At 63.3% G+C, this 57,451-nt stretch carries 47 protein-coding genes, 1 tRNA gene and 1 riboswitch (2 of these 49 running past the window's edge); of the genes, 22 read left to right on the top strand and 26 right to left on the bottom strand.

Annotated elements, in window-relative coordinates; genetic code table 11:
- Together J2Z31_RS03015 and J2Z31_RS03010 are read left to right on the top strand one after the other, a co-directional pair.
- A protein-coding gene (locus J2Z31_RS03015; protein WP_209600395.1) for a response regulator crosses the window boundary here: on the top strand, positions 1–202 show its 3' portion. The gene continues 155 nt to the left of window position 1, outside the view; only the last 202 of its 357 coding nucleotides appear in the window; its start codon lies off the left edge, out of view; its stop codon occupies positions 200–202.
- A 95-nt stretch (positions 203–297) separates the two neighbouring features.
- Entirely contained in the window at positions 298–702 is a 405-nt protein-coding gene (locus J2Z31_RS03010) for a DoxX family protein (RefSeq protein ID WP_209600394.1), read from the top strand.
- A gap of 34 nt (positions 703–736) precedes the next feature.
- Here J2Z31_RS03010 and J2Z31_RS03005 read toward each other — a convergent pair whose 3' ends face one another.
- Both J2Z31_RS03005 and J2Z31_RS03000 read right to left on the bottom strand, forming a co-directional pair.
- Positions 737–2,470 carry an adenylate/guanylate cyclase domain-containing protein gene (locus J2Z31_RS03005; protein ID WP_209600393.1) on the bottom strand — a complete coding sequence of 578 codons (1,734 nt, stop codon included), beginning with the start codon at positions 2,468–2,470 and terminating at the stop codon, positions 737–739.
- Between the two features lie 144 nt (positions 2,471–2,614).
- Entirely contained in the window at positions 2,615–3,616 is a 1,002-nt protein-coding gene (locus tag J2Z31_RS03000) for a LacI family DNA-binding transcriptional regulator (RefSeq protein ID WP_209600392.1), read from the bottom strand.
- Positions 3,617–3,804: 188 nt separating this feature from the next.
- Here J2Z31_RS03000 and J2Z31_RS02995 point away from each other — a divergent pair, with 188 nt between their 5' ends.
- Genes J2Z31_RS02995 through J2Z31_RS02985 form a run of 3 tightly spaced genes read left to right on the top strand, consistent with a single transcriptional unit; the run spans position 3,805 to position 6,865 of the window.
- Entirely contained in the window at positions 3,805–4,716 is a 912-nt protein-coding gene (locus tag J2Z31_RS02995; RefSeq protein ID WP_209600391.1) for a sugar phosphate isomerase/epimerase family protein, read from the top strand.
- A 38-nt stretch (positions 4,717–4,754) separates the two neighbouring features.
- A complete protein-coding gene (locus J2Z31_RS02990) occupies positions 4,755–5,678 on the top strand; it encodes a TIM barrel protein (RefSeq protein WP_209600390.1) in 924 nt (307 codons plus the stop codon).
- A gap of 23 nt (positions 5,679–5,701) precedes the next feature.
- A complete protein-coding gene (locus J2Z31_RS02985) occupies positions 5,702–6,865 on the top strand; it encodes a Gfo/Idh/MocA family protein (RefSeq protein WP_209600389.1) in 1,164 nt (387 codons plus the stop codon).
- A 15-nt stretch (positions 6,866–6,880) separates the two neighbouring features.
- Here J2Z31_RS02985 and repB read toward each other — a convergent pair whose 3' ends face one another.
- Together repB and repA are read right to left on the bottom strand one after the other, a co-directional pair.
- On the bottom strand, positions 6,881–7,936 hold the full coding sequence (repB, locus tag J2Z31_RS02980) for a plasmid partitioning protein RepB (RefSeq protein WP_209600388.1): 1,056 nt from the start codon (positions 7,934–7,936) through the stop codon (positions 6,881–6,883).
- A 4-nt stretch (positions 7,937–7,940) separates the two neighbouring features.
- Complete coding sequence (gene repA / locus J2Z31_RS02975) at positions 7,941–9,212, bottom strand: plasmid partitioning protein RepA (RefSeq protein ID WP_209600387.1); 1,272 nt, start codon at positions 9,210–9,212, stop codon at positions 7,941–7,943.
- Between the two features lie 356 nt (positions 9,213–9,568).
- Here repA and J2Z31_RS02970 point away from each other — a divergent pair, with 356 nt between their 5' ends.
- From J2Z31_RS02970 to J2Z31_RS02950, 5 genes are read left to right on the top strand one after another with little or no spacing between them, the layout of a single operon-like run.
- The gene (locus J2Z31_RS02970) at positions 9,569–10,405 is read left to right on the top strand and encodes a metallophosphoesterase family protein (RefSeq protein ID WP_209600386.1); all 837 of its coding nucleotides are present in this window, start codon (positions 9,569–9,571) and stop codon (positions 10,403–10,405) included.
- The gene (locus J2Z31_RS02965; protein WP_209600385.1) at positions 10,402–11,568 is read left to right on the top strand and encodes an ABC transporter ATP-binding protein; all 1,167 of its coding nucleotides are present in this window, start codon (positions 10,402–10,404) and stop codon (positions 11,566–11,568) included. Before J2Z31_RS02970 ends, J2Z31_RS02965 begins: the two co-directional genes overlap by 4 nt.
- Complete coding sequence (locus tag J2Z31_RS02960) at positions 11,561–12,472, top strand: carbohydrate ABC transporter permease (protein WP_209600384.1); 912 nt, start codon at positions 11,561–11,563, stop codon at positions 12,470–12,472. Before J2Z31_RS02965 ends, J2Z31_RS02960 begins: the two co-directional genes overlap by 8 nt.
- The gene (locus J2Z31_RS02955) at positions 12,469–13,305 is read left to right on the top strand and encodes a carbohydrate ABC transporter permease (RefSeq protein WP_209600383.1); all 837 of its coding nucleotides are present in this window, start codon (positions 12,469–12,471) and stop codon (positions 13,303–13,305) included. Before J2Z31_RS02960 ends, J2Z31_RS02955 begins: the two co-directional genes overlap by 4 nt.
- A 23-nt stretch (positions 13,306–13,328) precedes the next feature.
- Positions 13,329–14,594 (top strand): ABC transporter substrate-binding protein, encoded by a 1,266-nt coding sequence (locus tag J2Z31_RS02950; protein WP_209600382.1) that lies wholly within the window; start codon positions 13,329–13,331, stop codon positions 14,592–14,594.
- A gap of 77 nt (positions 14,595–14,671) precedes the next feature.
- On the opposite strand, the gene J2Z31_RS02945 is transcribed toward J2Z31_RS02950, so the two are convergent.
- The 10 genes from J2Z31_RS02945 to J2Z31_RS02900 all read right to left on the bottom strand — a co-directional run bounded on the left by J2Z31_RS02945 (position 14,672) and on the right by J2Z31_RS02900 (position 26,222).
- The gene (locus J2Z31_RS02945) at positions 14,672–15,655 is read right to left on the bottom strand and encodes a substrate-binding domain-containing protein (RefSeq protein WP_209600381.1); all 984 of its coding nucleotides are present in this window, start codon (positions 15,653–15,655) and stop codon (positions 14,672–14,674) included.
- Positions 15,656–15,819: 164 nt separating this feature from the next.
- Positions 15,820–16,212 (bottom strand): BRA0787 family protein, encoded by a 393-nt coding sequence (locus J2Z31_RS02940; RefSeq protein ID WP_209600380.1) that lies wholly within the window; start codon positions 16,210–16,212, stop codon positions 15,820–15,822.
- A gap of 219 nt (positions 16,213–16,431) precedes the next feature.
- A complete protein-coding gene (gene urtE, locus J2Z31_RS02935) occupies positions 16,432–17,127 on the bottom strand; it encodes an urea ABC transporter ATP-binding subunit UrtE (RefSeq protein ID WP_209600379.1) in 696 nt (231 codons plus the stop codon).
- 20 nt (positions 17,128–17,147) lie between these two features.
- Complete coding sequence (gene urtD / locus J2Z31_RS02930; RefSeq protein WP_209600378.1) at positions 17,148–17,900, bottom strand: urea ABC transporter ATP-binding protein UrtD; 753 nt, start codon at positions 17,898–17,900, stop codon at positions 17,148–17,150.
- Positions 17,901–17,905: 5 nt separating this feature from the next.
- Positions 17,906–19,069, bottom strand: a complete 1,164-nt coding sequence (gene urtC / locus J2Z31_RS02925) for an urea ABC transporter permease subunit UrtC (protein WP_209600377.1) — start codon at positions 19,067–19,069, stop codon at positions 17,906–17,908.
- Positions 19,066–20,679, bottom strand: a complete 1,614-nt coding sequence (gene urtB / locus J2Z31_RS02920; RefSeq protein WP_209600376.1) for an urea ABC transporter permease subunit UrtB — start codon at positions 20,677–20,679, stop codon at positions 19,066–19,068. The genes urtC and urtB overlap by 4 nt, the downstream gene beginning before the upstream one ends.
- Before the next feature lie 203 nt (positions 20,680–20,882).
- Positions 20,883–22,172, bottom strand: coding sequence for an urea ABC transporter substrate-binding protein (gene urtA, locus J2Z31_RS02915; RefSeq protein ID WP_209600375.1), 1,290 nt, complete (start codon positions 22,170–22,172; stop codon positions 20,883–20,885).
- Between the two features lie 202 nt (positions 22,173–22,374).
- Entirely contained in the window at positions 22,375–24,738 is a 2,364-nt protein-coding gene (locus tag J2Z31_RS02910; protein WP_209600374.1) for a phosphoketolase family protein, read from the bottom strand.
- Positions 24,735–25,931 carry an acetate/propionate family kinase gene (locus J2Z31_RS02905; RefSeq protein WP_209600373.1) on the bottom strand — a complete coding sequence of 399 codons (1,197 nt, stop codon included), beginning with the start codon at positions 25,929–25,931 and terminating at the stop codon, positions 24,735–24,737. Before J2Z31_RS02905 ends, J2Z31_RS02910 begins: the two co-directional genes overlap by 4 nt.
- A gap of 141 nt (positions 25,932–26,072) precedes the next feature.
- Entirely contained in the window at positions 26,073–26,222 is a 150-nt protein-coding gene (locus J2Z31_RS02900) for a hypothetical protein (RefSeq protein WP_209600372.1), read from the bottom strand.
- 170 nt (positions 26,223–26,392) lie between these two features.
- On the opposite strand from J2Z31_RS02900, the gene J2Z31_RS02895 reads away from it, so the two are divergent.
- Together J2Z31_RS02895 and J2Z31_RS02890 are read left to right on the top strand one after the other, a co-directional pair.
- On the top strand, positions 26,393–29,773 hold the full coding sequence (locus tag J2Z31_RS02895; protein ID WP_209600371.1) for a hybrid sensor histidine kinase/response regulator: 3,381 nt from the start codon (positions 26,393–26,395) through the stop codon (positions 29,771–29,773).
- Positions 29,760–30,701 (top strand): response regulator transcription factor, encoded by a 942-nt coding sequence (locus J2Z31_RS02890; protein WP_209601045.1) that lies wholly within the window; start codon positions 29,760–29,762, stop codon positions 30,699–30,701. Before J2Z31_RS02895 ends, J2Z31_RS02890 begins: the two co-directional genes overlap by 14 nt.
- Positions 30,702–31,303: 602 nt before the next feature.
- Here J2Z31_RS02890 and J2Z31_RS02885 read toward each other — a convergent pair.
- Both J2Z31_RS02885 and J2Z31_RS02880 read right to left on the bottom strand, forming a co-directional pair.
- Positions 31,304–32,254, bottom strand: a complete 951-nt coding sequence (locus J2Z31_RS02885; protein WP_209600370.1) for a hypothetical protein — start codon at positions 32,252–32,254, stop codon at positions 31,304–31,306.
- 273 nt (positions 32,255–32,527) lie between these two features.
- Entirely contained in the window at positions 32,528–33,853 is a 1,326-nt protein-coding gene (locus J2Z31_RS02880; RefSeq protein ID WP_209601044.1) for a dicarboxylate/amino acid:cation symporter, read from the bottom strand.
- A gap of 230 nt (positions 33,854–34,083) precedes the next feature.
- On the opposite strand from J2Z31_RS02880, the gene J2Z31_RS02875 reads away from it, so the two are divergent.
- The 3 genes from J2Z31_RS02875 (at position 34,084) to J2Z31_RS02865 (ending at position 37,533) form a co-directional block, all read left to right on the top strand.
- Positions 34,084–35,958 (top strand): sensor histidine kinase, encoded by a 1,875-nt coding sequence (locus J2Z31_RS02875; RefSeq protein ID WP_209600369.1) that lies wholly within the window; start codon positions 34,084–34,086, stop codon positions 35,956–35,958.
- Complete coding sequence (locus J2Z31_RS02870; RefSeq protein ID WP_209600368.1) at positions 35,955–37,319, top strand: sigma-54-dependent transcriptional regulator; 1,365 nt, start codon at positions 35,955–35,957, stop codon at positions 37,317–37,319. The genes J2Z31_RS02875 and J2Z31_RS02870 overlap by 4 nt, the downstream gene beginning before the upstream one ends.
- Before the next feature lie 123 nt (positions 37,320–37,442).
- Positions 37,443–37,533, top strand: a tRNA-Ser gene (locus tag J2Z31_RS02865).
- Between the two features lie 173 nt (positions 37,534–37,706).
- Here the strand turns inward: J2Z31_RS02865 and lhgO are convergent.
- Entirely contained in the window at positions 37,707–38,921 is a 1,215-nt protein-coding gene (lhgO, locus tag J2Z31_RS02860) for an L-2-hydroxyglutarate oxidase (protein WP_209600367.1), read from the bottom strand.
- A 163-nt stretch (positions 38,922–39,084) separates the two neighbouring features.
- On the bottom strand, positions 39,085–39,822 hold the full coding sequence (locus J2Z31_RS02855) for a rhomboid family intramembrane serine protease (protein WP_209600366.1): 738 nt from the start codon (positions 39,820–39,822) through the stop codon (positions 39,085–39,087).
- Positions 39,823–40,006: 184 nt separating this feature from the next.
- On the opposite strand from J2Z31_RS02855, the gene J2Z31_RS02850 reads away from it, so the two are divergent.
- Positions 40,007–40,450, top strand: coding sequence for a PPC domain-containing DNA-binding protein (locus J2Z31_RS02850; protein ID WP_209600365.1), 444 nt, complete (start codon positions 40,007–40,009; stop codon positions 40,448–40,450).
- A 79-nt stretch (positions 40,451–40,529) separates the two neighbouring features.
- Here the strand turns inward: J2Z31_RS02850 and J2Z31_RS02845 are convergent, their stop codons facing one another.
- A complete protein-coding gene (locus J2Z31_RS02845) occupies positions 40,530–42,548 on the bottom strand; it encodes an ABC transporter ATP-binding protein/permease (protein WP_234939229.1) in 2,019 nt (672 codons plus the stop codon).
- Positions 42,549–42,734: 186 nt separating this feature from the next.
- Positions 42,735–42,846, top strand: a riboswitch (TPP riboswitch).
- A 97-nt stretch (positions 42,847–42,943) separates the two neighbouring features.
- Between J2Z31_RS02845 and thiC the strand changes: the two genes are divergently transcribed.
- Genes thiC through J2Z31_RS02820 form a run of 5 tightly spaced genes read left to right on the top strand, consistent with a single transcriptional unit; the run spans position 42,944 to position 47,353 of the window.
- On the top strand, positions 42,944–44,773 hold the full coding sequence (gene thiC / locus J2Z31_RS02840; protein WP_209600364.1) for a phosphomethylpyrimidine synthase ThiC: 1,830 nt from the start codon (positions 42,944–42,946) through the stop codon (positions 44,771–44,773).
- 1 nt (position 44,774) lies between these two features.
- Complete coding sequence (gene thiO, locus J2Z31_RS02835) at positions 44,775–45,782, top strand: glycine oxidase ThiO (RefSeq protein ID WP_209600363.1); 1,008 nt, start codon at positions 44,775–44,777, stop codon at positions 45,780–45,782.
- Complete coding sequence (gene thiS / locus J2Z31_RS02830) at positions 45,779–45,976, top strand: sulfur carrier protein ThiS (protein WP_209600362.1); 198 nt, start codon at positions 45,779–45,781, stop codon at positions 45,974–45,976. The genes thiO and thiS overlap by 4 nt, the downstream gene beginning before the upstream one ends.
- Position 45,977: 1 nt before the next feature.
- Positions 45,978–46,751: a thiazole synthase gene (locus J2Z31_RS02825; RefSeq protein WP_209600361.1), complete on the top strand. Its 774-nt coding sequence runs from the start codon at positions 45,978–45,980 to the stop codon at positions 46,749–46,751.
- A complete protein-coding gene (locus tag J2Z31_RS02820; protein ID WP_209600360.1) occupies positions 46,748–47,353 on the top strand; it encodes a thiamine phosphate synthase in 606 nt (201 codons plus the stop codon). Before J2Z31_RS02825 ends, J2Z31_RS02820 begins: the two co-directional genes overlap by 4 nt.
- A 185-nt stretch (positions 47,354–47,538) precedes the next feature.
- Here the strand turns inward: J2Z31_RS02820 and J2Z31_RS02815 are convergent, their stop codons facing one another.
- The 7 genes from J2Z31_RS02815 to melA (J2Z31_RS02785) form a co-directional block, all read right to left on the bottom strand.
- Positions 47,539–47,724: a hypothetical protein gene (locus tag J2Z31_RS02815; RefSeq protein ID WP_209600359.1), complete on the bottom strand. Its 186-nt coding sequence runs from the start codon at positions 47,722–47,724 to the stop codon at positions 47,539–47,541.
- Between the two features lie 141 nt (positions 47,725–47,865).
- Positions 47,866–49,239: an alpha-glucosidase/alpha-galactosidase gene (melA, locus tag J2Z31_RS02810; protein ID WP_209600358.1), complete on the bottom strand. Its 1,374-nt coding sequence runs from the start codon at positions 49,237–49,239 to the stop codon at positions 47,866–47,868.
- Positions 49,240–49,261: 22 nt separating this feature from the next.
- On the bottom strand, positions 49,262–50,932 hold the full coding sequence (locus tag J2Z31_RS02805; protein WP_209600357.1) for an ABC transporter ATP-binding protein: 1,671 nt from the start codon (positions 50,930–50,932) through the stop codon (positions 49,262–49,264).
- Between the two features lie 11 nt (positions 50,933–50,943).
- Entirely contained in the window at positions 50,944–52,071 is a 1,128-nt protein-coding gene (locus J2Z31_RS02800; RefSeq protein ID WP_209600356.1) for an ABC transporter permease, read from the bottom strand.
- Between the two features lie 2 nt (positions 52,072–52,073).
- Positions 52,074–53,081, bottom strand: coding sequence for an ABC transporter permease (locus J2Z31_RS02795; protein ID WP_209600355.1), 1,008 nt, complete (start codon positions 53,079–53,081; stop codon positions 52,074–52,076).
- A 118-nt stretch (positions 53,082–53,199) separates the two neighbouring features.
- Positions 53,200–55,281: an ABC transporter substrate-binding protein gene (locus tag J2Z31_RS02790; RefSeq protein ID WP_209600354.1), complete on the bottom strand. Its 2,082-nt coding sequence runs from the start codon at positions 55,279–55,281 to the stop codon at positions 53,200–53,202.
- Between the two features lie 330 nt (positions 55,282–55,611).
- Positions 55,612–57,084 (bottom strand): alpha-glucosidase/alpha-galactosidase, encoded by a 1,473-nt coding sequence (gene melA / locus J2Z31_RS02785; protein ID WP_209600353.1) that lies wholly within the window; start codon positions 57,082–57,084, stop codon positions 55,612–55,614.
- Positions 57,085–57,282: 198 nt separating this feature from the next.
- Here melA (J2Z31_RS02785) and J2Z31_RS02780 point away from each other — a divergent pair, with 198 nt between their 5' ends.
- Positions 57,283–57,451: the 5' end (the start) of an AraC family transcriptional regulator gene (locus tag J2Z31_RS02780; RefSeq protein WP_209600352.1), read on the top strand. Its footprint extends 767 nt past the window's final position; the window shows 169 of its 936 coding nt (coding positions 1–169); it begins with the start codon at positions 57,283–57,285; its stop codon lies off the right edge, out of view.

Raw genomic sequence — 57,451 nt, 5'->3', positions numbered from 1 at the left:
TCTCGACGTAACCCTGAGGGACGGCTCGGTAACACGGCTGGCGGAGGCGCTGCGCGAGCGGCACGTACCCTTTGTCGTGGCAAGCGCCTATAGCAGACCGGAACTTATCGGCGGAGAGATTCTCGCCGGCGCACCTAATGTCGGGAAGCCGACCGAGGAGCACCGTCTCCTCGCAGTTCTGGAGCAAATGGTGGGTGCGTGAAATCGCCTGTGGCGCGAGGCTTCGACACTCCGGCAATTGCAATCGTAACTCGTGCCGATTGCTTGCTGACCGTCGCTGAGAGAGGTCACGCTGATATGGGGACCAATTTAGCACTTCAGACTTCCCTACCCTTCCTGGGCCGCCTGCTGCTCGCCATCATCTTCATATCGTCCGGCGTGGAAAAACTCGCCGATCCCACCGGCACGGTCGATTATATAGCGGCGGCCAATCTGCCCTTGCCCTGGGTAGCCTATGCCATAGCTCTGCTGGCGGAGCTCGGCGGCGGCCTCCTTCTCGTCCTCGGCTACCAGACAAGGATAGCGGCGCTTGTCCTGGCGGTCTTCACTTTGGCGTCGGCCATCGGCTTCCATACGGAATTCACCGATCAGAACCAGATGATCCACTTCATGAAGAACCTCGCGATCACGGGCGGCTTGCTGCAGGTGGTGGCGTTCGGTGCCGGTCGCTTCAGCCTGGACGCACGGGCGGGCCACGCCTGAGCTGAAATCTGGCGCGAAGGAGAAGCGGCAGCCATCACTCTGGCAACCCAGCCATGCGGTAACCCTCGAGGAAATGCCGGCGCAGTTCCTCGTCGCGGAACGGTTGAGAATCGGACCACTGTCGGATCGTGAAATTCGGATTGCTCATCATGAACAACTGCGCTTCCGTCCGTGCCTCGTCCAGGCGTCCGAGTCGCGCCAGGCTGGCTGCAAGCAGACGACGCGAAGTCGCTCGGTAGGTTTCGGGACGGCGCAAGGTTTGGACCGCCGCCTCATAATCGCGGATCGCATACTGGGCTTGGCCCAGCATCCAATAGTACCAACCCGGCGGGTGAGGATTAAGCCGGAGCGCCTTTCGGACATGCTCGATGGCATCGGCGGGTCGGCCGCTCAGCACAATCAGGTCCGCCCGCATGGCAAAGGCGTCGGCATGGTTTGGATCCAGCTTCAAGGCGAGATCAAATTCCGCGTCGGACTCCTCCCAGCGGCGTTCATGGCCCAGAATGACGCCGAGGACCCAGCGGTTCCCGGCGTCAACGGGATCGAGCGCAACGGCCCTTTGTGCTTCGGCCACGGCTCTCGCTCTGTTGGGGTCAGCCGGCTGGTCCCAGAACTCCCAGCTCAGCCACAAGTTGAGCGCCAGCAGCCGATGTGCCTCCGCATAGTCGGGATCGCGTGCGATTGCCCGCTGCAAGAGGAAGATCGCCTCCCTCGCGGCACCGGCTGTCTGCAGGCCGAGAGATCGCGCGCGGACGCACAGATCATAGGCTTCCAGGTCCGTTGGCCTGTTTCGCGCCGGCGCGGTCGTCAGTCGCCCGACCAAGGCTTCAACGATCTTGCTTGTCACCTCGTCCTGGACCGCAAACATATCTTCGAGACTTCGGTCGAACCTCTCGGCCCACAGGTGGTCGCCTTGGATCGCATCGATCAGCTGGGCGTTGATGCGCACTCGCCCAGCGGCACGACGGGCGCTGCCCTCAAGGACGTAGCGGACCCCGAGCTCGCGGGCAATGCGCCGCACGTCCGCATGTCTCCCCTTGTAGGCGAAGACAGAATTGCTCGCGATCACGAACAGACCGCTGGCCCTCGACAGATCGGTGATCAGGTCTTCCGTCAAGCCGTCGACGAAAACCTCCTGCTCCGGGTCGTTGCTCATGTTCGTGAACGGCAGCACGGCTATGGATGGCTTGATCGGCAGCGGCAGCGGTGCCTTGGCGGCTGCGCCATGCTGGCCCCAGGTCGAAGTCTCGATTCGATAGACGGAAACCGGCTCGGCGACATTCTTGATCAGGTGCGGTCCAAGCTCGTCGAATTCGCAATAAAGCCGTCGCCTGACCTGATCGTATATGCTGCCGGAGACGTAGATCTCTCCCGGACCGGCCAGAGTCTGGAGCCGCACCGCTATGATAACGCCATCACCGTACAGATCGCCGACTTCGACGACGACATCGCCCAGATTTATACCGATTCTCAAAAGGATCTGCCGGTCGTCTGGGAGCCCATGGTTGGCCGCCGACATTCGCCTCTGGAATTCAATCGCACAGGTCACGGCATTCACGGCACTGGCGAATTCCACCAGAACCCCGTCGCCCATCGTCTTGACAACACGCCCGTCATGCTCGTGGACGAGGGGATCCAGAATGCGTCTCCGACGCTCTTTGAGGGCTGCCAGCGTACCGCTTTCGTCCAGTTCGACGAGGCGACTATATCCGACCACATCGGCAGCCATGATGGCGGCAAGGCGCCGCTGAGCGCGTTCTTCAGCCATGTTGCGCTTTCTCGGTACGCAGTTCCAAGATTCTAGGCTGTTCGCCTGAAAAGTCTATCGGATCGGCAACGGAGGCGCGGCTAGGACGCTGGCTAGAGCTGGCGCAGCTTCTCTATCCGGCGAAGCACGAGCTTGAGCGCCTACTCAAACACTCTCCGGCGTGACGGTAAGGAAGCGCACCGGCTCCGAGCTGGCGTCGACATCTATAAGGTTCAGGGAGCGCAACGTCAGATCGACCGATCGCCTTGCCTGGATCTCCGGCGCCTGGTCGAGGACGATCGACATGACGCCCTCGCGGAGGGCACGGCGCGATTGCTCGGAAAGCTCATGCCCAACCCAGAAGATATTTCGCGCCGCGTGCTCATTCAGAACGGCGGCAACGGAACGGTTGTCGCCGCCGGCAGTGTAGAGGCCGATGATGCCGGGGTCGCCATCGAGCGCCTCGCTGAGCAGTTCCATGGAGTTGATGTCATCGTCATAGTCGAACATTACTTGGCTGAAGAGGTGACCATCGCCGTTCTCGGCGAGATATGCGGAAAAGCCGCGGATGCGCTCCTTGTGGTTCTCATAGGCGCCGCTATGGCAGAGTGCGACGAAAGAACCCTTTCGCCCGGCGAGCATTCGCGACATGTAAAAGGCGGCAGTCCGCCCGGCGGCGTAATTGTCGATGCCGACATAGGGGAGCTCCGGGGCGGGTCTCGTCATAATCTGCACGACCGGCATGCCTTGTCTTGCAACCGTCCTCAAGCTCTCCACCACATCCGGGTGGTCCGGCGCGACGACGATCAGCGCCGAGCGGCGCGCGGCCGGATTGGCGATGTAACGGGCGAAGTCGACCGGATCGTTCTCGCGCACGAAGGTGCGGTGGACGACGATGCTCTTGTCGAGAAGCGCAGCAATCCGCTCGAAGGCCTGGTTCATGCGCGAGTAGAAGCTCGTCTCCGGTCTTACGAGGATCACCTCGATGCGGATCAGCGCCCGGTGCGCCTCCGGCAGGCGATGGCGATAGTCAAGCTTGCGGGCGGCGTGAAGAACCTTCTCCACCGTTTCGAGGCGGACGCCGCCGCGGCCGTTGAGGACGCGTTCGACGGTCGCCGTGCCGACGCCGGCCTCACGCGCAACATCCTTCAGCGTCACCTTCGCCATCGGAGCAACCCTCCTCCTCTGAGACTCCACCCAGACCAGGATCGGTGAAACGCGTCAATGATCAAATTTGATCAAGGGAGATTTAGGACGCAGTAGCGGCCGACGCTAATCTTTCTGCAGTTCGGGAGGAGCCACGAGACCGAACCGTAGCAACAGACACCCGGCCGGCCGGAACGACGGAGGAGCCCATGAAGATTGCACTCGACCCCTATATGCATCGCCACCTCGGCTTGCATGACCTGTGCCGGAAGGCGGCGGAGCTCGGCTATGACCATATCGAGCTCTCCCCGCGCGACGATTTTCTCCCCTGGTGGGTGCGCCCGCGCGCCCACAAGGAGCGAATCGCCGAGTTCAAGTCGGCGCTGAAGGACCATGGCGTTCAGCTCGCCTCGATCCTGCCGATGTATCGCTGGGCTAGCCCGCATGAGGACGAGCGTCAGGCGGCGGTGCGCTATTGGAAGGAGGCGATCCAGGTCGCCGTCGAAATGGACTGCGACACAATGAACTCCGAATTCGGCCGCGGCCCCTCGCCCGACCGCAGCCACCGCTCCAATTGCTGCGGCGGAACGCATACGCATGAGCACAGCGAAGCCGCGTGGTGGCGCTCGATGGAGGAGCTCGTGCCGGTGTTCGAGAAGGAAGGCGTGACGCTCAACATGGAGCCGCATCCGGAGGACTGGTGCGAGACGCTGCATCCGGCGATCGACATGCTGAAGACGATCGGCTCGAAGAACGTCAAGTTTCTCTATTGCGCGCCGCATACATTCTATTTCGGCGACGACATGGCGAAGATGATCCGTGATGCCGGGTCGATGATCGCGCATGTGCACGTGGCCGACACCTATGACCACAAGGCCTCATCCGGGCTGCGCTACATCATCAACCCGCCGGGCGCGAAGGTGACGATCCATCAGCACATGGACATGTACCAGGGCGAGATCGACTGGGACGTTTTCTTCTCTTCGCTCGCCGAGGTCGGTTTCGACGGCATCGTCACGGCTTGCGTGTTTGGCTGGGAGGATCGTGCCGACGAGTCCGGCGGCTTCATGCGTTCGGAAATCCAGAAGTATGTCGACAAGTACTGGCCTGAACGTAAGTAGAGCCTTACTCAACCCCCGGCATCGACAGGACGACCCCCGTGACCATCACCATTACGACGGCCCCTTGCTGCTGGGGCGTTGACGACGTCAGGAACCCGAACCTGCCCGCCTGGGAGCGCGTCTTCGACGAGGCGGCCGCCGCCGGCTATGGCGGACTGGAACTCGGGCCCTATGGCTACGTGCCGCTCGGGTCCGAACGCGTCGTCACGGCGCTTGACGAACGCAAGCTCTCGATCGTCGCCGGCACGATCTTCGACGATCTCGTCTCGCCGGAGAACCATGCCAACCTTCTGCGCCAGACGGACGAAATCTGCGCAGTCGTCACCAGGCTGCCGCAGCCGGTTGAGGTGCCGGGGCAGCGCTTCGGGACACCCTATCTGACGGTCATGGATTGGGGCCATGACCAGCGGGATTACGCCGCCGGCCATTCCGACCGGGCGCCGCGGCTCTCCGACGAGGCCTGGGCAGGCATGGTTGCCAACATCAAGGCGATCGCCGCTCTTGCCCGCGACAAATACGGCGTGCGCGCCGTCATTCACCCGCATGCCGGCGGCTATATCGAGTTCGCCGACGAGATCGAGCGGATCGCGGACGACGTGCCGGCGGAGCTTGCGGGCTTCTGCATCGACACCGGCCACACCTACTATGCCGGCATGGACCCGGTCGAGACGCTGAAGAAATTTGCCGATCGTCTCGACTACGTGCATTTCAAGGACATCGACGAAACCGTCTTCCGCCGTGTGCTCGGCGAGAAGATCCGCTTCTTCGATGCTTGCGCCCAAGGCGTCATGTGCCCGATCGGCCGCGGCGTCATCGACTACCCGGCCGTCAAGCGCGCGCTTGAGGAGATCGGCTATCACGGCTTCATCACGGTCGAGCAGGAGCGCGACCCCTTGAGCGTCTCGGGGAGCCTCGCGGACGTGAAGGAAAGCCGCGACTATCTGCGCTCGGTCGGGTTCTGAAAATCACCAGTTAGGAACACCGCATGTCAGAGAAGGAAACGAAACCGATCCGCTGGGGGATGGTCGGCGGCGGGCGCGGCAGCCAGATCGGCTATATCCATCGCTCGGCGGCGCTCAGGGACAACACCTTCGAACTCGTCACCGGCGCCTTCGACATCGATCCGGAACGCGGCCGCGGCTTCGGCGTCGATCTCGGGCTCGACGAGAGGCGCAGCTACCCGGACTACCGGGCAATGTTCGCCGAAGAGTCGACGGGTGCCGACGGGATCGAGGCGGTGTCGATCGCCACGCCAAACAACACGCATTTCGAGATCTGCAAGGCAGCGCTCGAACACGGGCTGCACGTCGTCTGCGAAAAGCCGCTCTGCTTCACCGTCGCGGAAGCACTGGAACTGAAGGCGCTGGCGCAAGCGCGCGGGCTTATCGTCGGGGTCACCTACGGCTATGCCGGCCACCAGATGATTGAGCAGGCGCGCGCCATGGTCAAGAACGGTGATCTCGGCGAGATCCGCATCGTCAACCTGCAATTCGCCCACGGCTTCCACAGTGCCCCCGTCGAGGAGCAGAACCCCTCGACCCGCTGGCGCGTCGACCCGAAATTTGCCGGCCCGAGTTACGTGCTCGGCGACGTCGGAACCCATCCGCTCTATATCTCCGAGGTCATCCTGCCGCATTTGAAGATCAAGCGTCTGATGTGCGTGCGCCAGAGCTTCGTCAAAAGCCGGGCGCCGCTCGAGGACAATGCCGTGACCCTGATGGAATACGACAACGGAGCCATCGCCAATGTCTGGTCGAGCGCCGTCAACGCCGGCTCGATGCACGGCCAGAAGATCCGCATCGTCGGCTCGAAAGCGAGCATCGAATGGTGGGACGAGCGGCCGAACCAGCTCTCCTACGAAATCCAGGGCGAGCCGGTCCGCATCCTCGAACGCGGCATGGACTATCTCTACCCGCAAGCCCGGCTCGACGACCGCATCGGCGGCGGCCATCCGGAAGGGCTGTTCGAGGCTTGGGCGAACCTTTACCGCCGCTTCGGCCTCGCCATCAACGGCAGTCGCGGACTGGCGCCGGAAGGCATCGAGAACCTCGTCTTTCCCGGCATCGACGCCGGGCTGGAGGGCGTCCGCTGGGTGGAAAACTGCGTCCGCTCGGCCGATCAGGGCGGCGTCTGGGTGGACTACGGGTAAAGGGGCAAATCAGACTCAGCGACGGAGCAGCGACTTCTGACGATCCATGAAGCTCGCATGGTGTTTCGCCAGCCTGTCTACCGCCTCCTTGACGAAGACAGGATGCGTTTCGGGGACGAACTCGATTGTTGACGACTTCCCGTTGCGCCTCAGGCGCGCGTAGACTCGTCCGGCTCCGTCCCTCAACTCCTCCGGCGTTTCCGGCTTCGGCCTGTCCCCATGGGACAGCCGATCGAAGACCAGTTGGAAGCGCTGGTCGGTGTCGGCGGCGCGGAATTCCGAGGAAGCGATCTCCTCCTCCGCCTTGGCGCGCGCGTCCTCTCTTTCGAGCAGTGCGCCGATCGCCATCCAGCGGGCGCGGCCGGCCCTGGGGGCCGGACCGATGGCGCGAGCGACGTTGTGCGGTACGCTGTCGGCGACCTGCAGGAGACGCGAGAGCTCGCTCTTCTGTACCGCGAGCGCGTCGCCGATCACCTTGCGGTCGAAGCCGCGGGCGGCGAGCGCCGCGGCGAAAAGCGCCCGCTCGATGAAGGAGAGGTTACGCCGCTCGGCATTCTCTTTGCCTTGGGCCAGCACCAGTTCGTCGTCGGAGAGCGGCCGGACGATCGCCTTCACCTGCAGTTCGAGCCGGCGCACGGCCTTCAGGCGACGATGCCCGTAGGCGGTCTGGTAATGGCCCTGCTTTTCCGGGTGCGGGCGGACGAGGATCGGCGATTGCTGGCCATTCTCGCGAATGCTCTCGACGAGCGCCAGGAAGTCCGGGTCATCGATTTCGCCGTCGGTCAGCCGGTCTTCGATGAAGGAGGCTTCGACGAGCGCCGGGTCGAGAGCGACAACGCGCTCGCCCGTCGTCAGCGCTTCGCGAAGCGCACGCGCCTCTTCCGCCTCGCGGGTGATGCTGCCGAGCGAGAGCCCCATCGCCTTGACGGCGCCGGAGGCGGCACGCGGCGCCGCCGGTTGGTTGACAGGTGTCAACTCGCCCGACTGCTCCGCAGCGCCTTGAGAGCCGGCAGCCGGCGCGCTGCCCATGAACAGCGCCCGCAATTCGTTCTTCCGGTTGTTGCCAGCCATGTCTTTAGCGCCCCCAGGCCGCGTGAATGAGAGCCTCGATCTCGCCGTTGACAGCATTGAGCGACTCGATCGCCCGGTCGTAGGTGGCGCGGGTGAAGTTCTCGCGCCCGACCTCGTAGAGCGTCTGCTTGGTGAGGCCCGCATCCGAGATCGCTGTCGACTTCACCATGGCCGAAGTCAAAACCCGATCGCCGAAGAGCGAGCGCATGAAGCCGACGATCTGCGCCTGCGGGCCATCATTCGGCTCGAAACGGGTGACGAGGTAGCGCAGGAAATCGAAATTGAGCTCGCCGCCGGCCTCGCGCACGACGCTGAGCAGATCCGAGGTCATGTAGAGGAACTGGTTCATCGAGGCGACGTCGAGCATCTGCGGATGCACGGTGACAATGACCGAGGTCGAGGCGCAGAGCGCCGAAAGCGTCAAGTAACCGAGCTGCGGCGGGCAGTCGATCACGACGACGTCGTAATCATCCGCGACGCTCGCGAGTGCCGTCTGCACGCGGGCGAAGAACAGGGGCCCGGCATCGGCGCCGCTCTGGCGGGCGCTCAGGGCCTGCGGCGTCGTGTGCTCGAATTCCTGCAGTTCGAGATTGCCGGGTACCAGGTCAAGCCCGTCGAAATAGGTCTTGCGGATGATCTCCTTCAACGGCCGCGCCTCGGCATCGTAGCGGATCGCGCCATAAAGCGTGTCGTTGCCGGTCAGGTCCAGTTCCGGCTGGTAGCCGAACAGTGCCGAGAGCGAGGCCTGCGGATCGAGGTCGACCGCTAAAACCCTATGTCCGGTCAAAGCGAGATATTGCGCCAAATGAACCGAAGAGGTTGTCTTGCCGGAGCCGCCCTTGAAATTGGTGACGGAGATGACCTGCAGATGCTCGCCGCGAGCAGCATCACGCCATTTGAGATAACCCCGCGCCTTGGCGCCATTACCCTTCGCCAGCGCCTGTTCGGAAAGATGCCGGCGAAGCGCGTTGATGTCGAAGAGCGAATAGGAGCGCCGCCCGCCGGCGCCGGTATCGGGCTGCGGCCCCTCGCCCGCAAGCGAAAGCTGCCGGAGATAGCCGTCGGAAACGCCAATGAGCTTCGCAGCCTCGCCGGATGTAAAGCTTCTGAGCGTCTTCATCGCCAGTGGCGGGAACAGCCGATCGCGCATCGCCTTCAGCTGCTCCGAAAGCGCGCGCGCATCCGCCGCGATCGCCTCGTCCGCTGGCCTGCGCTCATCTGCGCCGGCAGCCGCTCCGATCGCGCTAGCCGCCGTGGCCGATCCCATCATGTCCATCGTCCAATCCCTCGTGCTCGGTGCATCACGGCAAGGAGGTCAAAACCTCTTCGCCGGCCACGCAACTGCGCCCGCCACATCTCTTAACAGAGCAATCGCTGACCTACGCTGAAATGCGGAATATGCGATCTATTCCGTTAGAGGAATGATTCATCCTCTGATTCGCGTCAAGAGGTTTCGAGGAAAAGGATCCGGCCCGCCGAAAGTGAAGCTTTGATGGAGAAACTGAAAAACAACTGAGAACGCCTGTTACCAAACTGACATCGCAGCCGCCTAAACAGTCCGCCAAGCGGCGCTGAGCGAGGCGGACGGCCCCTCTTTCAAGTCGCATTCGAGCAAGCGGGAGCCCTGCCCTGATGAAGATCGTCCAGATCAGCGACACCCATCTCAGCCCCTCAAAGACGCATTTCAACGACAATTGGGACCCCGTCGCCCGCTGGATCGAGACCGCCGGCGCCGACCTCGTGGTCCACACCGGCGACCTGACGATCGACGGCGCGGACCGCGAGGAGGACCTGACCTTTGCGATGGACCTCCTGCGAAAGTTATCGGTGCCGGTACTGATCGTACCCGGCAACCACGACGTCGGTCACCTGCCCGGCTCGGACCAGCCGGTCGATGCGGCGCGGCTGGCCCGCTGGCGCAAGCTCGTCGGGCCCGACTACTGGCTGTCCGACCATGGTGACTGCCGGCTCATCGGTCTTAACAGCCTGCTTCTCGGCTTGGACGACGCGGAAGAGGAGAAGCAGTTTGATTGGCTGGAGCGGACGCTCTCCGCGCGTGACGGTCGGCGGGTCGCCATCTTTGCTCATAAACCGCTGTTCGTCGACGATCCGGCGGAAGGCGACACCGGCTATTGGGGCGTGCGGCCGCGCCAGCGCCAGCGTCTCTACGATCTGATGGCCGGAAACGATGTCGCGCTTCATGCCAGTGGCCATCTGCACTGGGCCTGGCAGGGCCATCACGCCGGCACCGACCTCCTCTGGGCACCGCCGACATCTTTCGTCATCGATACGCTTGAGCGGGAAATGCCCGGGGAGCGGCTCGTCGGCGCCGCTCTGCATCACCTCGGCGCAGAACGCATCGACAGCGAGGTTGTCGCGGTACCCGGATTGACCTCCCACGTCATCGATCACGTGATCGAAGAGGTTTATCCGCGCGCCGCCAGGAAGCCCGTGGAGGCAGCGCAATGAGCGTTCTTTCGCTCGACAACATCACCAAGTCTTTTGCCGGCAACGCGATCCTCAACGGCGTGAGCCTGGAAGCCGGGCAAGGCGAATTCATCGCTCTCGTCGGCCCGTCCGGCTGCGGCAAGAGCACGCTCTTGCGCATCGTCGCGGGGCTGGACCACGCCGACAGCGGTGAGATCGCCATTGGCGGCCGCAATGTCTCGTCGCTGGCAGCCGCCGATCGCAACATCGCCATGGTGTTCCAGTCCTATGCCCTCTATCCGCACTTGACTGCCGGCCAGAACATCGCCGTCCCGCTCGCCATGCGCCGCCTGACGGCAGCCCAGCGCCTGCCCTTCATCGGCGATTTCCTGCCCGGCCAGCGTCAGATCCGCGCGGACATCCAGCGCCAGGTCCGCGAAATGGCCGCGTCGCTCAAGATCGACCATCTGCTCGACCGCAAGCCGGGGCAGATGTCCGGCGGCCAGCGCCAGCGCGTGGCGCTTGCCCGTGCCATGGTCCGCCGCCCTAGCGTCTTCCTGATGGACGAGCCACTCTCCAATCTCGATGCGAATCTCCGCGTCCATGCCCGCGGCGAGATCGTCGAATTACACCGCCGTGCCGGCGTGCCGACGCTCTACGTCACCCATGACCAATCCGAGGCCCTGTCGATGGCCGATCGTGTCGCGGTGATGATCGGCGGCACGCTGCTGCAGCTTGCTCCGCCGCAGGAAATCTATGACGATCCCGCCCATATCGAGGTCGCCCGCTTTCTCGGCCAGCCGCGCATCAACGTGCTTGAGACGCGAATGGACGCCACCGGCCTGGTGCGCTTCGGCGCCTTGACGCTCGCCGTCGAGACCGCACCGCCAAGCGAGAGGCGAGTCCTGATCGGCGTGCGGCCGGAATTCGTCCGTCTCCGCCCGGGGACGGACGGCATCCTCAGGGCCCGCATCGAGCGCACCGAATTCCTCGGCTCCGAAGTCATTATCCATGCAAGGCTCGACGCGATCGGCGAGACGATCGTCGCCAGGATTGCGCCGGCGGACGCCGCAACCCTATCCACCGGCATGCCGGTTTCCGTCGAAATCGAGCCGAGCCGGATGATGCTCTTCGCGACGACCGGCGAGCGGCTGCGGGCGAAAACGGTCGCCATCGCCTCGTCACGGGAGAGGGCCCATGGCTAGCATTGCGGCGGAGATGCCGATCGCATCGATCGGCCGGCGCGAGGCGCGGATCGCATGGCTGCTCGCCGCGCCGGCGATTACGCTTCTGTTCCTCTTCATCCTCTTGCCGACGCTCGCCGTCGTCATCCTCGGCTTCACCGATTTCGAGCTCGGCTATGGCGGCTTCCGCTTCGTCGGCTTCGAGAACTATGCGGAGCTCATCAGCGACCGCACCTTCCGTCGCTCGCTCTCAAATACCGCCATCTACACGGCGATCGTCACGCCGGTATCAATCGTGCTGGCGCTCGCGATCGCGATGCTGATCGAGGCGGAGACCCGCGCCCGCGCCTTCTTCCGCACGGTCTATTTTCTCCCGGTTGCGTCGCTGCTCGTCGCCATGGCGACGGTCTGGCAGTTCCTCTTCCATCCGACGATCGGGCCGATAAACACATTCTTCGCCCAGTTCGGCATCACCGGACCGAACTGGCTCGGCGCCTCCGGCACTGTGCTTTACGGGCTTTCGATCATCGGCATCTGGCAGTCGGTCGGCTTCAACATGGTGCTGTTCCTGGCCGGCCTCACCGCCATTCCGCGCGAGCTCTATGCGGCGGCGGAAGTCGACGGCGCCAGGTCCTGGTTCGACCGCTTCCGCCTCGTCACCTGGCCTATGCTCGGACCGACGACGCTCTTCGTCACGACGATCAGCATCATCAATTCCGTCAAGGTTTTCGAGACGGTGAAAACGCTCACCGAGGGCGGGCCGAACAAGGCCTCCGAAGTGCTTCTCTTCACCATCTACCAGGAGGGCTTCGTCTATCTGCGGGTCGGCTATGCCTCGGCGATGACGGTCGTTTTCCTCGCAATCTTGGTCGTCCTGATGTTCCTGCAATACCGCGTCCTCGACCGCAAGGTGCATTACGCATGACTGCCCACAGCCTCGCCTTCGGCCGGATCCTGCGATTTGGCCTCCTCTCGCTCGGCGCGCTCATATTCCTTGCGCCCTACATCTTCATGATTTCGACCGCCGGCAAAGCGCAGAGCGAGATCTTTTCCTCTTCGCTCTCGCTGATCCCGGAGCAATGGTCCTTTGCCGAGAACTTCACAAAGGCGCTATCGCGCGTCTCCATGCCGACCTTGCTTATGAACGGCGTCATCGTCTGCGCGCTGATCTTCATTGTCCAGGTCGTCGTCGCCATTCCCTGCGCCTATGCCATGGCGAAACTCAAGTTCCGCGCCGCGCGCTCCATGATGGTGCTGGTGATGCTTGGTCTTTTGGTGCCGATCCACGCGACGGCGCTGCCGCTCTATGTGGCATTCGATCGGCTCTCGGTGCTCAACAGCTATACGGCGCTCGTCGCACCTTTCTCCATCTCGGTATTCGCGATCTTCCTGTTCCTCCAGTTCTTCCGCGCCATTCCCGACGATCTGATCCACGCCGCGCGCCTCGACGGCATGTCCGAGCCGGGCATCGTCGCCCGAGTCATCGTGCCGAATGCCTGGCCGGCGATCACCGCCTTCGCGATATTCTCGGTAGTGGCTCACTGGAACGACCTGTTCTGGCCGCTGGTGGTCGTCTCCAACCAGGATTTCGCCACCCCGCCGCTCGGCCTCCTATATTTCCGCGCCGCGGAAGCCGGCGACGATTACGGCGCGCTGATGGCCGCCACGCTGATCATCACCCTTCCCCTCGTCGCCGCGTTCCTCATCGCGCAGAAACGCTTCGTCGAGGGCATCACAATGACCGGTCTCAAGGGCTGACCGGTTAAAACCAGGAGAGCGTCATGAAACATTTCAGGCATTTTCTCGCCGCCGCGGCGGTATCGATGACACTTGCTGTTCCGGCTAAGGCCGAAACGATGTTGACGGTGCATTATCCCATGCCCGGCTTCTTCAAGGACGTGATGGAGACGATCTCGAAGAAGTTCATGGAGGAAAACCCGGACATCAGGATCGCCTTCGCCAATCCCTCCGCGACCTACGAGGAAGGCATCCAGACGATCATGCGCCAGGCCGGCACGACCGAGATGCCGGACATCACCTTCATTGGTCTCAACCGGCTGCGCATGCTCGACGAGCGCGACATTCCGGTCGATCTCGGACCGTTCATCGAGAAGGACGGCAACATGGCCGAGCAGGGCTTTTCGGAGAACATCCTGAAGCTCGCCCAGGTTAGCGGCAGGCAGGTGGGCCTCGCCTTCGCAACCTCGAACCCCATCATGTATTACAATGCCGACCTCGTGCGCCAGGCCGGCGGCGATCCCGAAAAGCCGCCGAAGACCTGGGACGAGGTGATTGCGCTCGGCGGCAAGATCAAGGCGCTCGGCAACGGCAATGAGGGCATCGACTTCCGCTGGCAAGGCGACGACTGGATGTTCTCGGCGCTGCTCTTCGGCGCCGGCGGCCGCATGTTGAATGAGGACGAGTCCAAGGTCACCTTCAACGGCCCGGAGGGCCGCAAGGCAATCCAAGTGCTGGACCGCATGGTCAAGGAAGGCGGCCTGCCTGTGCTCACCAAGCAGGCGGGCGAACAGGCCTTCGTCGCGGGCAAGATCGGCTTCGCCTTCCAGACGACCGGCGCGCTCCGCAATACGATCAAGAATGTCGGCGGCAAGTTCGACCTGCGCACCGCGCCGATCCCGCTGATCGACCCGGTCAACGGCAAGCTGCCGACCGGCGGCAATGCCGCGGTGATCCTGACCCGTGACGCGGAAAAGCAGGAAGCGGCCTGGAAGTTCGCGAAGTTTGCCGCCGGCCCCTATGGCGCCTCGGTCGTCGTTCCCGGCACGGGATACGTGCCCAACAACGAGCTCGCGGCGAAGTCGCCGGAATATCTCGCCAATTTCTACGAGGAGAACCCACTCTTCCGCGCCGGTCTCGAGCAGATGCCGCGCATGATTCCCTGGTACGCCGTCCCCGGCACCAACGGCGTCAAGGTCACCCAGTCGATCGTCGAGAACCTGTCACGCGTCGTCGAGCAGTCTGCAACGCCTGAGGAAGCCCTGGACGACGCAGCTGCCGAGGTGGAAAGCCTGCTGCCGCGGAGCTGACAACTCTCGCGGATGGGCCTCGTCCCGCAGGGTGAAGGGCAAATCACAAAACGCGCGACACCTGCGGCGACTGAATTTCAGTTCAACATCCGAACCGTCTCGCCCGAATAAAGCCGGTGGTCGAGGCAGAGATGCCGGCATGCGCTCGCGTGTTGGGCAATGTCGAGTAGCATCGCGGCCGCTGCGATGCCCATGTCGCCGTCTGGCATCGCCATGGTCGTTAGCGACGGGCTCATCAGGCGGCCAATGGCGATTCCATCGAAGCCGGCGACCGAGACATCACCCGGGACCGCCAGACCCTCTCTGCGAAGAGCGGCGATGACGCCCACCGCCAAGAGGTCGTTGGAGGCAATGATCGCCGTCGGACGCCTGCCTACCACCACGCCGGAGAGATCCAGGTGTTCGTAACCGTCGAGGAATGGGATCTCCATTGCCGGGAGCGGCTGATGCCCCGCCTCCTCCATAGCCGCGCAATAGCCCTGGTATCTGAGGCGCGCACGGTCGGAGGAAGCGAAATGCCCGGAGACGAAGAGGATCAGACGGTGCCCGTGGGCGAGCACATGACGCGTGATCTCATAGCCGGCGCGGTGGTTGTCGACAGTCACGGCGGCGGGAAAGCGCGGTACGGGGCGGTTGTTGAGCAGGATCGTCGGCGGCAGCGCCGCCGATAGCGCCCCGCTGGTCTCAGCGTTGCAGAGCGTCAGGATCAACCCCGTCGGGCGCTGCTCCAGGAGCGCGGCGACCGAGGGTGCTTCCAATGCCGGATCGTAGTTCGACTGCGCGATCAGGACGCCATGCTTCGCAGCCTGCATGCGATGCTGGATACCCGCAAGCGATGCGGCGAAGACGGGATTTGTGACGCTTGGCACCAGCACACCGACAACCGGACGGTGGCGCGCGCCGGCACCTGCCGGTGGCGGTGACCTGTAACCGAGCTCGGCCGCGGCGCGGCGCACCCGACGCACCATTTCGCCACTGACAGGCCCTTGGCCCTTGAGGACGCGCGAAACCGTCGCCAGCGAGCAGCCGGCTTGAAAGGCTATCTGTTGCAAGGTCACCATCCGCTCCGCCTATCGCGCTTTTGTGACAGGGGGTTGAACGCAAGGAGGGATGGTCGATATTCATTTGGACGCGCAAAGGCGCTGTCGCACTTTGATTACTGCATGCCTTTGACCTTGAATCGAGGTCGATTCAGGGAGACATGCAGTAAGGCCGCTGCTATCGCTCAACCGTCGTGGCCGGGTCTCTGGGCCGGATTGAAGCGCTGGACGAAAGCTTCGATCGAGCCGCGGCCGAAGCGGATCAGCCGGCGCCGCACAAGAACGGACATGACGCGAGCCGCGGTGGAGAAGGTCATCTTATCGAGCGGACCGGAGCCGCTCCAGGGCTTCGTCAGCCGGTCGGTGACGATGCCGATCATGTTGGCTGGCATGATGTCGGTGCAGGGTTTCATCCACTCAAAGACGGCGCTGATCGGAAGGACCTTGCCCTCAAAGGAAACGATCGGTTCGGGCATCCCTTCCCCCCAATCCTCATAGGCTTCGAGCGCGTCCCTGAAGAGCGTCTGAAGCGTGATCGGGGCATGCCCTTCGTAAAGCTCAGGCAGGAAATTTGTCATTTGTGTCTCCTCCAGTGGGGCAGGCCGGAAACGCGAATGGCCAATTCTGTCAGCGATAACGGATTGTAATGCTGCTTCACAAAGCGTGCGCAGTATGGTTCAAAGCCGAGCCCGGCGCAAACCCATTCGGCCAATTGAATGCTCCCGCTACTGCACGACAATGCAGCCGGCGGCACAACCTACTGATACTTCAGTCGAATCCCTGACTGTGGAAAACGGCTAGACGGTGAGATGGCGGCGGGCTTCCGGCGTGTCCAGCGTCTCCGCCGGCCCCTCGTGGACGAAGGCGCCGCGGTCCATGATGTAAACCTGGTCGGCGAGCTCGCGACAGAAATCAAGATATTGCTCAACGAGCAGGATCGCCATGCCGGTCGATTCCTTCAGATATCTGATCGCCCGGCCGATATCCTTGATGATCGATGGCTGGATGCCTTCGGTCGGCTCGTCAAGGACGAGGATCTTCGGTCGGGTGACGAGTGCACGGGCGATCGCCAACTGCTGCTGCTGTCCGCCGGAAAGATCCCCGCCACGGCGGCCGAGCATCGTCTGCAGCACCGGAAAGAGGCTAAAGATATCCTCGGGGATCGAGCGCTCGGCCCGCTTCAGCGGCGCATAGCCGGTCTCCAGATTTTCCTTCACGGTCAGCAGGGGAAAGATCTCGCGGCCTTGAGGCACATAGCCGACGCCCAGCTTGGCGCGGCGGAAGGGCGCCATGCCGCCGATCGCCGTGCCATTGAAGGAAATCGCGCCGGAACTCACCGGATGTTGGCCGGTGATCGCCCGAAGCAAGCTCGACTTGCCGACGCCGTTGCGCCCGAGCACGCAGGTGATCTTGCCCATCTCCGCCTTGAAGGAGACGTTGCGCAGCGCCTGGGCGGCGCCGTAATGCAGGTTGACGTTCTCGACCTTCAACATCGCTTTTGAAATCCTCCCGCTCAACGGCCGAGATAGTTCTCGATCACCTTCGCATCATTGCTGACGAAATCAATCGAACCTTCCGCGAGCACCGAGCCTTCTGCGAGGCAGGTGACCTTGACGCCCAAATCGCGGATGAAGCCCATGTCGTGTTCGACGACGACCACGGATCGCGTCTTGGCGATCTCTTTCAGGAGGACAGCCGTTTCCGCCGTCTCCGCATCCGTCATGCCGGCGACCGGCTCATCGACGAGCAGCAGCTCCGGCTCCTGCGCGAGCAGCATGCCGATCTCCAGCCATTGCTTCTGCCCGTGCGAGAGATCGGCGGCGAAATCGTCGCGGCGCGCCGTCAGCCGCACGGTCGAAAGGATTTCCTCGATGCGGGCCTTGTCCTCGCGAGTGAGACGGTAGAAGAGGGTGGCGAAGACACCACGGCTGCGGTTCAGCGCCAGTTCGAGATTGTCCCAGACCGTATGGCTCTCGAACACCGTCGGTTTTTGGAACTTGCGGCCGATGCCGAGCTGCGCGATCTCGGCCTCGTCCTTCTTCGTAAGATCTATGTCGCCTTTGAAGAAGACATCGCCTTCGTCAGGCCGTGTCTTGCCAGTGATGATATCCATCATCGTTGTCTTGCCGGCGCCGTTCGGGCCGATGATCGCGCGCAACTCTCCCGGTTCGACGACGAAGGAAAGCGAATTCAGCGCTTTGAAGCCGTCGAAGGAGACGGACACGCCGTCGAGATAGAGGAGGCTCCTGGGTTTCTTCTCGGTCATCGCGATCACTCCGCCGCCATCGGTTCGGCGGCCGCAAACTCTGCTTCACCGTTCTTCCGGGCCGCCTCGCGATTGGCCCTTCGCCGGGCAAGATGCTGCTGGAGCGTGCCGACCACGCCTTTTGGCAGGAACAGGGTCACCAGCACGAAGAGCCCGCCGAGGGCAAAGAGCCAGAATTCCGGGAAGGCGGCCGTGAAGATGCTCTTTCCGCCGTTGACGAGGACAGCGCCGATGATCGGGCCGATCAGCGTGCCGCGGCCGCCGACAGCCGTCCAGATGACGACCTCGATCGAGTTGCCGGGGTCGAATTCGCCGGGATTGATGATGCCGACCTGCGGCACGTAAAGGGCGCCGGCAACGCCCGCCATCATTGCCGAGACGGTGAAGGCGAAGAGTTTCATGTGCTCCACCCGGTAGCCGAGGAACCGGGTCCGGCTTTCCGCATCGCGCAGCGCCACCAGTACCTTGCCGAATTTCGAGCGCACGATGCCGGAGGTGATGACGAGTGAGACGGCAAGCGCCAGGGCAGAAGCAGCAAAGAGCGCGGCGCGGGTGCCGTCCGCCTGGATATTGAAGCCGAGAATGTCCTTGAAATCCGTGAGCCCGTTATTGCCGCCGAACCCCATGTCGTTCCTGAAGAAGGCGAGAAGCAGCGCATAGGTCATCGCCTGGGTGATGATCGAAAGATAAACGCCGTTGACGCGCGAGCGGAAGGCGAACCAACCGAAGACGAAGGCGATGAGGCCCGGGACGAGTACGACCATCAGCGCCGCGAACCAGAACATGTCGAAGCCGTACCAGAACCAGGGCAGTTCCTTCCAGTTGAGGAACACCATGAAATCCGGCAGCAGCGGATTGCCATAGGAGCCGCGAGCGCCGATCTGGCGCATGAGGTACATGCCCATGGCATAGCCGCCAAGCGCGAAAAAGGCCGCGTGGCCGAGCGAGAGAATGCCGCAGAAGCCCCAGACGAGATCGAGCGCCAGTGCCAGGAGCGCATAGGTTAGGTACTTGCCGAAAAGCGAGACGAGGTAGGTCGGCACATGCAATGGATGGTCCGGCGCGGTCATGAGATTGAGCGCCGGCACGAGAGCGGCGAGTCCCAGGAGGATCGCTACGGCGGTGATGATCGTGCGGTCCAGCGATTTCACGAGAAACGAGGTGATCATGCTTCCACCGCCCGGCCCTTGAGTGCGAAGAGCCCGCGCGGCCGCTTCTGGATGAAGAGGATGATCAGCACGAGCACGAGGATCTTGCCGAGCACGGCGCCGGCATAGGGCTCCAGGAACTTGTTGAGGATGCCGAGCGAAAAGGCGCCGACAAGCGTGCCCCAGAGATTGCCGACGCCGCCGAAGACGACGACCATGAAGCTGTCGATGATGTAGCCCTGGCCGAGATTCGGCGAGACATTGTCGATTTGCGAGAGCGCGACGCCCGCCATGCCGGCAATGCCGGAGCCGAGCGCAAATGTAAGCGCGTCGATCCATGGAGTGCGGATGCCCATGGATGATGCCATGCGCCGGTTCTGCGTCACCGCGCGCATCTGCAGGCCCATCCGGGTCTTCTTCAGGAGGAAAAGCAACGCGGCAAACACGGCGAGCGCGAAGAGGATGATCCACAGGCGGTTCCAGGTGATCGTAAGTCCGCCGAGCTCGAAGGCGCCGGACATCCAGGAAGGATTGCCAACCTCCCGATTGGTCGGCCCGAAGATTGTGCGCACCGATTGCTGCAAGATCAGCGAAATGCCCCAGGTGGCAAGCAGCGTCTCGAGGGGACGGCCGTAAAGGAAGCGGATGACACCGCGCTCGATCGCGAAGCCAACGGCGCCGGTGACGAGAAAGGCGAGCGGCAGCGCGATCGCCAGCGACCAGTCGAAGAGCCCGGGATAGGAGTTGCGTACGACCTCCTGGACGAGGAAGGTCGTGTAGGCGCCGAGCATCACCATCTCACCGTGGGCCATGTTGATGATGCCCATGACGCCGAAGGTGATCGCAAGACCGATCGCGGCGAGCAGGAGCACCGAACCGAGCGAGAGGCCGTACCAGACGTTCTGGCCGGCAGCCCAGAGCGCCTGCGTCTGCTCGATGTTGGCAAGGGCCGCCTCGATATCCGGCTTCAGGGCCTCGTCTGCGGAGCCAAGGGCGGATGAGAGGACGGGGAGTGCGTCGCGGCCGCCCCGTTGCTTCATCATCCGAATCGCCTGCCTCTTCTCCTCGACCGGCCGATCGGAAACAAGGAGCGACGTGGCGCGTGCCTGTTCGAGCAAGGCGCGGACCTCAGCATCCTTCTCGGCGGCAAGTGCATTCTCGACGGCATCGAGGGCGTCGGCATCGGGCGACTGCAGCACCGATTTCGCGGCCTTGAGCCGGGCATCGCGGTCGGGGCTCAAGAGCGTCAGGCTGCCGAGTGCGGTGCGCACCGCGCGGCGGACGCTGTTGTTGACCTTGACTTTCGAGAGCGCCGTCTTCGGCGCCTCGCCGGCGCTGTCGCCGGAAACAGGATCGGTGAGCGCCAGCTTCGAACCGGTCCCATCCGTGAGGAACACCTGGCCATCTGCCTTGCGCGCATAGAGATTACCCTCGCCGAGCGCCTCGAGAATGGGCACGACCTTGGGATCGCCGGTCCTTGCGAGGGCCGCGATGTGCTCGTCCATGTTGGAGAGCTTGGCCTCGCCGAGTGCGTTCACCAGATCGCGCAGCCCCTCCTCCGCCCGGACCCACGGGGTAGCTGCAACTGTGAGGAACAGAGCCATCAGCACGGTTTGGATAAAGCGGTACATTCGCCTCTCGTTTTGGTTCGCCTCGTCGCGTCGCCCGATCGTCTGCGGCCTTCGCTTCAGTCCTCCGCCCGAAATGCGCCTTCGGACGGAGGTATTCCGCGCTATCGTTTCGTCATGGAAAATTGCCGCTCAGGAAGCGACCGGAATGCCGGTCGCCCCCTGGAACATGTCTTTCGTCATGAATACCCGGCATGACCCGCGCATCAGGAGCCCTTGCCGCCGCACTTGCCGGTAGCGATGTTGAAGTTGCCGCAGGACATCGGCGCCCGCCAATCGGAGATCAGGTCCTTCGAATCCGGCAGGTAGTCCGACCATTCGTCGCCGACGACGAGGCCGGGCGTCTCCCAGACGGTCTCGAACTGGCCGTCCGCCTGGATTTCGCCGATCAGCACCGGCTTGGTGATGTGGTGGTTCGGCATCATGGTCGAATAGCCGCCGGAGAGGTTCGGCACGGAGATGCCGATCATCGCGTCGAGCACGGCGTCGGTGTCGGTCGTGCCGGCCTTCTCGACCGCCTTCAGCCACATGTTGAAGCCGATATAATGGGCTTCCATCGGGTCGTTGGTGACCCGCTTGTCGTTCTTGGTGAAAGCCTGCCAAGTCTCGATGAATTCGGCATTTGCCGGATTGTCGACCGATTGGAAATAGTTCCAGGCAGCGAGGTGACCGACGAGCGGGCCCGTGTCGAGCCCGGCAAGCTCCTCCTCGCCGACCGAGAAGGCAACGACCGGGATGTCCTCCGCCTTGACGCCCTGGTTGGCGAGTTCCTTGTAAAAGGGCACGTTGGCGTCACCGTTGATCGTCGACACGACCGCGGTCTTCTTGCCGGCCGAGCCGAACTTCTTGACGTCGGAGACGATCGTCTGCCAGTCGGAATGGCCGAAGGGCGTGTAATTGATCATGATGTCCTCGGGCTTGACGCCCTTGGAGATCAGATAAGCCTCGAGGATCTTGTTGGTCGTGCGCGGATAGACATAGTCGGTGCCGGCGAGCACCCAGCGCTCGACTTCTTCGTTCTCCATCAGATAGTCGACGGCTGGAATCGCCTGCTGGTTCGGAGCGGCACCCGTATAGAAGACGTTGCGCTGGCTTTCCTCACCCTCGTATTGGACGGGATAGAAGAGGATCGAATTCAGTTCCTCGAAGACCGGCAGCACGGATTTGCGCGACACCGAGGTCCAGCAGCCGAAAACCGCCGCGACCTTGTCGACGGAGACGAGCTCACGCGCCTTCTCCGCAAAGAGCGGCCAATCGGAGGCCGGGTCGACGACGACCGCCTCGAGCTTCTTGCCGAGCAGACCGCCCTTCTTGTTCTGCTCCTCGATCAGCATCAGCATGGCGTCTTTCAGCGTCGTCTCGGAAATCGCCATAGTTCCGGAAAGCGAGTGAAGGATGCCGACCTTGATCGTATCCTCGGCGAAGGCGCCGTTGAACGCGGTCGTCGAAAGAACGGCAGCGAGGAATGCGCCGGTGACGCGTGCCCTGATAGTCATCTGATTGAACCCCTCTAGTTCTGGTGCCGCAACGGAGTGTTCATTCTCCTTGGCCGTTGCTCAGGAGCGGGATAGGAAAAGTGTGCAGCGGTTTTCCGCTCGCATCCCGCTCCATGCCCAGAAGCGATCATCCGACGTCGGCGCTGCACTGCACATACGTCATTCTACGTAGGTGGCGGGGGGAAGAAGGAAGTCGATCCGATCAGGCAGTCGGCTGCCAGCGCCAGTTCCGTATTTCCGGCAGGTCCTCACCATTCTGTCGGATATAGGCGTCGTGCTCGGCGAGCTTCCCTTCGACAAAGCCGGCAAACCCTTCCCGCGCGGCGGCGAGTGAAGACACGCGTTCGACCACAGCCTTGGCGAGATGGAAACGGTCGAGCCTGTTGAGCACGGCCATGTCGAAGGGGGTCGTTGTGGTGCCCTCCTCCTGGTAGCCGTGGACGTGGAAGTTGGCGTGGTTGGCGCGGCGATAGGTCAGCCGGTGAATGAGCGCGGGATAGCCGTGATAGGCGAAGATCACCGGCTTGTCGGTCGTAAACATCCGATCGAAGGCGTCATCGGCAATGCCGTGCGGATGTTGGCTGGGGGCCTGCAGCGCCATGAGGTCGACGACGTTGACGACGCGCAGCCTGAGCGACGGAAACGCCTCTCTAAGGATCATCACGGCCGCCAGCGCTTCCATCGTCGGCACGTCGCCGGCGCAGGCAACCACCGCATCGGGATCGCCTTTGTCATTGGACGCCCACTCCCAAATGCCAAGGCCGGTCCGGCAGTGCGCGACGGCCGCGTCGATGTCCATCCACTGCAACTGCGGCTGCTTGCCCGCGACGATCACGTTGATGTAGTCGCGGCTCCGGAGGCAATGATCGACCACCGAGAGCAGCGAGTTGGCATCCGGCGGAAGATAGACGCGGATGATGTCCGCCTTCTTGTTGGCGACATGGTCGATGAAGCCGGGGTCCTGATGCGAGAAGCCGTTATGGTCCTGCCGCCAGACATGCGAGGTCAGCAGGTAGGTAAGCGAGGCGATCGGCCGGCGCCAGGGGATTTCCCGGCAGACTTTCAGCCACTTCGCATGTTGGTTGAACATCGAATCGACAATGTGGATGAAGGCCTCGTAGCACGAGAAGAAGCCGTGCCGGCCCGTCAGCAGGTAGCCTTCCAGCCAGCCCTGGCAGAGATGTTCGCTCAGCACCTCCATCACCCGGCCATCGGGTGACAGCTGCACGTCGCTCTCGAGGATCTCGCCCATGAAAGCCCGGTTTGTCGCCTCAAAGACGGGCGACAGCCGGTTCGATTCGGTTTCGTCGGGGCCGAAGATGCGGAAGTTGCGGTCATCCGAATTGAGTTTCAGAACATCGCGCAGGTAGAGCCCGGCGATGCGCGTCGATTCCGCGGTCCGGGTTCCTGACTGATCGAATGCCACCGCGTACTTGCGGAAGTCCGGCAGGTTCAAGTCCTTGATGAGAAGCCCGCCATTCGCATGGGGGTTTGCGCCCATGCGGCGTTCGCCCTTCGGCGCAAGGTCCTTGAGATCGTCACGGAGCCTGCCATGCTCGTCGAACAACTCCGAGGGGCGATAGCTCTTCAGCCAGTCTTCGAGGATCCCGAGATGCTCCGGCACCTCCGCGAGCTTTGCGAGCGGCACCTGATGCGAGCGCCACGAATCCTCGGTCTTCTTGCCGTCGACCTCGCGCGGACCCGTCCAGCCTTTCGGCGAGCGAAAGACGATCATCGGCCAGGCGGGGCGGCCGGAGGATGAGACGCTGCGCGCCTCGCGCTGGATATCGGCGATCCGGTGATAGGCGTTATCGAGCGCTGCCGCCATATCCCGATGCATCTGCCGCGGATCCGCGCCCCCGACGAACAGCGGTTCGTAGCCATAGCCCCTGAAAAGCGCCTCCAGCTCCTCATGGCTGATGCGGGCGAGAACTGTCGGATTCGCGATCTTGTAGCCGTTGAGATGGAGGATCGGGAGAACGGCTCCGTCCCGTGCCGGGTTGAGGAATTTGTTCGAGTGCCAGCTCGTCGCGAGCGCACCCGTCTCGGCCTCGCCGTCACCGACGACGCAGGCAGCGATCAGGTCGGGATTGTCGAACACCGCGCCATAGGCATGCATGAGCGAGTAGCCGAGTTCGCCGCCTTCGTTGATCGAACCCGGCACCTCGGCCGCCACATGGCTCGGGATTCCTCCCGGATAGGAAAATTGCGTGAAGAGCTTCTTAAGACCTGCCTCGTCCTCGCCAATCTCCGGATAGAGCTCGGGATAGGTTCCCTCGAGATAGGTGTTTGCCACAAGGCCCGGGCCGCCATGCCCCGGACCGGTGACATAGATCATGTTCAGATCGTGCGCCTGGATCAGCCGATTAAGGTGGACATAGAGGAAATTCAGACCCGGCGTCGTGCCCCAGTGGCCGAGCAGCCGCGGCTTGACATGTGCGAGCGTCAACTTGAGTTTCAGTAGCGGGTTATCGCGAAGATAAATCTGGCCGACCGAGAGATAATTGGCGGCGCGCCAATAGGCGTCCATCCGCTCCAGAAGGTCGGGCGACAGGGGATCGGTCATCGGGCGGACTCCTGCTTGCTGAGGATCTCGGTAACGGCGCTCGCGATGACCGACTCTTCGTCCGCCGCGATCACCCGGACCTCGACGCGGGCGCCGGCCATCGAGATTACGGGCGTGGCGGAAGTGTTGCGCGCGGGGTCGAGCTCGATGCCGAGAAATCCGAGCCCCTCGCAGATCCGGCTGCGGATTTCAGGCGCGTTCTCGCCGATGCCGCCGGTGAAGACCAGCATGTCGAGCCCGCCGAGGGCTGCCGCATAGGCGCCGATCTGCTTCCTGATGCTGTAGCAGAAGAGCGCCACCGCCTCGGCCGCCCTCTCGTCGGCTTTCTCGCGCTCGAGGAGATCGCGCAGATCGCCGCTGGTTTCGGAAATCCCGAGAAGACCGGACTCCTGATTGACGATGCGCTCGAAACCTTGCATGTCGACGCTTGCGTTTTGGACGAGATAGAGAAGAACGCCGGGATCGAGATCGCCGCAACGTGTGCTCATCGGAATACCCGCCGCGGGCGTGAACCCCATCGTCGTGTCGATGCTCCTGCCGTCTTTCACCGCGACGAGGCTCGCACCATTGCCGAGATGGGCAAAGATCAGCCGGCGCTCCGCCACCCCTGCCCCCACCTCACGACGCAGGACTTCCAGTACATGGGCGTAGGAGATGCCGTGGAAGCCGTATCGCACCACACCCTCCGCCTTGAAGCGGCGCGGGATCGGAAGTATCCGTGCGACCGCCGGCATGTCTCGGTGGAAGGCAGTGTCGAAACAGGCGACCTGGGGCACGCCATCGATGCGCTCCCTGCAAACAGAAATGACGTCGATCTCCGCCGGGAGATGCTTCGGCGCGAAGCGGGAAAGCCGACGCAGGTCCGCGATCATCGCCGCGTCGATCAGCCGGGGGGTCTGATATTTCGAACCGCCATGCACGACCCGATGCCCGACGGCCGCGATCGATGCAAGGCCTAGGCGCTCCTCAAGCCAGTCGAGCAGAAAGCGCGTCGCCGCCCCGTGATCCTGCGCGCCAATCTCACGCCGGCTCTCCTGATCGTCTTCCCTGACGACAAAGCATGGCCTGGAGGTCGAGAGGCGCTCGAACTGACCGCGAAGCATCTGGGCGCCATTAGGAGCGCCCTCGCAAACTGCAAACTTGAGGCTGGAGGAGCCGCCATTCAAGATCAGGATTGCCCGATCGGCTTCCATGGAATTCGCTCCTCTATTCTGATGGCGCGAGTTTACCCTCCATTGCCGTCAGCGATCTTGACGCCGGTCAAACGGCAAACATTCAGCGTGGCGGTCATCTTTCTGCCTGTGCGTCTCCGCAGCTGCAACCCGCACATCGGTTCATTTGCTGTCCCTGTGGGGATCCTTGCCAGCCGCCTGACTGCTCTTCTTGGGCTTGTCATCCTTTTTCGTCTGATCCCCCGCGCGGTTGCCGCCATGCTCACCTTTTGAATTTTTTCCCGCCTTACCGTCCTTCGCGTTCGTAGCCATTTTGACCTCCTCGACACATCGGTTGCGGGGATCAACCTTGGAATGCCGATTAGGTTCCGGCGTCTCGGCCGGACGCGCCTGATTGATGGAAGCATTTTCTGCGATGCAGCAATTTCGTCCGTTGCGCGGCTGTGTTACCAAGAGCGGCAGGCTAAGAGAAACGAGGCACCATGGCGGCACGCCAGCGCATCATTCCCGTTCGACGAGAATATAACCGCTGGGTCGCCAACCAGACGCTCGAGGACTACGCCCTGCGCTTCACCGCCAAGAGCGCGCGGCGCTTCTCCTCGGAGCGCATCTCGCAAACGGCGATCGGCGCCATCTCCTTCCTGGCGCTGGAGGCGATCGGCGGCGCCATTACCTTGTCCTACGGCACGACGAACGCGATCGTCGCCATTCTCGTCGCCAGCCTGATGATCCTTCTCGTCGGCCTGCCGATCAGCCGCTATGCCATCCGCCACGGCGTCGATATCGACCTGCTGACGCGCGGCGCGAGCTTCGGCTATATCGGATCGACGATAACGTCTCTGGTCTATGCAAGCTTCACCTTCATCCTTTTCGCGATCGAGGCATCGATCATGTCCGGGGCGCTGGAGCTCGCCCTCGGCATACCGCTCTGGATCGGCTACATCGTCAGCGCCGTCCTGGTCATCCCGCTCGTCACCCATGGCGTGCGGCTGATCAGCAAGTTTCAGCTCGTCACCCAACCCTTCTGGATCGTGCTCAACATCCTGCCCTTCGTCTTCATCGCGTTCGCCGACTGGGAGAAGGTGGGGCTGTGGCTTTCCTATGCGGGCATCCACCATGCCTCGGGCCCGCCGGGCACCGTTGCGCCCTTCGGCCTCGTCGAATTCGGCGCGGCCTCCGCGGTGATCTTCGCACTGACGGCGCAGATCGGCGAGCAGGTGGACTTCCTGCGCTTCCTGCCACCCGACGGCCAGCGCAAACTGCACCACCGCATCGCCATTTTCCTCGCCGGTTCCGGCTGGGTGATCGTCGGCGCCCCAAAGCTGCTCGCCGGCTCCTTTCTGGTCGTGCTGGCGCTCAGCGCCGGCGTACCATCGACCCGGGCCGCCGATCCGGCGCAGATGTACTACACTGCCTTCGGCTATATCCTCCCGTCGGAGACGGGCGCCCTCCTGCTGATGGTCGCCTTCGTCGTCGTCTCGCAGCTGAAGATCAACGTGATGAACGCCTATGCCGGGTCGCTCGCCTGGTCGAACTTCTTCTCGCGGCTGACCCACAGCCATCCCGGCCGCGTCATCTGGCTGGTCTTCAACGTGGCGATCGCACTCCTCCTGATGGAGCTCGGCATCTACCGGCTTTTGGAAGAAACGCTCGGCGTTTTCTCGATCGTCGCCATGGCTTGGCTTTGTACGATCTCGGCCGATCTCTTCGTCAACAAGCCGCTGGGCTTGGCACCGCCCGGCATCGAGTTCAAGCGCGCCCATCTCTACGACATCAATCCCGTCGGCATCGGCACCATGGGTATGTCGGCGCTTCTCGCGCTGTTCGCGCATTTCGGCGCAATAGGCTCCGTTGCCGCCTCGCTCGCACCCTATATCGCGCTTGTCACCGCCTTTATCGTTTCACCGCTCCTCGCCTGGTGGACGGAAGGCAAGTTCTATCTCGCCCGCAAGCCGCGCAAGAGCTGGTTTCGCGAAAGCGAGATCACCTGCTCGATCTGCGAGCACCCGTTCGAGCCGGAAGACATGGCCTGGTGCCCGGCCTATGCCGCGCCAATCTGCTCGCTCTGCTGTTCGCTCGACAGCCGCTGTCACGACATGTGCAAGCCCGGGGCGCGGCTGAACACGCAGATCGCCACGGTGGCGAAGACGCTGCTGCCGCAAGCGGTCGTCTCGAAACTCGCGACACGGCTTGGCCGCTACGCGGTCTCGGCGGTCCTGTCGATCACCGGTATCGGCATCATCCTGGCGATGATCGCCCACCAGACGACCGCTGCCTCGCCCGAGACTGCCGAAGTGGTCGAGCGGACGATCGCGATCGTCTTCTTCGTCTTTGCGATCGTCGCCGGCGTCGTATCGTGGTTCTACGTGCTGGCGCATGACAGCCGCGTCGTGGCCGAAGAGGAATCCTCACGCCAGAACACCCTGCTCCTCAAGGAGATCGCGGCTCACAAGAAGACCGATCAGGCCCTGCAGAACGCCAAGGAAACGGCGGAGGCGGCAAACCGCGCCAAGAGCCGCTATGTCGTGGGGCTCAGCCACGAATTGCGCACGCCGCTCAACGCCGTGCTCGGTTACGCGCAGATCCTCGAGCGCGACGAGACGATCCCGCCCACGCGCCAAGGGGCGATCAAGGCGATAAGGCGCAGCGCCGACCATCTCTCCGGTCTGATCGACGGCCTGCTGGACATCTCGAAAATCGAGGCCGGCAAGCTGCAGGTCTATTCGAACGAGATCAACATCCACGATTTCCTCGACCAGATCGTCGACATGTTCCGCCCGCAGGCGCAGGCCAAGGGCATCGCCTTCGAACACAGTCGCGCGAGTTCGCTGTCGCAATATGTGCGCACGGACGAAAAGCGGCTGAGGCAGATACTCGTCAACCTGCTTTCGAACGCGCTGAAATTCACCGAACATGGCCGGATCCGCTTCGATGTCGCCTATCGAAGCCAGGTGGCGACGTTCATCATCGAGGACAGCGGCCGCGGCATCAGCGAGAAGGACCTGCCGCGGATCTTCGAGCCCTTCCAGCGCGGCGACGCGGAACATCGCATGCCGGGGCTCGGCCTCGGCCTGACGATCACCCGCCTCCTCACCCAGACGCTCGGCGGCGAGATCTCCGTGACCAGCGAGAAAGACACGGGCACGGCCTTCAAGGTCCGCCTGATGCTGTCGGCCGTCGATCGGCCGGAGGCACTCAAGAATCCGGTGCGCAAGATCAGGTCCTACAAGGGGCCGCGCCGCACCGTCCTCGTCGTCGATGACAATGAAGACCATCGCGCCCTGATGCGCGAGGTTCTCGCACCGCTTGACTTCACCGTGCTTGTGGCGGCAAGCGGCGCCGAGTGCCTGCTGCTCGTTCAGTCAGCGAAGCCGGACCTGTTCCTGATCGACATCTCCATGCCCGGCATGAACGGCTGGGAGCTGGTGACGCGGCTTCGCGAAGCAGGACAGACGGCTCCGGCGATCATGCTTTCGGCCAATATCGGCGACGGCTCGGCTGCGGGCCTCGGCGGACATAACGACACGCTCGCCAAGCCCTTCGGCGTCCGCCAGCTCACCGACAAGCTGGCGATCCACCTCAAGCTCGAATGGATTTATGAAGATGATGCCAGGGAGACCGCTCCCAGAGGGGAAGCCGCTGCAGTCGTCAGCCCCGGCGACCATCACGTGAAGGAATTGATTCAGCTCGGCGAAATCGGCTACGTCAGGGGAATCGAGGCGAAACTGACGGAGATTGCCCTGAATCCGGCGAATCAGCCCTTTGCCGAGGCTGTGCGTGCCTATGTCCGGGCCTTCGATCTTGCCGGCTACGACGCCTTCCTGAAACGGTTGCTGCCCGAGGAGGCGAATACCCGTGGCTGACGCGACCCCGCGCGACATCGTGCTCATCGTGGACGATTCTCCGGAAGCGCTCGGCTTCCTGACCGAAGCGCTGGAGCAATCCGGCTTTTCCGTGCTGATCGCCACCTCCGGCAGTGCGGCGCTCAACATCGCCGACCGTATCACGCCCGATATCATCCTGCTCGACGCGGTGATGCCCGGCATGGATGGTTTCGAGACCTGTGTGCGGCTCAAGGCCAACGCCTCCGTCGCCCAGGTTCCCGTGGTCTTCATGACCGGGCTTACGGAGACGGAACATGTGGTGCGCGCGCTCGAGGCAGGTGGCGTCGACTATTTGACCAAGCCCATCAACATTGACGAGCTGCGCGCCCGCATTCGCGTCCATCTCTCGAATGCGCGCTCCGCCCAGAGCGCCCGCGTCGCGCTCGATGCCGCCGGCCGGCATCTGCTTGCGGTCCGCGGCGACGGCACCGTGCGCTGGTCGACGCCGCAGGCGACCCGGCTCGTCAACGCCGCCACGGGCAGCGACGACGGCCTTGCGGTCGTGACCGGACGCATCGCCGCCTGGATGGGGGAACGCGAAGGGCGAGGCGGCGAAAAACAGAGTGGCGAGAGGCAGACCAGCTTCACGCTGCATCAGGCGGGGCGGACGGGCCTGCAAATTTCCTATCTCGGCGCGATCGGCGCCAATGAGTATCTGTTCCGGCTGACGGCCGAAAACGGCATGAGCGACGACGAGATGCTGCGCCAGCATTTCCTTCTCACCCAGCGCGAGTCGGAAGTGCTGCTCTGGATCGCTAAGGGCAAATCCAACCGCGACATCGGCGAGATCCTGGGCTTGAGCGCCCGTACCGTCACCAAGCATCTCGAGCAGATCTATGTGAAGCTCGGCGTTGAAAACCGGGCGTCTGCCGCCGTCAAGGCGACGCAGGTGCTGCATGGGATCTGATCCCAGGTCACGATGGGGCATGCGGATGCCCCCCGGCAAGGTGAGAGGGGTATCGTCTTGCGAACTCAACCCTGCGTCGCCTGAAAAAAGAGCGCGGCCTGGAGAACCAGACCGCGCCAAACCGCACTTCTCGTGCGGGCCCTGGGAGGCACTGCTCCGTTGGTTAGACGACCGCCGGAATGATCCTGCGAAATGCGCTGGAAAGCTGGCTCCCTGTAGAGCTCCTTCCCGGCTTCGCCACCACCAGCGTCGCAATTGAATTACCGACAAAATTGGTCATTGCGCGGCACTCGGACAGAAAACGATCGGATGCCGAGATCCGCGCCATGCCGGCAATCGCAACGGCTGATCCCCGACTTAAGCGCCCGCACCTTCGGCGAAGCCTCTCGAGCAAGTCTCGGCAAGAGCCCGATCGCGTCTCCGTACGAATGTGGCAGGAAACGACAATTCACCCAAAAATGAGGCTGCGCACCCCTAATACTTCAGTGGTAGGGAACGGGAACAGGTTCGTCCGACACGGGCTGGGGCTTTGTTTGCCGAGCGAGCTTGGAATACGGAATTGCAGATTCATCCGCTCCCTGGAGCGGATTTCGAGTGGCAGATCAATTTTCATTACGAAAAAATTTCTTCATCTTTTCCAGAGGGCGTGAACCGCAAAGGTGACCCCGCGCCCACTGGAATGCCTCGTCGATGGCAGAGAACTTGACTGCCTGCCAGTGGCGGTAGTCAGAAATCAATCGCTCGGATACCCAGAAGGCACCGCTGTTGCCGGGCCGTTCCCAGCCGATGATGTCAAGCGCACGCGCACGCGCAAATACGCGCTGCGCGTGGCTCCGTGAAATGATGTAACGCCGCGTAAGTTCGCTGATCCGCAAGTCGCCGATCCATGTCCGCGCTTCCGGCTCATGGTCTGGCGGCAGTCTCGACATCAGGTCATGGAGGATGTTGCTGCCCGATCCGGTCCGGACGAAGGCCCCGACCGTTTCCGGCGGCTCGCACCAGCCCGGATCATAGAACAACCCCCGCGCCAGTTTCGGATGCGCGTGCCAGAGCAAGCGCCGATCGGCCATCGACTGTGCGCATCGGGTCCCCTGGTCAAGCGCATCGAGCGATCTCAGGTGTCCGTCGAACCACTCGCGAATGAGCCTTTCGGCGATATCGGCCACCCTGAGCGGACGAGAGCGCCTGTCGCCTGACCCCTCGACGTCGAGCAAGAGGCGGTAATTGCGCATCTCGGCGAGATGGGCGACGGCGGTGTTCTTGCTCGCGACGTTGTTGTCGACCAGAAACGCCACCAGGTTTGCGGCAGTAAGGCCAGGACGCGAGGGATCGGTGGCGTGCTCGAAATGAAGCGCGAGAATGGCCTGGGTCAGCAGCCATTTCTGCATGTTTGCGACATAACGCACGATTCGCGGCGCTTCGTCGTGAATCGCAACAAGTGTCAGCGCGGCATCCCTGAGCGCGCCTCCGAAACGGGGATTTTGCAGGACTTCCTTGATTGTCAAGGCAACCGGGACGATTGCATCGTCGTGGAAGCCGGACTCATCGGGCATCTCCCGAACGCCGGGGGGAAGGTAAGGCATAGGTCGGCCGACCTCTATTGGGGCGGCCAGCAAGGGACAACAGAGGTCTCAGCACTGAACGCAACTCAGCAGCTTCATTACCACGCCTCATCTCGAGGCAGCAGTCCTCCGGAAGCATCAACCGAAAAAAATATGCGCCGGCAGCAGTTCATCCCGTCACAGCCATCGCCCAAAAGCAAAGCGCGGCCTGCCAAGCAGGCCGCGCTTTTCCACGATACTGTGGTCGCGCCGCGAAAGTTTGCGTTATTCAGCCGGCTGCACGACTGGGATCGCTTCAGCCGTGGGCATCTCTCCGCCAAGCGCGACGGAGAGCTGTGCCTGATCCAGTTCCCCTTCCCACTTTGCCACGACGAGCGTCGCAACGGCATTGCCGACAAAATTGGTGAGCGCCCGGCACTCGGACATGAAACGGTCGATGCCGAGGATCAGCGCCATGCCGGCGACCGGGACAGCCGGTACCACGGAGAGGGTCGCGGCGAGCGTGATGAAGCCGGCGCCGGTAATGCCGGCCGCGCCCTTCGAGCTCAGCATCGCGACGAGCAAGAGCAGGACCTGGTCGCCGAAGGAGAGCGGCGTGTCGGTCGCCTGGGCGATGAAGAGCGCCGCAAGCGTCATGTAGATGTTGGTTCCGTCGAGGTTGAAGGAATAGCCGGTCGGTATGACGAGACCGACGACGGAGCGCTTGCAGCCGGCCTTCTCCATCTTGTTCATCAGGCCCGGAAGCGCCGCTTCGGAGGAGGACGTGCCGAGGACCAGAAGCAGCTCTTCCTTGATGTAGCGGATGAGCGAGACGATCGAGAAGCCGTTGTAGCGGGCGACCGCGCCAAGCACAACGAAGACGAACAGGAACGAGGTCAGGTAGAAGGTGCCGATCAGCATGGCGAGGTTGGCGATCGAGGAGACGCCGTACTTGCCGATGGTGAAGGCCATGGCGCCGAAGGCACCGATCGGGGCTGCCTTCATCAGGATTGCAACCAGCCGGAAGATCGGCAAGGTCAGAGCCTGCAGGAAGTCAACGACTGGCTCCGCCTTCTTGCCGACCATCGCCAGCGAAAGGCCGAAAAGAACGGAAATGAACAGCACCTGCAGGATGTCGCCCTCGGCGAAAGCGCCGACGAGGGTCGTCGGGATGATGTTCATCAGGAAGCCGGTGATCGACTGCTCATGCGCTTTCTCGGCATAGCTGGTCACCGCCTTCGCATCGAGGGAGGCAGGGTCGATATGCATGCCGGCGCCGGGCTGCACGAAATTGGCGACCACGAGGCCGACGACGAGCGCCAGCGTCGAGAAGGTCAGAAAGTAGATCATCGCCTTGCCGGCGACGCGCCCGACCTTGGCAAGGTCGGTCATGCCGGCAATGCCGGTTGCCACGGTCAGAAAGATGACCGGCGCTATGATCATCTTGACGAGCCTGATGAAGGCGTCGCCGAGCGGCTTCAGCTCCGTTCCAATATCCGGGTAGAAATGCCCGAGCAGGATGCCCGCGACGATCGCGGCCAGCACCTGGACATAAAGATGGCGATAAAAGGGTGTCTTGCCGCGGACTTCCGCGGAATGCTCGATGATCATGACGATGTCCTCCACGTCGATGGCCCAGTCCGGCAACCTGCCGGCCTCCCGGGCCGCTTGAAGATCGACAGCCGCTGCTGCCTTGTGGAGCTATTGAGCAACCTGCGTGCCAACCGGGCACGACGGAAACAATGATTTGAAAAGACTTGGCTTTTTCGTCTGGAGGCCAAGCTCATCCGGCAAGTCTGTGCGGAAATCCGCACAGGCTCACTGGCGCAGTGGGCGAAAACATGCACAATGCTGCCATGTTCAAAGGAGCTCCGGCCGCGGACGACCTCAGCGCACTTCGCCGGCACGCGCGGCGGGTGTGGCTGCTCTTCGTCGCCACGGTCCTTGCCCTTGTGGCGTTCAGTTTCCTGCTCGCAGGCCAATATGGGCGGACAAACGCGCTCGAAACCCTCGCAGTGCAAGGCCGCATCGATGCGAGCCTCAAGGCTTCGCTGCTGAGAGCGGTTGTCGAAAGACAGCGGACGCTTCCGCTGGTGCTCGCCGACGACACGGCCATTCGCGACGCGCTGGCAGCGCCGGACGAGGCCGCCTTCGGCCGCATCAACCGGAAGCTCGAAAGCCTGGCGGCGAGCGCCGAGACGGCGGTCGTCTATCTGATCCGCCTCGATGGCTTCGCCGTTGCCGCCAGCAATTGGCGGGAGCCGACGAGCTTTGTCGGCAATAATTATGCCTTCCGCGATTATTTTCGCCTCGCGATCCGCGATGGCGGAGCCGAGCACTTCGCCATGGGAACGGTCAGCGGGCAACCCGGGCTCTATATTTCCCGGCGCGTTGACGGGCCCAGCGGTCCGCTCGGCGTCATCGTCGCCAAGCTCGAATTCGACAGTCTCGAAGCCGACTGGCGCGTCTCGAACAAGCCGACCTATGTCACCGACCGGCGCGGCATCGTGCTCATCACCAGCCTGCCGTCCTGGCGCTTCATGACGACAAAACCGATCGCCGAGGATCGGCTTGCTGCCATTCGCGAAAGCCTGCAATTCGGCGACGCGCCCCTCCTGCCGCTGCCCTTCGCGAAGGTTGAAGCAATGCCGGACGGCTCCTCCACTCTTGATGCCCTGCTGCCCGGGCGCAGGGCCGAGAGGTTCCTGCGCGTCGAGACGATGGTGCCGACGACGGACTGGCGGCTCGAACTGCTATCGCCGATGGCGGCTGCGCTTGCGGCGGGCGCGCGCGAAGCCCGGCTGTTGGTGCTTGCGGCGCTGGTGCCGCTCATCGCCCTCGCCGCCTTTCTGCTCCGCCGCCGCCAGGTGACCGCGATCCGCTCGGCAGCAGAACGACAGAGGAGCAGCGAGCTCGAAGCGAAAGTGGAGGAGCGAACGCGTGACCTACGCATGGCGCGCGACCGCCTCGAGGCCGAAATCACCGATCATCGCCAGACGACGGAGAAGCTGCAGACTGTCCAGCAGGATCTCGTGCAGGCGAACCGGCTCGCAATTCTCGGCCAGGTCGCCGCCGGGGTCGCCCACGAGATCAACCAGCCGGTCGCCACGATCCGCGCCTATGCCGACAATGCCCGCACCTTCCTGGAACGCGGCCAGAGCGCGACGGCGGCGGAAAACATGGAGAGCATTGCCGAACTCACCGAGCGGGTCGGGGCCATCACCGACGAGCTGCGCCGCTTCGCCCGCAAAGGCCATTTCGCCGCCGAGCCGACGGCAATCAAGGACGTCATCGAGGGCGCACTCATGCTCTTGCGCAGCCGGTTTGCCGGGCGCATGGACGCGATCGGGATCGATTTTCCGCCCGACGGCCTGAAGGCGCTTGGGCACCGGATCCGGCTGGAGCAGGTGTTGATCAACCTCCTCCAGAACGCGCTCGAAGCGATCGGCGACCGCGACCATGGCGAAATACGGGTCAGCTGCGAGGAGCGGGCCGGCGGAATTTCGCTCATCGTCGCCGACAATGGGCCCGGCATCCCCGCCGCCATTCGCGACGAGCTGTTCACGCCCTTCAACACCTCGAAGGAAGAAGGCCTTGGTCTCGGCCTCGCGATCTCCCAGGAAATCGTTTCGGACTATGGCGGCCGGATCGAGGTCGAAAGCGGCCCATCCGGAACGACATTCACTGTCCAATTGCAGAAGGCTGATGCGCGATGAGCCGAATTTCGTCCGTATTCCTGATCGACGACGATCGAGACCTGCGCAAGGCGATGCAGCAAACCCTGGAACTTGCCGGCTTCATCGTCTCGCCTTTTGCCAGCGCGACGGAGGCGCTTGCAGCCTTGAGTCCCGACTTCGACGGCGTCGTCATCAGCGATATCCGCATGCCGGGGATGGACGGGCTGACCTTCTTCCGCAAGGTCGCCAATCTCGACCCGGATCTGCCTGTGATCCTGGTGACCGGACATGGCGACATACCGATGGCGGTGCAGGCCATCCAGGACGGCGCCTATGACTTCATCGCCAAGCCCTTTGCCGCCGACCGGCTGGCGCAGAGCGCGCGCCGCGCGGATGAGAAGCGCCGCCTGGTGATGGAGAACCGGGCGCTGCGCCAGGCGGCGGAGGCCGCCTCCGACAGCCTGCCGCTGATCGGACAGACGCCGGTGATGGAACGGCTGCGGCAGATGCTGAAACACATTGCGGGCACGGATGTCGACGTGCTCGTCGCCGGCGAGACGGGCAGCGGCAAGGAGGTCGTGGCGACGCTCCTGCACCAGTGGAGCCGCAGGCGAAACGGCAATTTCGTCGCGCTCAATTGCGGCGCGCTTCCGGAAACGGTGATCGAGAGCGAGCTCTTCGGCCACGAGCCCGGCGCCTTCACCGGCGCGGTGAAGAAGCGCATCGGCAGGATCGAGCACGCGAGCGGCGGCACGCTCTTCCTGGACGAGATCGAAGCGATGCCGCCGGCGACGCAGGTCAAGATGCTGCGCGTGCTCGAAGCGCGCGAAATCACGCCGCTCGGCACCAACCTCACCCGCCCCGTCGACATCCGGGTCGTTGCCGCCGCGAAGATCGATCTCGGCGATCCGGCGGAGCGCGGCGATTTCCGCGAGGATCTCTATTACCGGCTGAACGTCGTCACCCTGTCGATCCCGCCATTGCGCGAACGCCGCGAGGATATCCCTCTGCTCTTCGCGCATTTCCTGAGACGTGCCGCCGAACGGTTCGGCCGTGACGTGCCGGAAATCTCCGCGGCCGTTCGCGACCACCTGATGTCGCACGCGTGGCCCGGCAATGTGCGCGAACTCTCCCACTTCGCCGAGCGGGTGGCGCTCGGAGTCGAGGACAAGGCCGGGAGGACCGCCGCCGGCCCCACGAGTGACGGCGGCAGCCTGCCCGAACGGCTCGAGCGCTACGAGTCGGAGATCCTGAAGGAGGCACTGGCAGCCCATAACGGCGACGTCAGGTCAACGCTTCAATCGCTCGGCATTCCGCGCAAGACCTTCTATGACAAGCTCCAGCGCCACGGCATCAACCGGTCGGATTATGTGCGCCGAAGCGTTACCGGCGAGGACTGACATCGAAGTTGCCGGTCGCGACATGTGCGGCGAGTTCGCTTGCCGGCGGTCCAACCCTAACGTCGGCGCACGTCCGTTCGATTTGGCTTCGGCGTCTCTACATATTATTCTGGAGACTAAAGCGGAGAGGTGGCCGAGTGGTCGAAGGCGCTCCCCTGCTAAGGGAGTATGCGCCAAAAGCGCATCGAGGGTTCGAATCCCTTCCTCTCCGCCATTATCCTGTTTGTCCATCCCGGAGACAAACAGCACCGCGCGTCTTTTCAGACGCGCAAAGGTCGCTGTAGCAATTTGAATCGCTGCATGTCTTTGTCCCTAAATCGAGGTCGGTTTAGGGAGACATGCAGTAGGTAAGGCGCTGGTTGCCGAGTGTGGCTGGCGAACCCGCCGTCACGCCGCCTTGAAGCGGCCTTCGAACAGGCGGTCGACGATCATGTTGGCAATGGGAATGGCCGAGGTCGCCGCAGGAGACGGCGCGTTGCAGACATGGAGCATCCGCTCCGTGCCGATGAAGAGGAAATCGTGGACGAGCGTGCCGTCGCGCAAGACTGCCTGGGCACGTATTCCTGCACCCGGCCTGCCGAGATCCGCCAAGGTCAGCGACGGGCAATATTTCCGGCATTTCTCGAGATAGCGGCGCCGCGACAGCGACCCGAGCATCTCGTCCAGGCCAGACCGCCAGTTGCGGCGCAAAACGCTCCAGAACCCAGGAAACCGGATCATCTCGGTTACATCCGGGAGATTCACGCTGCCCTTGCGATAGCCTTCGCGGGCAAAGCCCAACACCGCGTTCGGACCGACCGTCACGCTCCCGTCGATCATCCGCGTGAGGTGAACACCAAGAAAGGGCAGATCCGGATCGGGGATGGGATAGATCAGGTGCCGAACGATGTCGGATCGGCTCTTCGGCAAGGTGTAGTATTCGCCGCGAAACGGTACGATCCTGTGATTGATCGCCAGGCCGGCGAGCCGCGCCAGCCGGTCCGATTGCAGGCCGGCACATGCAACGAGGCGGCCGGCGCGCACCACGTGTTCGCCCGCTTGCACGACGACAGCGGCATCTTCCTCGTGGATCGCGCTAACCGTCGCTCCAAACTGAAGAATGCCGCCCGCCGCCCTGACCTCCTCGGCCATGGCGCGGCACACTTGCGCATAGTCGACGATTCCAGTGGCGGGGACGAACAGGGCGCCGAGGCCGGCGATCTCCGGCTCCCTTGCCTTCAGCCGGTCCCGGCTAAGCGGCTCGAAACGGATTTCGTTTCGCTCAGCCCGCGCCGCGAGGTCCACCATCCGCTGCATTTCCAGGGCATCGGTCGCGACCAGCAGCTTGCCGCATTCCTCGAAGCGGATTGACTTTTGCCGGCAGAACGCCTTCGTCGCCTCGGCACCTTCCCGGCAGAGCCGCGCTTTCAGCGAGCCGGGCTGGTAATAGACCCCGGCATGGATCACCCCGCTATTGTGACCCGTCTGGTGCATGGCCGGCGCCTGTTCCTTTTCCAACAGGATCAACCGCGCGCCGGGCTCTCGCCGCTGCACCGCCATTGCGGTCGCAAGGCCGACAATGCCGCCGCCGATGATGCAATAGTCGTAATCCAGTCCAGCCATCCCCGTCGCTCCCACGGCCGTCGTGACCACGTCGACATCGTTATCGACATCGGGCACCGATGATGTAAGGAGATTTCGCCCGGAAAGGGAATATCTCCTTTCGGCGTCGCGCGGGGGTAGCCTGAAATCGCCCGGACAGCACGGCTGAGGAGTCGAGCTGGCGTCAGCGCCGCGGAACCCGTGGCACCGATCCGCTCCAGCGCCGCGTTTCGATGCCTCGACCGAGCCCCAGGGCATCTGCGACCTTCGCAAAGAATATTCCGAGGAGAAAACCGCCGATATGGGCCCACCATGCCACCCCGGCACCCATCGAACCGGCGAATAATTCCTGCGTTCCCTGGAGGATCTGGAGAACGAACCAGAATGCGGCGAAGAACAGCGCCGACACCGGGACGAACAGCGGCAAGAACAATATCGGCACGAGCAGCATGACCTTGGCGCGCGGATAGGTCACGGCGTAGGCGGCGACCACCGCGGCAATCGCCCCGGACGCTCCCAGGGCCGGCACCGGCGATGTCCAGTTGGCGACGAGATGCGCGAAGCTCGCCGCCACCGCGCCGGCGGCGTAGAGGAGGATGAAGCCCAGCCGGCCGCAATGCGCCTCCATGGCGGGGCCGAAGATCCAGAGGCTCCACATGTTAAGACCGAGGTGAAGCCAGCCGCCATGGAGAAAGGTGCTGGTCAGCAGCGGCCAATAGCTGGTCGGATCGAGGCCGACAGCGAGTGCCGCCTCCGGGTCCGAATAGCGGAGCGGGATGAGGGCGAAGTGCATCAGCACCCAGCCCGTCTCCGGTCCAGAAAGACCGACCATCCAAATGAAGATGGCGACGTTCGCGAGGATCATGCCGTAGACGACGACCGGGGTGCGGGCTCGGGGTGCGGTATCGTAGATCGGGATCATCAGACGCCCCCATGTCCTGCCGGGTCGTTCTGGCGGCGCGATCGCGACCCTTCGATAAAAACCCCGCTGCAAGGCTCTATGTTCCGGCGCCAGACCTATGGCTGACGCGGAACAAAGCGCGGTGCGTCGGGTTGTCGACGAGACGCCTTGCGCCCGAATGCCGCCATTTCAAGGAGGACAATTCATGCAGAGCAAGCTTCTCGCCGACAATGACGGCCAGCGCACTTTTGCCGTCGTGCTCGAAACGGGTGACAGCGTGCTTGCATGTCTCTCCGATTTCGCCGAGCGCGAAAGGCTGACGGCGTCGCAATTCACGGCCATCGGCGCCTTCAGCGATGCGGAGATGCGCTATTTCGATTGGGAGGCGAAGGCATATTGCCCTATACCCGTGCGTGAACAGGTCGAGGTCGCGAGCCTCAATGGCGACGTGGCACTTGCTCCCGATGGGAACCGGGCGATCCACATGCATGCCGTGCTCGGCAGGCGCGACGGCAGTGCGATTGCGGGTCACCTCGCGGATGCGCATGTCCGTCCGACGCTTGAGATCGTGCTCACGGAGTCCCCGGCCCATCTCAGCAAGACGCACGACCCCGCGACGGGGCTGATGCTCATCCATCCGGCAAAGTAAAGCCAACGGCAGTGTCAGGACCTACTGCCGTTGGCGCGGTTGGGCTTGCCTCCAGGACCGCTGGCGTTGGCCGCCTTCCTCATTCCGGTCGGCTGCCGCCGCTCCCGCCGCTGGTGGCAGGCCGCAGGGAACCGGCCTTACCCGTGACTGGAGGCTTCATGCGAGCGGGACCGACGGGACCGATTGGAATCCTCGGTAGCGGACCCTTGCTCGCCCGACCGTCGGCGATGGCGATCACACTGTCGTAGAAGTCCACGCCCTTGTTGGACTTCGGCGGCGCGGCATCATGCATGATGCTGACCACGGTTGCCCCGGGACACCCGTCCTTGATCGCCTGGTGAAACGCGATCGTCGCCTCGACATCGAGCGCGCTTGTCGGTTCGTCGAGAAAAACCAGGCCCGGGCGCTGCAGGAGAATGCGCGCCAGCACGAGCTTCTGCCTCTGCCCGCCGGAAAGCATCCGGTCCCAGCTTTCAGAGCCCCTGCCCTCCGCGAGAAGGTCGGAGACGAATTCGGACAGACCGGCATTCGAGAGCGCCGCGGCAACGTCGCCGTTCGAGTACGCTTCAGCCGGTTCCGGCAGGCATATGAGTTCTTTCAGCGACAGCGGCGGCAGCTTCACGTCCTGCGCGGCAAAGAGCGTCCGCACGTTTCTCGGCAGCAGGATCATGCCGCGGCCGTGGGGCCAAAAGCCGTTTATCGCCTTGAGCAAGGACGACTTGCCGCTTCCCGACCGGCCGACGACCAGGCTCCATTCGCCGGGGTTCATGTGCAGATGGCCGGCCATGAGGAAAGGCTGATCGGCGCCGGGATGCATCAGTTCAAGGCGCCGGACCGTCAGGCCGAACTCGGGAGGCTGCTGGAGACGTCGAAGCTCCGACAGCCCGGTGCGGGCATAGAAGGCTCGCGGCTGTTGCACGTCCTCGATCGCCTTTGCGAGATCCGTGACACGGCGTGCGTTTGCCCTGAGCCTCGCTATGTCGGGCATGACATGGATGAACCAGGAGCAATCGTTGATCACGGCATTGGCAAGCTCCGCGCCGGTAACATAGCCCTGCAGGCTGATCCTGCCCTCGACATAGGGAAGCAGGCCGGGGGCATAGGCGACGATGCGCTGGCCGAAGAAATTGTAGACGAGCTCGAACCCCATATAGCAGGCCGTCAGGATATTGAGGCGTGACCAGGTGCTGTCGATATTGTGGTACCGCCGGTCGTGGATGCGCTGCTGCGCCCCCTCCCCCCGGGAGGCCGCGATGTGGAAGCTGCGGTGGAGCAGCGTCGTCAACTCGCGGCGGTAGCTGCCTTCCGCCGCCTGCATCCTGACATCCAGCCTCTGTTGGATCGCACCGAGCTTTGCTGCCACGAACGTGCTGATTGGGACGTAAGCGATGACGGCCGCAAGCGTCAGGCAGGCACTGGCATAGCTGCCGAGAAATTCCAGACCGGTGACTTCGGTCGAGGTTTCGATGATCCTGCCGCCGACGAAGAACAGCGACAAGGTGACGCCGGCAATGCCCATGGCGAGGCCGATGGCCCCGCCGGTTAGGCCCTTGATCGACTCCTGGATGCGCTGGTCTATGTTGTCGGGCACGCCCGCCCCGGACGGCATCGCCTCGGCTGCACCATGCTGCAGATGCAGATGCGTGTGATTGCGACTAAGCAGCGCTTCGTTGAATCTCTGGTTAAGCCAGGCGCGCCATCTGCGGTGCAGGGTCGTCGACAAGAAGTGGCGGACTGCAATGAGACCGATCCCCCGGACCAATACTATCCCGCCCATTGTCGCCGCGGCTGTGAGGATGGATCTCAGCGTTGTCGGATTTTGCGGATGGTGCAGAAAGGCGATGGCGCCGACGAGTTCGCCGGAGGCTTCTGCAAACCAGACGCTTGCCATCGCCGACAGACCGGTAAGCACGACAATGAGCGCTGCGAGCCCCCAAGCCTCCTGCCATCTATCGGAGAACCAATAGGCCCACATCAGCCCCCAGAAGCTGCGCATCGATGAGACGGGAGTCGATTGCGGCTGCTTTGACCATTTTCGGCTCCACCATTGCAACGCCTTTTCCCCGAACGCTTTTACCAGAAGACTCTCCTCCTCCAATCCCATCTACTATCGGCAGGGCTCGGCCGGAACGCACTAATCGCGATCAGTTTCCTGAAGAGAATAGCCCCGGCGCCTTCAGGTTCCAACCGAGCCGAAGGCGAAGTAGAGGACAGTCCACTGCCAATGCCATCGCGAAGCCTGAAAAAACCGTCTTGACGCCGCGGCGATATCGGTCAGTATTGCGCCATTCACCAGGGGGGTCCCGGCAAGGGGCTGAGATACTGCTAGAGCGCGCAGTGACCCGTTGAACCTGATCCAGTTCATACTGGCGTAGGGACGGTGCAGACGTGCGAAGGCTGGATTCCGTATCTTCACGGTCATCGGTGCCCGCGTCTTTTCATCCTTCCGGCTTCAGAACTGGGTCTCCAACGCGAAAACTTTGGAGCCTCACGATGAATCTATTCAAGCCTCTCGCCGAGACGCCCTCCGTCACGCAGGGACCTCTTCCCGCATCGAAAAAGGTCTATAAGCCGGGCGAGATCCACCCGGACATCCGCGTGCCGATGCGCGAGATCGCGCTGCATCCGACCTCCGGCGAGCCGCCGGTGACCGTCTATGATTCCTCCGGTCCCTATACGAAAGAAAACGCCAATATCAGCATCGACCAGGGTCTGCCGCGCCTTCGCCGCGACTGGATAACGGCGCGCGGCGACGTCGAGAGCTATGAGGGCCGCACGGTCAGGGCGGAGGATAACGGCTTTGCCACCGGCGAGCGACTGACACCGGAATTTTCCGTGCGCCACCAGCCGCTCCGCGCCAAGCCGGGCCGGGCCGTCACCCAGCTCGCCTATGCCCGCGCCGGGATCATCACCCCGGAAATGGAATTCGTCGCCATCCGCGAAAACCTCGGCCGCAAGGCGGCGAAAGAGGCGCTCACACGCGACGGCGAGAGCTTCGGCGCCGCAGTGCCCGATTTCGTTACCCCCGAATTCGTCCGCCAGGAGGTCGCCAGCGGCCGGGCGATCATCCCTGCCAACATCAACCATCCGGAATCTGAGCCGATGATCATCGGCCGGAATTTTCTGGTGAAGATCAACGCCAATATCGGCAACTCGGCCGTTACCTCGTCCATGGCCGAGGAGGTCGAGAAAATGGTCTGGGCGACGCGCTGGGGCGCCGACACGGTCATGGACCTGTCGACCGGCCGCAACATCCACAATATCCGCGAATGGATCATCCGCAATTCGCCGGTGCCGATCGGCACGGTGCCGCTCTATCAGGCGCTCGAGAAGGTCGGCGGCATCGCCGAGGACCTCACCTGGGAGGTCTTCCGCGACACGCTGATCGAACAGGCGGAACAGGGCGTCGACTATTTTACGATCCACGCCGGCGTGCGGCTCCACTACATCCCGCTCACTGTCGACCGCGTCACCGGCATCGTCTCGCGCGGCGGTTCGATCATGGCAAAATGGTGTCTGCATCACCACAGGGAGAGCTTCCTCTACGAGCATTTCGAGGAGATCTGCGACATCTGCCGTGCCTATGACGTTTCCTTCTCGCTCGGCGATGGATTGCGCCCCGGCTCGATCGCCGACGCCAACGATGCGGCGCAGTTTGCCGAGCTCGAAACGCTTGGCGAGCTGACGAAAATCGCCTGGGCGAAGGATTGCCAGGTGATGATCGAGGGCCCCGGCCATGTGCCGATGCACAAGATCAAGGAGAACATGGACAAGCAACTGAGGACCTGCGGCGAGGCGCCCTTCTACACGCTCGGGCCGCTGACGACCGACATCGCGCCCGGCTACGATCACATCACCTCCGGCATCGGCGCGGCGATGATCGGCTGGTTCGGCACCGCCATGCTCTGCTACGTGACGCCGAAGGAGCATTTGGGCCTCCCCGACCGCAATGACGTGAAGACCGGCGTCATCACCTACAAGATCGCCGCGCACGCGGCCGATCTCGCCAAAGGCCACCCGGCGGCCCGTATCCGCGACGATGCGCTGTCGCGCGCCCGTTTCGAGTTCCGCTGGGAGGACCAGTTCAACCTGTCGCTCGATCCGGAGACGGCGCGCAATTTCCACGACGAGACCCTGCCGAAGGAGGCGCACAAGGTCGCGCATTTCTGCTCGATGTGCGGTCCGAAATTCTGCTCCATGCGGATCTCCCACGACATCCGCGCCGAGGCGCAGAAGGAGGGGTTGGTAGCCATGGCCGCGAGGTATCGCGAGGGCGGCGATCTCTACATGCCGGTCGCCTCAGGAACGCGGCCGGGAGAGTGAGATGACGGTCCTGATCAAGGGCGCCGGCGTCGCCGGCCTCGCCGCCGCCTTCGAGCTCAACCGCCGCGGCATCGCGGTGGAAGTGGTCGATGCGGCGGAAACCATCGGAGCCGGTGCATCCACTTATGCCGGCGGCATGCTCGCGCCCTTTTGCGAACGCGAAGCGGCCGACGAAGCGGTGTTGAGGCTCGGCCTGTCCTCCGCCGACTGGTGGGAGCAAGCCCTCCCCGGCGAAGTGATCCGGCGTGGCACTTTGGTGGTGGCGGCAGGACGCGACAGCAGGGAACTCGACCGCTTCGCCGCCCGCACCCGCGGGCATGAATGGGTCGGCGGCAACAGGATCGCGGAGCTCGAACCGGACCTTGCGGGCCGGTTCGATCGGGCGCTCTTCTTTCGCGAGGAGGCACATCTCGATCCGCGAAAGGCAATGGCCGGCCTTTACGCGGCGCTCCTCGGCAGAGGCGTCCGATTCCATCTTGGGCGCGGCGACGAGCCAACCAAGACACGCTACACGGCGGTGGTCGAATGCACCGGCGCGGCGGCGATCGCCAGCACGCCCGGCCTTCGCGGCGTGCGGGGCGAGATGCTCTTTCTGGAAACGTCGGAGATCAGCCTCTCGAGGCCCGTCCGCCTGCTTCATCCGCGCCACCCGCTCTATGTCGTGCCGCGTGAGGACCATCGCTTCATGATCGGCGCGACCATGATCGAGACCGATGATGAGGGGCCGATCACCGCCCGTTCGTTGATGGAACTCCTGAACGCCGCCTACGCCGTCCATCCGGCCTTCGGCGAGGCTCGCCTGGTGGAGACGGGCGTCGGCATCCGTCCGGCCTTCGCCGACAATTTGCCCCGTGTCCTCGAGCGCGAGGAGGGCTTCGCGATCGCCGGCATGTATCGCCACGGTTTCCTGCTTGCCCCCGCCATGGCGCGGCAGGTGGCGGAACGGCTCTGTGCCGAAGCGGCCGCCGCCGAGCTCAACCCCTCTTTGCGACAGGAGGCAATCCAATGACCTTGATCGTCAATGGCGAGATGCTGGAGATGAGCGCCGCGACGCTGTCGGAGCTGCTGCTGGCCCTAGAATACGAGGGCGAGTGGCTGGCAACAGCGGTCAACGGTGAACTGGTGCACCGCGAGATCCGTGGTGCTTTCCGGCTTTCCGACGGCGATCGGGTCGAGATCCTCTCGCCCATGCAGGGAGGCTGAGATGCTTGAACTCTATGGAACCCGGATCACCTCGCGCTTGCTGCTCGGCACCGCGCGCTACCCCTCGCCCGCGGTGCTTGCCGACGCCGTGCGCCGATCCGGTTCGGAAATCGTCACCGTTTCGCTCAGGCGCGAGACCGCGGGCGGCAAGAATGGCGGCGCCTTCTTCGAGTTGATCCGCGAGCTCGGCGTGCGGGTGCTGCCGAACACCGCCGGCTGCCATTCCGTGTCGGAAGCGGTGCTGACGGCAAAGATGGCACGCGAGGTCTTTTCGACCAACTGGATCAAGCTCGAAATAATCGGCCATCACGACACGCTGCAGCCGGACGTCTTCGGGCTCGTGGAGGCGGCGCGTATCCTCACCGGCGAGGACTTCGAGGTGTTCCCCTACACGACCGACGATCTCGTCGTCGCCGAAAGGCTTGTAGACGCCGGTTGCCAGGTGCTGATGCCCTGGTGTGCGCCGATCGGCAGCGCCATGGGCCCGCAGAATCTCCCGGCGCTGCGCGCCATGCGGGCGCATTTTCCAGGCGTCCCGCTGATCGTCGATGCCGGCATCGGACGGCCTTCGCATGCGGCAGCGGTGATGGAACTCGGCTACGACGCCGTGCTTCTCAACACGGCGGTCGCCGGGGCCGCCGACCCGGGATCGATGGCCGCTGCCTTCGCCGCTGCGATCGAGGCCGGCAACGCTGCTTACCGCGCCGGCATGCTCGAACCGCGCGACATGGCAATCCCTTCGACCCCGGTCATCGGAAAGGCAGTCTTCTCGTGAAGCTCGATCCCTTCTATCTCATCGTCGACAGCGCCGCCTGGGTCGAACGCCTCGTACCCCTCGGCGTCAAGCTCGTGCAGCTCAGGATCAAGGACGCGAGCGACGAGGCCATCCGCGCGGAGATCCGCCGCGCGAAGGCCACTTGCGGAGCGCACGGCTGTCAGCTGATCGTCAACGACTATTGGCAGCTCGCGATCGAGGAGGGCTGCGATTTCGTCCATCTCGGGCAGGAGGATCTGGCGGACGCCGATCTTGCCGCCATCCGCACCGCCGGGCTGAAGCTTGGGCTCAGCACCCATGACGAAGCGGAACTGGAGACGGCGCTCGCGGCAGACCCGGTCTATGTGGCGCTCGGGCCGATCTACCCGACGATCCTCAAGAAGATGAAGTGGGCACCGCAGGGACTGGAGCGTCTTTCCGCCTGGCGCGAGCGCATCGGCCCGCTGCCTCTCGTCGCGATCGGCGGGCTCAATCCGCAGCGGATCGAAGGGGTGTTTGCGCATGGTGCGGACAGCGCCGCGGTGGTGACGGATATCACGCTGGATGCGGATCCGGAGGGTCGTACGCGCGAGTGGATTCGGAAGACGGACGCGTGGCGGTAGGCGCCGCTTCGTGACTCCCAAGGGGGAGCGGCTCAAACGGTGGCGCCCTCCCCCCGTTCACCCGGTAAGGCAAGTTCCAACGCTTCGAGAAAGGCAGCGGCCGCCGCGGGCATCAAATCCCCTCCCCCTTGTGGGGAGAGGTTGGGAAGGGTTCGTCTAGGCGGGGCTTCTTGGCAGCGACCCGTTCAACTCTTCGCGCTCGAATTCGGGTTGCGCTTGTCTTCCTTGCCGACAGCGCCCTTCGAAGCCTTGGATCCACCGCCCCACTCCTCAGCCTTGCGCGCCTGGTCGCCGCCGACATGGCCGGGCTGGTTCTTCTTGGCGGTACCGCTCTCGCCCTTGTTCCTTGGACGATCCGATTTCTTTTCCATCTGGAGCTCCATCTGCTGCTTCGAAAGAGGTGCCGTCCCGAACCATCGGGACACAGATCGGTTCCAGACTGCGCGCCCCATCAAGAAAGGCCCCGGAACGTATGTTCCGGGGCCATCTGGTCGCCTGACCGGGAGAAAAAGTCAGGCGGCCGCTACCTTCTTCGAAACGCGGGCCCATTCCGGGATCCAGTCGCGGTGGGCGGCGAGCAGGTCGTCGACGAGCGACCAGATCTGGTCGAGGTCGAGCTCGGCGGCCGTATGCGGGTCCATCATCGCCGCGTGATAAAGGTGCTCGCGGTTTTCGGTGACGAGCGCCTGGACCGTCAGCTCCTGGACGTTGATGTTCGTGCGGATGAGAGCCGTGAGCTGCGGCGGCAGTGCGCCGATATAGGTCGGCTGGATGCCGGACGCATCGACAAGGCAGGGGACTTCCGCGGCGCAATTCTCCGGCAGCGAGGTGATGCAGCCATTGTTCCTGAGGTTGCCGTAGATCACCGAGGGCTCGCCGGTCCAGACCGAGTTCATGATCGACGAGGCATATTCATGGCTCTCGGCAACCTCGATCGTCTCGGCCTCCTTGTAGGCGGCCGCCTGGTCCTTCCAGCGCTCGATCTGCTCGATGCAGCGCTTCGGATATTCGTCGAGCGGAATGCCGAATTTCTCAATGAGATCGGGACGGCCGTCCTTGATGAAATAGGGCGTGTATTCGGCGAAATGTTCCGAGCTCTCGGTGACGAAATAGCCGAGCCGCGTCAGCATCTCGTAACGTACCTTGTTCGGGCAGCGCAGGTTCCAGTGGCTGGGCTTCGGGAACCGCCCCTCGCGATAGCCGCGGATCAGATCCGGATAGAGGTCGCGATAGCTGCCGTCCTTCTGACGATGCTCGAACTTCAGGTAGAAGGCCATGTGGTTGATGCCGGCGGCGCGATAGCGGATCTCGTCGAGCGGAATGTCGAGGTCGCGCGCAAGCTCGAAGGCGGTGCCCTGGACCGAGTGGCAGAGGCCGACCTGCTTGATGGTCGGGTATTTCTCCGCGATCGCCCAGGTGTTGATCGCCATCGGATTCACATATTGCAGGAGGATCGCCTCGGGGCAGACCTCGAGCATGTCCTCGCAGATCTTCCACAGGTGCGGCACGGTGCGAAGCCCCCGCATGATGCCGCCGACGCCGAGCGTGTCGGCGATCGTCTGGCGCAGCCCGTATTTCTTCGGCACTTCGAAATCGGTCACGGTGCAGGGCTCATAACCGCCGATCTGGAAGGCGACGACGACGAAGTCCGCCCCTTCGAGCGCCTTCCGCTGGTTGGAATGTGTCTCCACCTTCGCCTGCACCCCAAGGGTGCGCACCAGCTTGCCGGCGACGATCTCGCTTTCGGCGAGACGCTCCGGGTTCAAGTCCATCAGTGCGATGGTGGCGGCCGAAAGCGACGGCCGCTGCAGGACGTCGCCGATGATGTTCTTCATGAAGACGGTCGAGCCGGCGCCGATGAAGGTGATCTTGGGTTGTCTGGTCATTGAATACCTCTGTTCCTGGGAGTCACGCGGCCACTTCGAAAGCGGCCCTGACCAGCCGCTCCGTGTAGGCAGTCTTGGGATTTGAAAGAATTTCGTTCACCGGCCCCTCTTCGACGATCTTGCCGTGCTGCATCACCACCACGCGATGGCAGAGCGCGCGCACGACCTTCAGGTCGTGGGAGATGAAGAGGTAGCTCAAGCCCCGCTCGTCCTGGAGCTTGCGCAGAAGCTCGATGATCTGCGCCTGCACCGAGAGATCGAGCGCCGAGGTCGGCTCGTCAAGCAGGATGAACTCCGGCTCGAGCGCGATGGCGCGGGCGATCGCGATGCGCTGCCGTTGGCCGCCGGAAAACTCGTGCGGGAAGCGCGAGAGGATATTGGCCGGCATGCCGGCGCTTGCGAGCGCGTCCTCAACGCGCGCCAGCCTGTCCCTGCGGTTCTCGCCGATGCCGTTGACGATCAAGCCTTCCTCGATGATCTGGCCGATCGACATGCGCGGATTGAGCGAGGCGAAGGGATCCTGAAAGACGATCTGGATTTTCGAGCGCAGCGGCCGCATGCCCTTGCGATCCTTGTCATGGATCGGCTGGCCGTCGAAGTAGATCTCGCCGGCATCGTTGTTGATCAGCCGGATCAGCGCCTGGCCAAAGGTGGTCTTGCCGGAACCGGACTCGCCGACGAGGCCGAGCGTCTCGTGCCGGCGAAGATTGAGGCTCAGGCTGTCGACCGCGACGAGCTCCTTCAGCTCCGGCTTGAAGAAGCCGCCCTTCCTCAGCATGAAGGAGACCCGGACATTGCGGCCGTCAAGCACGATCGGCGCGTTGTCCGGCAGCGGGTTGGCCCGTCCGGACGGCTCCGAGGCGAGCAGTCGGCGCGTATAGGCATGCTGCGGATTGGCGAAGAGCGCCTCCGTCGTGTTGTGCTCCTTCACCTCGCCGAGCTGCATCACATAGACGTAGTCGGAGAACTGCCGCACGACGGTGAGGTCGTGGGTGATCAGGATCACCGCCATGCCGAGCTCCTGCTGCAGCTTCCGGATCAGGTTGAGGATCTGCGCCTGCACGGTGACGTCGAGCGCCGTCGTCGGCTCGTCGGCGATCAGCACGTCCGGATTATTGGCGAGCGCCATGGCGATCATCACGCGCTGGCGCTGACCGCCGGAAAGCTGATGCGGATATTGGTTGAGCCGCGCCTCCGGGTCGGGGATCTGGACGTGCCGCAAAAGTTCCAGCGCCCGCTCCGCGGCCGCGCGGCGGCTCATCCGGCGATGCGCCCGGATCGCCTCGATAATCTGGCTGCCGATCGTATAGACCGGATTGAGCGAGCTCATCGGCTCCTGGAAGATCATCGAAATGCGGTCGCCGCGCAATGCCCGGCGTTCTCGCTTCGAGAACTTCAAGACGTCCTTGCCGTCATATTCGATGCGCGAATGCGAGGCGATCGTGGCGCGCTTGGTAAGGAGCCCCATCACCGTGCGTGCCGTCACCGACTTGCCCGAGCCCGACTCGCCGACGATCGCCACCGTCTCGCCGCGATAGAGCTGGAAGGAAACGTCCTTCACCGCTTCGACCGTGCCCTGCTCCACCTTGAATGAGACCGCTACCTTGCGGGCGTCGATAATCGGCCGCGCGTCCTTCAAATGACGGTCCCGCCGTTCCTCGGGTGCCGGGGCAATGCTTTCGACTGTTACCATCGGCGTGCTCCTCAATAGGGGTCGATTGCGTCGCGAAGGCCGTCGCCCAGCGCATTGAAGGCAAAAACGGTGACGAGCACGAAGGCGACGGGCGAAAGGATCCAGGGATAGGAGCCGATCGCCGAATAGTTCGCGGTATCCTGCAACATCAGTCCCCAGGAGATGAGCGGCGGCTTGACCGCGAAACCGAGGAAGCCGAGGAAGGATTCGAGCAGAACCACCTGCGGGATCGACAGGGTGACCGCGACGATCACGTGGCTCATCACATTCGGGAAGATGTGCTGGAAAATGATGCGCCGGTCGGTCGCGCCAATGGCGATCGCCGCGCGCACATAGTCGATGCGGGCGAGAGCCAGCGTCTTGCCGCGGACTTCCCGCGACATCTGCGCCCAGCCGAGCGCCGACATCACGATGATCACGAAGGCGAGGAAGACGTTGGTCGGCGCCGTGACCGGGATCAGCGAGGCGAGCGCCAGGTAGAGCGGCAGCTGCGGGAAGGCGAGCACCAGCTCGACGAAACGCTGCACCCAGGCGTCGAAGCGTCCGCCGAAATACCCCGACACCATGCCGACCGTCGTGCCGACCACGGTGACGATCGAGACCACGACAAGTGCGATCGTCAGCGAGATGCGCGAACCGTAGAGGATGCGCGAGAGCACGTCGCGGCCGAATTTGTCGGTGCCGAGCACATGCACCGGCGTGCCGTCGACGGCGCCGAAGAGATGGCGCTCGGCCGGGATCAGTCCGAAGAGCCTGTAGGGCGCGCCCTTGACGAAGAAGCCGAGGATCTGCGGATTGTCATAGTCGGGGCCGATCAGCGGCTGGAAGGTGATCGGGTCCAGTTCTTCCCCCTCCCGCAGCGGATAGCTCCTCGGCGGGAAGACGAAATTGCCGTCCTTGTCGCTGAAACTGATCGCCTGCGGCGGCGCGAAGGCGACCCCTGTCGCCTTCGGGTCGACGGGTGACAGGAAATCGGCAAAGATCGCCACGAGGATCAGCAGGCTGACGAGGATCAGGCCGAGCAGACCGGTCCAGGAGCGTTTCAGCCGACGCCAGACGAGGGCGGAATAGCTCTCGTGGTGATGCTTTTCTTCCGGCTGCAGCTTCACCGGAACGGTGCTATGGGCTTCGATGGTCATGGTCAGGCCCCTCCTCCCATGCGGACACGCGGATCGAGCGCGGCGAGCAGCATGTCGGCGATGATATTGCCGACGATCAGCGTCGCCGAAAGGACCAGCATGAAGGTCGCGGTGACGTAGACGTCGCCCACCCACATGGAGCCGACGATCGCCGGGCCGACGGTCGGCAGCGCGAAGATGATCGCTGTCTCGATCTCGCCGGTCAGCATGTAGGGAAGCACGACGCCCTGATACATGATCAGCGGGTGCAGCGCGTTGGGCACCGCGTGCCGCATCACGACGGCACCCTCGCTCAAGCCCTTGGCGCGGGCCGTTTCGACATATTGCGCGTTCAGCGTATCAAGAAGATTGCCGCGCATGACGCGCATGTTGTAGGCGAGCCCGCCGAAAGTCGCGATCGCCACCACCGGCCAGACGTGCTTCACCAGGTCGACGAACTTGTCGAAGGACCAGGGTGCGCCGCCATAGCGGGCGGAATGGAAGCTGTTGATCTCGCTCACATTGAAGTGGAAGACGAGGATATAGACGATGATCAGCGCCATCAGGAAGCGCGGCACCGTCATGCCGAGGAAGGAAACGGTCGATAGAAGGCTGTCGATCCAGGAATATTGCCGGGTTGCGGCGATCACGCCGAAGGCGATGCCGATCACGGAAGCGAGGATATGGCAGACGAGCGCCAGCGCCAGCGTGCGCGGCAAGCGTTCGCCGACGACGTCGGCAACAGGCTTGTTGTAGTAAAGGCTGTGGCCGAAATCGCCACGCGTCACGATGCCCGTCACCCAATTGACGTATTGGATCGGCAGCGGCTGATCGAGACCGTGCTCCTTGCGATAGGCCTGAGCCTGCGCATCCGCCTCCTCGAAGGAAGCGCCACCCTGGTTGATAAGCTGCGAGCGGATGTAGTCGCTATAGTCTCCGGGCGGCGCCTGGATGATGGCGAAGGTCACCACGCTGAGGACGAGCAGCACCGGTATGGCAGAGGTGACGCGGACAAGCAGAAACCTGAACATGGCCGTTTCCTTTTGTCGTTTTTCCGAAAGCGACGCCGGAACTTCCGGCATCGCCGCGGAGTGAAATGGCTGTCGCCCCCCGGCTCAGCGGCCTGGGGCCGGGAGGCGCGGTTCAGTTTCAGTTGATCGGGCCGGCCTCGCCGGGCTTGCCGGGAAGCTGTTCGGCATAGAGTTCGTAGTCGCCCTGCTTGTCGGCCGGAACGAAGACCCGTTCGCGGATGATCGTGTCTTCCGCCCAGTTGAACATGAAGATCGGCGCGCCCGGAGGAATGTTCGAGAAGCGCTTGTTGATGATCAGCGCGCCCGGATATTCGGTGAGGCCCACCGTATCGACATTGGTTGTCGAGATCTTCTGGAACTGCTTCATGAGTTCCGCCCGCTCATCATTATCTTGGCTGGCGATGAACTTGTTGACGATGTCGACCAGCTCTTTCTCGTGCGCCAGGAGATCGACCTGGCCACTTTCCGGCGCCCGATGATGCCAGCTCGTACGAGGACCGGTCGGAGCGAGCTGCGTGGTGTTCTGCACCACGGAGGTCAGCTCCTGGTCATTGCGGCGGATGAGCCAGTCGAACTTGCCCGCATATTGCGTCGCGTCGCGCTTGGTGCCGTCGACCGCGTTCAGGACCACCTTGAGGCCGAGCTGTTCCATCTGACCGATCAGGCCTTCCGCGAGGTTGCGGTCGGTGCCGTAATCGGAATTGACGAGCATCACGATCTGCACGTCGCTCCCGCCGGCAGTGCCTTCGGGGAAGTTCACGAAGCCATTGCCGTCCGTGTCCTTCAGTCCGACCTTTTCCAGAAGCGCCTTGGCGCCTTCGAGGTCATAGGGGTAATAGACGGTCGAGTTGCGGTCGTAGAAGCTCGTGCCGGAGGAAAGTCCGCCCGGATAGATCGCCGTGAAGGGCCCCTTCACCAGCGCCTCGCCGAGCTTCTTGCGATCGACCGCCATGGTGACGGCCTTGCGGAAGTCGAGATTGCGGTTGAGCTCCCGGACCGCCTGGCCACGTTCGTCCGGCTCGCCCCAGCCATTGGCCGAGTAGTTCATGCGTAGATTGTAGCCGATGACGCGCGGACCGAAGGCGAGCCGCGCCGGGGCGGATTCATTGGCCGCACGCTTCAGCGATTCGACGAAGTTCTCCGGCTGCTCGAGGTTCGAGAAGTCACCCGAGCCGGCGATCGCCTGCACGTCGCGGTCGGCCCAGGTCGAGAGCTTGTAGTGGACCTCGTTCAGATAGGGCAGCTGGTTGCCGGCTTCGTCCACCTTCCAGTAATAGGGGTTGCGGCGAAGCACGATGATGTCGTCAGGCCGATAGGCGACCGGCACCCAGGCGCCCATCACCGGAAGGTTCATGTATTCCGGCGGGAAGCCGTTCTTGTACTGGTCGTAGGTCGTGCCGGCATATTTCGGGTGCTTGGTCTTCAGGATATGCGATGGGCCTGGGCAGAAGGTGCCATAGGCCATGGCATAGAGATGCTGGCGCGGGAAGGCGTCCTTGAAGGTCCATTCGACCGTGTACTGGTCGATCTTCTTCAGGGTCGTGCCCTCGCCGAAGGTCTCGGGGGTCGCCCCGTTCAGCGGCGAGACATTCGGGTCGACGACGTTGTCGTCCCAATAAAACATCACGTCGTCGGCGTCGAAGGGGTCGCCGTCCGACCATTTCGCGCCTTCGATCAGGTGCATGGTGAGCTTGTGCCCGTCCTCGGACCACTCCCAGCTCTTGGCGAGGTTCGGCAAGGGCTCGACGTCCGACGCCTCCACCTGGTAGAGCGGCGCGGTGCGGGTCAGGCATTCGAACATGCCGATATCGATGCCGCCCCACCCTTGCGTCTGGCCGGCGCTGTAGTTCCAGCCTTCCGGCCGCCCGCCGATGACATGCCGCATGACGTCGCCATAGACGCCGGCGCCGTCCGGCATGTTGCCGGTCTTGAAGACCATCGGCTCCTGGGGCAGGCGCTCGGCGACCGGCGGCAGCTTTCCGGTCTTGACGAATTTCTCAGTGACCCATTCCGGCTCCTTGTATTCCGGAAGTGCCTTGAACTCGAGAATGGAGTCGCGCGGCACATAGGTGATCTTGCCCTGCGCCGGCACCGGCGGCTGCTCGGGCACGACGGTCGGTTCGGATGCGAAGGCCTGCACGGCAAATGCGGAAATGCCGATCAGCAGGCTTGCCGTTGTTTTCAGTCGATGCGTTTTCATTGGCTCAGGTTCTCCCTCCTCAATTCGCCACACCGGGTCGGGTGGCACTCCTCCTTGCGTCACGGGCATCCCCGCGTCTCCTCGCGCAGATGCCGTTGGCGCCGTGATTTCAATGCGCGCACGGGCGGTTCGCCCCCTCTGGCCTGCCGGCCATCTCCCCCACAAGGGGGGAGAAAACAAGCGGCTCGCCCGTCACTCCGACTGACACGCTCCTGCAGGCGCAGCGCAACCTTCCGATGGAGCGCAGCGGGTGCCCGCATCAATTCTCCCCCCTTGTGGGGGAGATGGCCGGCAGGCCAGAGGGGGTATCGCCGCTCTCCGCACGACGACCTACCCGGCGGCACGCAGTTTTGCCGCTTCCTTTTCCGCGCGGATCTCCTCGATCGAGCGCACGTCGCGCCGCGCGGCACCCTTCCACTCGCGGGTCCTGACTGTCGAGTTGCTCAGCCGCTCCTTCGCCGCCTCGACCGCATGCGCATATTGCGGCAGCCATTGTGCTTGCGCGACCACCATCTCGTCGACCATCTGCCAGACCTCCTCGGGCGTGCAGATGGCGCCGACCAGCGGGTCGTGCAGCACGGCGAGCTTCAGGAGATCGATGTCGCCGCTAATCGCCGCATGCACCGACATGCGCTGGACATTGACCGACGAGAGGCAGGTGGCGGCGCAGGCTTCCGGCAGGGTGATGCCGGAGACCATGTTTATGCCGAAGCGGTCGACGAAGCCGGGCGATTCGATGATCGCGTCCGCCGGCAGGTTGGTGATGACGCCGTTGTTCTTCACGTTGAAATGGCCACGATAGACGCGCCCTGTCTCCAGCGCCTCGAGGATGTGACTCGCATGTTCGTTCGAGCGTTTGATCGTGTCGAGCGGCTTGCGGGCCTCCTCCAGGAAGCGCGGATATTCCGTCTCGAACCAGTTTCGAGTCTCGGTCGAATAGCGCAGGTAACCCCCGGTCTCGCCGTGGATCCAGTCCGACATGTCGATCCATCTGGTGATCTCGTCCGGACGCTTGCGGTACCAGGGCAGGTATTCGGAAAGATGACCGTTGCTTTCGGTCGAGTATACGCCGAAGCGCTTCAACACGTCGATCCGGAGCTTCTCCTGCTTCGAAAAAACCGGATGGGCCTCGAAGGCTGCAACGAGCTCGTCCTTGCCAATCTTGCGGCCATTCACGCGCACGTCGATGAACCAGGTCTGGTGGTTGATGCCGGAGCAGACATAGTCGAACTCGCCATCCCTGGCGCCAAGGATCTCGGCGATCTGCGCGGCGCCGTGCTGGACGCCATGGCAGAGACCGATGGTATTGACCTTGCCATATTCGATTGCCGCCCAGGTGTTCATCGCCATGGGGTTGGCATAGTTCAGGAACTTGGCGCCGGGTTCCGCGACCTCGCGGATGTCCTTGCAGAAATCGAGGATCACCGGAATGTTGCGCTGGCCATAAAGAATGCCGCCGGCGCAGATCGTATCGCCGACGCATTGGTCAACGCCGTATTTCAGCGGGATGCGGATGTCGTCCGCATAGGCTTCAAGGCCGCCGACCCGCACGCAGCTGATGATGTAGCGCGCGCCGTCGAGAGCCTTGCGACGGTCGGTGGTCGCCGTCACGCGCGTCGGCAGCCTGTTCGCCTCGACGATCCGGTCGAGGATCGTCTTGATCATGCCGAGATTGTGCTCGCTGATATCCGTCAGAGCGAACTCAACGTCCCGGAGCTCCGGAACGGACAGGATATCGGTGAAAAGCTTCTTGGTGAATCCGACGCTGCCGGCGCCGATGATGGCAATCTTGAAGCTGGCCATTTTTGTTCAATTCCTCCTCGCGAACTGCGATCTTCGCGCAAAAAGGGTAAAATCAGTTCATCTGACTGATCCGACCGCCGACGGCGGACCTCCGCCACCAAAAACCATGCTCCCGACGCCGGTTAGCCGAGTGACTTGCGCGATCTGTGGCCATTATGTGTATAATCCGACCCATCGCTAGAGAGGGATTGTGCTTTCATGGGTAATTCTGTGCTGCAGCAATTGATCGATCGGGGACCGGTGATGCGGACCGTTTCGCTGCCCCGGGGACGGCAGAGCCTGCACACCATGCCGACGAGCACGGGCTACGAGATCAGGACCGATTCAAGTTACGACTGGGACGGGCGAAAGCGCGGCCAGACGCCAT

It is taken from the genome of Sinorhizobium kostiense, from assembly GCF_017874595.1.
Taxonomy (GTDB): Bacteria; Pseudomonadota; Alphaproteobacteria; order Rhizobiales; family Rhizobiaceae; genus Sinorhizobium; species Sinorhizobium kostiense.
The sequence above is the reverse complement of the archived record's forward strand: the minus strand, read 5'-3'. Positions and strand labels throughout refer to the sequence as shown.

Coding starts and splice junctions, on each gene's coding strand:
- J2Z31_RS02905 (WP_209600373.1), bottom strand. CDS start 25,931: ATGGAAGCCGATCGGGCAATCCTGATCTTGAATGGCGGCTCCTCCAGC.
- lhgO (WP_209600367.1), bottom strand. CDS start 38,921: ATGGCTGGACTGGATTACGACTATTGCATCATCGGCGGCGGCATTGTC.
- J2Z31_RS02815 (WP_209600359.1), bottom strand. CDS start 47,724: ATGGAAAAGAAATCGGATCGTCCAAGGAACAAGGGCGAGAGCGGTACC.
- J2Z31_RS02965 (WP_209600385.1), top strand. CDS start 10,402: ATGAGCGTTCTTTCGCTCGACAACATCACCAAGTCTTTTGCCGGCAAC.
- J2Z31_RS02955 (WP_209600383.1), top strand. CDS start 12,469: ATGACTGCCCACAGCCTCGCCTTCGGCCGGATCCTGCGATTTGGCCTC.
- J2Z31_RS02995 (WP_209600391.1), top strand. CDS start 3,805: ATGAAGATTGCACTCGACCCCTATATGCATCGCCACCTCGGCTTGCAT.
- J2Z31_RS02850 (WP_209600365.1), top strand. CDS start 40,007: ATGCAGAGCAAGCTTCTCGCCGACAATGACGGCCAGCGCACTTTTGCC.
- thiC (WP_209600364.1), top strand. CDS start 42,944: ATGAATCTATTCAAGCCTCTCGCCGAGACGCCCTCCGTCACGCAGGGA.
- J2Z31_RS02855 (WP_209600366.1), bottom strand. CDS start 39,822: ATGATCCCGATCTACGATACCGCACCCCGAGCCCGCACCCCGGTCGTC.
- urtE (WP_209600379.1), bottom strand. CDS start 17,127: ATGTTGAAGGTCGAGAACGTCAACCTGCATTACGGCGCCGCCCAGGCG.
- urtB (WP_209600376.1), bottom strand. CDS start 20,679: ATGTACCGCTTTATCCAAACCGTGCTGATGGCTCTGTTCCTCACAGTT.
- J2Z31_RS02875 (WP_209600369.1), top strand. CDS start 34,084: ATGCACAATGCTGCCATGTTCAAAGGAGCTCCGGCCGCGGACGACCTC.
- J2Z31_RS02960 (WP_209600384.1), top strand. CDS start 11,561: ATGGCTAGCATTGCGGCGGAGATGCCGATCGCATCGATCGGCCGGCGC.
- melA (WP_209600353.1), bottom strand. CDS start 57,084: ATGGCCAGCTTCAAGATTGCCATCATCGGCGCCGGCAGCGTCGGATTC.
- repB (WP_209600388.1), bottom strand. CDS start 7,936: ATGGCTGGCAACAACCGGAAGAACGAATTGCGGGCGCTGTTCATGGGC.
- repA (WP_209600387.1), bottom strand. CDS start 9,212: ATGGACATGATGGGATCGGCCACGGCGGCTAGCGCGATCGGAGCGGCT.
- urtA (WP_209600375.1), bottom strand. CDS start 22,172: ATGACTATCAGGGCACGCGTCACCGGCGCATTCCTCGCTGCCGTTCTT.
- J2Z31_RS02880 (WP_209601044.1), bottom strand. CDS start 33,853: ATGATCATCGAGCATTCCGCGGAAGTCCGCGGCAAGACACCCTTTTAT.
- urtD (WP_209600378.1), bottom strand. CDS start 17,900: ATGACCGAGAAGAAACCCAGGAGCCTCCTCTATCTCGACGGCGTGTCC.
- J2Z31_RS02800 (WP_209600356.1), bottom strand. CDS start 52,071: ATGACCATCGAAGCCCATAGCACCGTTCCGGTGAAGCTGCAGCCGGAA.
- J2Z31_RS03010 (WP_209600394.1), top strand. CDS start 298: ATGGGGACCAATTTAGCACTTCAGACTTCCCTACCCTTCCTGGGCCGC.
- thiO (WP_209600363.1), top strand. CDS start 44,775: ATGACGGTCCTGATCAAGGGCGCCGGCGTCGCCGGCCTCGCCGCCGCC.
- J2Z31_RS02985 (WP_209600389.1), top strand. CDS start 5,702: ATGTCAGAGAAGGAAACGAAACCGATCCGCTGGGGGATGGTCGGCGGC.
- J2Z31_RS02910 (WP_209600374.1), bottom strand. CDS start 24,738: ATGACCGATCCCCTGTCGCCCGACCTTCTGGAGCGGATGGACGCCTAT.
- J2Z31_RS02870 (WP_209600368.1), top strand. CDS start 35,955: ATGAGCCGAATTTCGTCCGTATTCCTGATCGACGACGATCGAGACCTG.
- J2Z31_RS02950 (WP_209600382.1), top strand. CDS start 13,329: ATGAAACATTTCAGGCATTTTCTCGCCGCCGCGGCGGTATCGATGACA.
- thiS (WP_209600362.1), top strand. CDS start 45,779: ATGACCTTGATCGTCAATGGCGAGATGCTGGAGATGAGCGCCGCGACG.
- J2Z31_RS02940 (WP_209600380.1), bottom strand. CDS start 16,212: ATGACAAATTTCCTGCCTGAGCTTTACGAAGGGCATGCCCCGATCACG.
- J2Z31_RS02790 (WP_209600354.1), bottom strand. CDS start 55,281: ATGAAAACGCATCGACTGAAAACAACGGCAAGCCTGCTGATCGGCATT.
- J2Z31_RS02895 (WP_209600371.1), top strand. CDS start 26,393: ATGGCGGCACGCCAGCGCATCATTCCCGTTCGACGAGAATATAACCGC.
- J2Z31_RS02805 (WP_209600357.1), bottom strand. CDS start 50,932: ATGGTAACAGTCGAAAGCATTGCCCCGGCACCCGAGGAACGGCGGGAC.
- J2Z31_RS02885 (WP_209600370.1), bottom strand. CDS start 32,254: ATGCCCGATGAGTCCGGCTTCCACGACGATGCAATCGTCCCGGTTGCC.
- J2Z31_RS02795 (WP_209600355.1), bottom strand. CDS start 53,081: ATGTTCAGGTTTCTGCTTGTCCGCGTCACCTCTGCCATACCGGTGCTG.
- J2Z31_RS02945 (WP_209600381.1), bottom strand. CDS start 15,655: ATGGTGACCTTGCAACAGATAGCCTTTCAAGCCGGCTGCTCGCTGGCG.
- urtC (WP_209600377.1), bottom strand. CDS start 19,069: ATGATCACCTCGTTTCTCGTGAAATCGCTGGACCGCACGATCATCACC.
- J2Z31_RS03005 (WP_209600393.1), bottom strand. CDS start 2,470: ATGGCTGAAGAACGCGCTCAGCGGCGCCTTGCCGCCATCATGGCTGCC.
- J2Z31_RS02970 (WP_209600386.1), top strand. CDS start 9,569: ATGAAGATCGTCCAGATCAGCGACACCCATCTCAGCCCCTCAAAGACG.
- J2Z31_RS02825 (WP_209600361.1), top strand. CDS start 45,978: ATGCTTGAACTCTATGGAACCCGGATCACCTCGCGCTTGCTGCTCGGC.
- J2Z31_RS02900 (WP_209600372.1), bottom strand. CDS start 26,222: ATGGCTACGAACGCGAAGGACGGTAAGGCGGGAAAAAATTCAAAAGGT.
- melA (WP_209600358.1), bottom strand. CDS start 49,239: ATGACCAGACAACCCAAGATCACCTTCATCGGCGCCGGCTCGACCGTC.
- J2Z31_RS03000 (WP_209600392.1), bottom strand. CDS start 3,616: ATGGCGAAGGTGACGCTGAAGGATGTTGCGCGTGAGGCCGGCGTCGGC.